This window comes from Curtobacterium sp. MCPF17_051 (assembly GCF_003234595.1).
GTDB lineage: Bacteria > Actinomycetota > Actinomycetes > Actinomycetales > Microbacteriaceae > Curtobacterium > Curtobacterium flaccumfaciens.
Genome location: NZ_QKSE01000015.1, coordinates 56,148 through 107,847 on the forward strand (window position 1 = coordinate 56,148; position 51,700 = coordinate 107,847).

43 protein-coding genes and 2 tRNA genes (1 of these 45 running past the window's edge) are annotated in these 51,700 nt (G+C 71.8%); 21 read left to right on the forward strand and 24 right to left on the reverse strand.

Features of this window, described 5'->3' with window-relative positions:
- The 3 genes from DEJ35_RS12775 to DEJ35_RS12785 form a co-directional block, all read right to left on the reverse strand.
- Positions 1-49, reverse strand: the beginning of a protein-coding gene (locus tag DEJ35_RS12775; protein WP_110862434.1) for a BLUF domain-containing protein. The gene continues 380 nt to the left of window position 1, outside the view; the window shows 49 of its 429 coding nt (coding positions 1-49); the start codon lies at positions 47-49; its stop codon lies off the left edge, out of view.
- A 76-nt stretch (positions 50-125) separates the two neighbouring features.
- A complete protein-coding gene (locus DEJ35_RS12780; protein WP_110862435.1) occupies positions 126-1,280 on the reverse strand; it encodes an AI-2E family transporter in 1,155 nt (384 codons plus the stop codon).
- Positions 1,281-1,290: 10 nt separating this feature from the next.
- Positions 1,291-2,508, reverse strand: coding sequence for an MFS transporter (locus DEJ35_RS12785; RefSeq protein ID WP_111192877.1), 1,218 nt, complete (start codon positions 2,506-2,508; stop codon positions 1,291-1,293).
- A 68-nt stretch (positions 2,509-2,576) separates the two neighbouring features.
- Here DEJ35_RS12785 and DEJ35_RS12790 point away from each other — a divergent pair, with 68 nt between their 5' ends.
- The 3 genes from DEJ35_RS12790 to DEJ35_RS12800 are packed head-to-tail and all read left to right on the forward strand — an operon-like array spanning position 2,577 to position 4,672.
- A complete protein-coding gene (locus tag DEJ35_RS12790) occupies positions 2,577-3,356 on the forward strand; it encodes an MSMEG_4193 family putative phosphomutase (protein WP_111091157.1) in 780 nt (259 codons plus the stop codon).
- 33 nt (positions 3,357-3,389) lie between these two features.
- Positions 3,390-3,917: a DUF3090 domain-containing protein gene (locus tag DEJ35_RS12795; protein ID WP_110862438.1), complete on the forward strand. Its 528-nt coding sequence runs from the start codon at positions 3,390-3,392 to the stop codon at positions 3,915-3,917.
- Complete coding sequence (locus DEJ35_RS12800; protein WP_110862439.1) at positions 3,914-4,672, forward strand: SCO1664 family protein; 759 nt, start codon at positions 3,914-3,916, stop codon at positions 4,670-4,672. The genes DEJ35_RS12795 and DEJ35_RS12800 overlap by 4 nt, the downstream gene beginning before the upstream one ends.
- A gap of 70 nt (positions 4,673-4,742) precedes the next feature.
- Here the strand turns inward: DEJ35_RS12800 and DEJ35_RS12805 are convergent, their stop codons facing one another.
- Both DEJ35_RS12805 and DEJ35_RS12810 read right to left on the reverse strand, forming a co-directional pair.
- A complete protein-coding gene (locus tag DEJ35_RS12805) occupies positions 4,743-6,761 on the reverse strand; it encodes a VWA domain-containing protein (protein WP_111192878.1) in 2,019 nt (672 codons plus the stop codon).
- Entirely contained in the window at positions 6,754-8,139 is a 1,386-nt protein-coding gene (locus tag DEJ35_RS12810) for an AAA family ATPase (RefSeq protein WP_110862441.1), read from the reverse strand. The genes DEJ35_RS12805 and DEJ35_RS12810 overlap by 8 nt, the downstream gene beginning before the upstream one ends.
- Positions 8,140-8,344: 205 nt before the next feature.
- Between DEJ35_RS12810 and DEJ35_RS12815 the strand changes: the two genes are divergently transcribed.
- From DEJ35_RS12815 to DEJ35_RS12830, 4 genes are all read left to right on the forward strand, one after another.
- Entirely contained in the window at positions 8,345-9,799 is a 1,455-nt protein-coding gene (locus DEJ35_RS12815) for an MFS transporter (RefSeq protein WP_375231882.1), read from the forward strand.
- Positions 9,800-9,968: 169 nt separating this feature from the next.
- Positions 9,969-10,649, forward strand: coding sequence for a GntR family transcriptional regulator (locus tag DEJ35_RS12820; RefSeq protein ID WP_110862443.1), 681 nt, complete (start codon positions 9,969-9,971; stop codon positions 10,647-10,649).
- Between the two features lie 201 nt (positions 10,650-10,850).
- Entirely contained in the window at positions 10,851-12,134 is a 1,284-nt protein-coding gene (locus DEJ35_RS12825) for an LCP family protein (protein ID WP_258378480.1), read from the forward strand.
- 431 nt (positions 12,135-12,565) lie between these two features.
- A tRNA-Ser gene (locus DEJ35_RS12830) sits at positions 12,566-12,655 on the forward strand.
- A 253-nt stretch (positions 12,656-12,908) separates the two neighbouring features.
- Here the strand turns inward: DEJ35_RS12830 and DEJ35_RS12835 are convergent.
- Positions 12,909-13,913: a LacI family DNA-binding transcriptional regulator gene (locus tag DEJ35_RS12835; RefSeq protein ID WP_111192879.1), complete on the reverse strand. Its 1,005-nt coding sequence runs from the start codon at positions 13,911-13,913 to the stop codon at positions 12,909-12,911.
- A gap of 116 nt (positions 13,914-14,029) precedes the next feature.
- Between DEJ35_RS12835 and DEJ35_RS12840 the strand changes: the two genes are divergently transcribed.
- The 5 genes from DEJ35_RS12840 (at position 14,030) to DEJ35_RS12860 (ending at position 21,143) form a co-directional block, all read left to right on the forward strand.
- Positions 14,030-15,247 (forward strand): Gfo/Idh/MocA family protein, encoded by a 1,218-nt coding sequence (locus DEJ35_RS12840; RefSeq protein WP_111192880.1) that lies wholly within the window; start codon positions 14,030-14,032, stop codon positions 15,245-15,247.
- The gene (locus tag DEJ35_RS12845; protein WP_111091170.1) at positions 15,244-16,248 is read left to right on the forward strand and encodes a sugar phosphate isomerase/epimerase; all 1,005 of its coding nucleotides are present in this window, start codon (positions 15,244-15,246) and stop codon (positions 16,246-16,248) included. Before DEJ35_RS12840 ends, DEJ35_RS12845 begins: the two co-directional genes overlap by 4 nt.
- Positions 16,249-16,450: 202 nt before the next feature.
- Positions 16,451-17,455 carry a MoxR family ATPase gene (locus DEJ35_RS12850; RefSeq protein ID WP_111091172.1) on the forward strand — a complete coding sequence of 335 codons (1,005 nt, stop codon included), beginning with the start codon at positions 16,451-16,453 and terminating at the stop codon, positions 17,453-17,455.
- Positions 17,455-18,786 carry a DUF58 domain-containing protein gene (locus DEJ35_RS12855; protein ID WP_111192881.1) on the forward strand — a complete coding sequence of 444 codons (1,332 nt, stop codon included), beginning with the start codon at positions 17,455-17,457 and terminating at the stop codon, positions 18,784-18,786. Before DEJ35_RS12850 ends, DEJ35_RS12855 begins: the two co-directional genes overlap by 1 nt.
- A gap of 5 nt (positions 18,787-18,791) precedes the next feature.
- Positions 18,792-21,143, forward strand: a complete 2,352-nt coding sequence (locus DEJ35_RS12860; RefSeq protein WP_146238607.1) for a DUF3488 and transglutaminase-like domain-containing protein — start codon at positions 18,792-18,794, stop codon at positions 21,141-21,143.
- A gap of 53 nt (positions 21,144-21,196) precedes the next feature.
- Here the strand turns inward: DEJ35_RS12860 and DEJ35_RS12865 are convergent, their stop codons facing one another.
- Positions 21,197-21,799 carry a TetR/AcrR family transcriptional regulator gene (locus DEJ35_RS12865; RefSeq protein ID WP_110862451.1) on the reverse strand — a complete coding sequence of 201 codons (603 nt, stop codon included), beginning with the start codon at positions 21,797-21,799 and terminating at the stop codon, positions 21,197-21,199.
- Positions 21,800-22,046: 247 nt separating this feature from the next.
- Entirely contained in the window at positions 22,047-22,808 is a 762-nt protein-coding gene (locus tag DEJ35_RS12870) for a trimeric intracellular cation channel family protein (protein WP_110862452.1), read from the reverse strand.
- A gap of 69 nt (positions 22,809-22,877) precedes the next feature.
- Between DEJ35_RS12870 and efeU the strand changes: the two genes are divergently transcribed.
- The 3 genes from efeU to efeB are packed head-to-tail and all read left to right on the forward strand — an operon-like array spanning position 22,878 to position 27,002.
- Positions 22,878-24,506 (forward strand): iron uptake transporter permease EfeU, encoded by a 1,629-nt coding sequence (efeU, locus tag DEJ35_RS12875; RefSeq protein WP_111192882.1) that lies wholly within the window; start codon positions 22,878-22,880, stop codon positions 24,504-24,506.
- Entirely contained in the window at positions 24,493-25,719 is a 1,227-nt protein-coding gene (gene efeO, locus DEJ35_RS12880; RefSeq protein WP_111192883.1) for an iron uptake system protein EfeO, read from the forward strand. The genes efeU and efeO overlap by 14 nt, the downstream gene beginning before the upstream one ends.
- On the forward strand, positions 25,716-27,002 hold the full coding sequence (gene efeB / locus DEJ35_RS12885) for an iron uptake transporter deferrochelatase/peroxidase subunit (RefSeq protein WP_111122942.1): 1,287 nt from the start codon (positions 25,716-25,718) through the stop codon (positions 27,000-27,002). The genes efeO and efeB overlap by 4 nt, the downstream gene beginning before the upstream one ends.
- A 308-nt stretch (positions 27,003-27,310) precedes the next feature.
- Here the strand turns inward: efeB and DEJ35_RS12890 are convergent, their stop codons facing one another.
- The 4 genes from DEJ35_RS12890 to DEJ35_RS12905 form a co-directional block, all read right to left on the reverse strand.
- Positions 27,311-29,680 (reverse strand): bifunctional UDP-sugar hydrolase/5'-nucleotidase, encoded by a 2,370-nt coding sequence (locus tag DEJ35_RS12890; RefSeq protein ID WP_111192884.1) that lies wholly within the window; start codon positions 29,678-29,680, stop codon positions 27,311-27,313.
- 103 nt (positions 29,681-29,783) lie between these two features.
- Positions 29,784-31,598, reverse strand: a complete 1,815-nt coding sequence (locus DEJ35_RS12895) for a thiamine pyrophosphate-requiring protein (protein ID WP_111192885.1) — start codon at positions 31,596-31,598, stop codon at positions 29,784-29,786.
- 117 nt (positions 31,599-31,715) lie between these two features.
- Positions 31,716-32,642 (reverse strand): sugar phosphate isomerase/epimerase, encoded by a 927-nt coding sequence (locus DEJ35_RS12900; protein ID WP_110862614.1) that lies wholly within the window; start codon positions 32,640-32,642, stop codon positions 31,716-31,718.
- Positions 32,639-33,796, reverse strand: a complete 1,158-nt coding sequence (locus DEJ35_RS12905; protein ID WP_181435581.1) for a Gfo/Idh/MocA family protein — start codon at positions 33,794-33,796, stop codon at positions 32,639-32,641. The genes DEJ35_RS12900 and DEJ35_RS12905 overlap by 4 nt, the downstream gene beginning before the upstream one ends.
- 76 nt (positions 33,797-33,872) lie before the next feature.
- Here DEJ35_RS12905 and DEJ35_RS12910 point away from each other — a divergent pair, with 76 nt between their 5' ends.
- The 3 genes from DEJ35_RS12910 (at position 33,873) to DEJ35_RS12920 (ending at position 36,292) form a co-directional block, all read left to right on the forward strand.
- Positions 33,873-35,294 carry a glucose-6-phosphate dehydrogenase gene (locus DEJ35_RS12910; RefSeq protein WP_111057617.1) on the forward strand — a complete coding sequence of 474 codons (1,422 nt, stop codon included), beginning with the start codon at positions 33,873-33,875 and terminating at the stop codon, positions 35,292-35,294.
- A 29-nt stretch (positions 35,295-35,323) separates the two neighbouring features.
- The gene (locus tag DEJ35_RS12915) at positions 35,324-36,109 is read left to right on the forward strand and encodes a dienelactone hydrolase family protein (RefSeq protein ID WP_111192887.1); all 786 of its coding nucleotides are present in this window, start codon (positions 35,324-35,326) and stop codon (positions 36,107-36,109) included.
- A gap of 110 nt (positions 36,110-36,219) precedes the next feature.
- Positions 36,220-36,292 (forward strand) — tRNA-Arg (locus DEJ35_RS12920).
- 319 nt (positions 36,293-36,611) lie between these two features.
- Here DEJ35_RS12920 and DEJ35_RS12925 read toward each other — a convergent pair.
- The 5 genes from DEJ35_RS12925 to DEJ35_RS12945 all read right to left on the reverse strand — a co-directional run bounded on the left by DEJ35_RS12925 (position 36,612) and on the right by DEJ35_RS12945 (position 42,088).
- Positions 36,612-37,706: an alkene reductase gene (locus DEJ35_RS12925; RefSeq protein WP_111192888.1), complete on the reverse strand. Its 1,095-nt coding sequence runs from the start codon at positions 37,704-37,706 to the stop codon at positions 36,612-36,614.
- Positions 37,707-37,770: 64 nt separating this feature from the next.
- The gene (locus DEJ35_RS12930; protein WP_017888356.1) at positions 37,771-37,983 is read right to left on the reverse strand and encodes a hypothetical protein; all 213 of its coding nucleotides are present in this window, start codon (positions 37,981-37,983) and stop codon (positions 37,771-37,773) included.
- A 51-nt stretch (positions 37,984-38,034) separates the two neighbouring features.
- Positions 38,035-38,478: a MarR family winged helix-turn-helix transcriptional regulator gene (locus tag DEJ35_RS12935; RefSeq protein ID WP_111091182.1), complete on the reverse strand. Its 444-nt coding sequence runs from the start codon at positions 38,476-38,478 to the stop codon at positions 38,035-38,037.
- Positions 38,479-38,711: 233 nt separating this feature from the next.
- Positions 38,712-41,363, reverse strand: coding sequence for an MMPL family transporter (locus DEJ35_RS12940; protein WP_111192889.1), 2,652 nt, complete (start codon positions 41,361-41,363; stop codon positions 38,712-38,714).
- A gap of 86 nt (positions 41,364-41,449) precedes the next feature.
- Entirely contained in the window at positions 41,450-42,088 is a 639-nt protein-coding gene (locus DEJ35_RS12945; protein ID WP_027466131.1) for a TetR/AcrR family transcriptional regulator, read from the reverse strand.
- A gap of 185 nt (positions 42,089-42,273) precedes the next feature.
- Here DEJ35_RS12945 and DEJ35_RS12950 point away from each other — a divergent pair, with 185 nt between their 5' ends.
- Positions 42,274-43,755 (forward strand): mannitol dehydrogenase family protein, encoded by a 1,482-nt coding sequence (locus DEJ35_RS12950; protein ID WP_111192890.1) that lies wholly within the window; start codon positions 42,274-42,276, stop codon positions 43,753-43,755.
- Between the two features lie 387 nt (positions 43,756-44,142).
- Positions 44,143-45,051 (forward strand): class A beta-lactamase, encoded by a 909-nt coding sequence (bla, locus tag DEJ35_RS12960; RefSeq protein ID WP_375342443.1) that lies wholly within the window; start codon positions 44,143-44,145, stop codon positions 45,049-45,051.
- A 19-nt stretch (positions 45,052-45,070) separates the two neighbouring features.
- On the opposite strand, the gene DEJ35_RS12965 is transcribed toward bla, so the two are convergent.
- Together DEJ35_RS12965 and DEJ35_RS12970 are read right to left on the reverse strand one after the other, a co-directional pair.
- Entirely contained in the window at positions 45,071-46,060 is a 990-nt protein-coding gene (locus DEJ35_RS12965; protein ID WP_110862622.1) for an alpha/beta hydrolase, read from the reverse strand.
- Between the two features lie 59 nt (positions 46,061-46,119).
- Positions 46,120-47,052 carry an NADP-dependent oxidoreductase gene (locus tag DEJ35_RS12970; RefSeq protein ID WP_111091187.1) on the reverse strand — a complete coding sequence of 311 codons (933 nt, stop codon included), beginning with the start codon at positions 47,050-47,052 and terminating at the stop codon, positions 46,120-46,122.
- Between the two features lie 95 nt (positions 47,053-47,147).
- On the opposite strand from DEJ35_RS12970, the gene DEJ35_RS12975 reads away from it, so the two are divergent.
- Entirely contained in the window at positions 47,148-47,651 is a 504-nt protein-coding gene (locus DEJ35_RS12975; protein WP_220036898.1) for a MarR family transcriptional regulator, read from the forward strand.
- Positions 47,652-47,695: 44 nt separating this feature from the next.
- Here the strand turns inward: DEJ35_RS12975 and DEJ35_RS12980 are convergent, their stop codons facing one another.
- The 5 genes from DEJ35_RS12980 to DEJ35_RS13000 all read right to left on the reverse strand — a co-directional run.
- On the reverse strand, positions 47,696-47,887 hold the full coding sequence (locus DEJ35_RS12980; protein WP_110862603.1) for a hypothetical protein: 192 nt from the start codon (positions 47,885-47,887) through the stop codon (positions 47,696-47,698).
- Between the two features lie 55 nt (positions 47,888-47,942).
- On the reverse strand, positions 47,943-48,512 hold the full coding sequence (locus DEJ35_RS12985; protein ID WP_220032969.1) for a GNAT family N-acetyltransferase: 570 nt from the start codon (positions 48,510-48,512) through the stop codon (positions 47,943-47,945).
- A gap of 112 nt (positions 48,513-48,624) precedes the next feature.
- A complete protein-coding gene (locus DEJ35_RS12990) occupies positions 48,625-49,644 on the reverse strand; it encodes an ABC transporter substrate-binding protein (RefSeq protein WP_110862602.1) in 1,020 nt (339 codons plus the stop codon).
- An 11-nt stretch (positions 49,645-49,655) separates the two neighbouring features.
- Positions 49,656-50,615 (reverse strand): ABC transporter ATP-binding protein, encoded by a 960-nt coding sequence (locus DEJ35_RS12995; RefSeq protein WP_111192892.1) that lies wholly within the window; start codon positions 50,613-50,615, stop codon positions 49,656-49,658.
- The coding region (locus DEJ35_RS13000; RefSeq protein ID WP_220036899.1) for an iron chelate uptake ABC transporter family permease subunit at positions 50,612-51,700 on the reverse strand (1,089 nt) is incomplete at its 5' end. The genes DEJ35_RS13000 and DEJ35_RS12995, both read right to left, overlap by 4 nt.

The following is a 51,700-nucleotide window of genomic DNA, read 5'->3' on the forward strand; positions in this document are numbered from 1 at the left end:
CGTCGAAGGGGACGACGGCACGGCTCATGTAGACGATGGAGACGAGCACTCCTCCATCCTGCTGGGTGGAAGGCCGCTGCGCGAAGTGGATGTCCGCAACGCGCCCTCCGGATCGGCGCTGCGGATCAGCCCTGCGGCAGCTCGTGCGCGGTGACGTCCTCGTTGCGCTTCTTCCGCCACGGGCGGGCCGGGGTGTTCGGACCGTCCCAGACCAGGATCGCGCCCCAGGCGGCGGCGAGCAGCGGCACCGAGATGATCGCGCCCGTGATGCCGGCCAGGACGGTGCCCGCGGTCAGCCCGATCAGGATGACGAGGCCGTGCAGCTTGAGCGTGCGACCCATCAGGACCGGCTGCAGGAAGTTGCCCTCGAGCTGGTTGACGACGATCACGATGCCGATCACGAAGAGGGCCTGCACCGGGCCGAGGGCCACGAGCGCGACGAGGGCGGCGAGGATGCCGGCCGCGGTGGCACCGACGATCGGGATGAACGCCGTGATGAACACGATGACGGCCAGCGGCAGGGCGAGGGGGACGCCGACGATCGCGATGCCGACGCCGATGCCGATCGCGTCGACCGCAGCGACGGTGGCGGTGCCGCGGACGTACCCGCCCAGGGTCGAGACGACCCGGTCGCCGACGCGGCGTGCGCGGGCGTAGCGCTCACCGGTGAAGGGGCGGAGCAGGAACTCCCAGATGCTCGGGCCGTCCTTCAGGAAGAAGAACAGCACGACGATCATCAGGACGAGCCCGGTCAGGAAGTTCGCGGTGGCCGAGGCACCGGCGAGGGCACCGGAGCCGAACTGCGCGCTCGTGACGAAGTCGGAGGCGCCGGCGACGGCGTCGTCGATCTGCTTGTCGGAGATCGAGAACGGCAGGTTCTTCGCGAACGTCTGCAGCTGCTGGAACCCGTCGACGGCGGACTTCTGCAGCTGTGCCCACTGGTTCTCGACCGCGACGACGATGAGCCAGCCGATCAGGCCCAGGACCGCGAGGACGCCGATGAGCACCGCGAGGGTGGCCAGCACCGACGGCACCCGGTGCTTGCGGAGCCACGACACCACGGGGTGCATGGCCGACGCGATGATGAGCGCGAGGAGCACGGGGATCGTGACGACGCTCAGGATGTTGCTCGCCCAGACGATGCCGGCGACGACCACCACGACGATGATGAGCTGGAGGCAGCGGGTCGCGAGGTGCCCGGCGGAGTCGGACCACGCGGCCTGGACCCTCGACGGAACGGGCGGAGCGGTCGGGCGTGGAGCGTCGCGGAAGAACGGCATGCCCGAGACGCTACCGACCGGACGGCCGACGCGCCGGTTCCGCCGGCTCGATCGTCCGCCCGGTGTCCTCTCCCCGCGTCGCCGGGGCGACCACGAACGCCGCGACCAGCAGGACGAGGGGCACGAGCATCGCCGTCTGCAGGCCGAGGTGCTCCCCGACGAACCCGAGCAGCGGCGGCCCCACCAGGAACGCGATGTACCCGGCGGTGGCCACCACCGACACCCGGCGGTCGCCGTCCGTGGGGTGGTCGCCCGCGGCGGAGATGGACAGGGGGAACCCGAGGGCGATGCCGAGCCCCCAGACGCCGGCCGCCGCCGCGGTGACGACCGGATTCGGTGACAGCACGACGAGCAGCACCCCCACCGCACCGACGGCTGCACAGACCCGGACGACCGGGGCGCGACCGAACCGGGCGACGAGCGGGGTGCCGGCCGCGCGACCGATGAGCATGGCCAGGGCGAACCCGGTGAACACGAGGGACCCGACGGACTCCGGAGCGTCGTGGTCGGTGGTCATCAGCAGCGGGAGCCAGTCGCTCGCGGCCCCCTCGGCGAAGGCCATCGCCAGGGTGATCACGGCGATCATGGCGAGCTGCACGGTGAGGACGGAGCGGCGGGCGCCCCGACGGGTGCCCGGGGCATCGGCAGGCGCATCGGTGGGTGTGTCACGGGGCACCGGCCGCAGGTTCAGGGCCGCGAACACCGCCAGCGCGGCCATCACCGCGGCACCGACGAGCAGGTGCACCCCGACCGGGGTCCGCGCGGCCGTCATGGCGATGCCGACGACCCCACCGACCACGCTGCCGAGGCTGAAGCAGGCGTGCAGCACCGGCACGACCGGTCGTCCGATCTGCCGTTCGACCGCGGCGGCCTCGACGTTCAGCCCGATCTCGGCGACCCCCGCCCCGAAGCCGATCAGGAACAGCCCGGCCCAGACCCCGGCGGCGACCTGCGCCGGGGCGAGCAGCGCGACGAGCACCATGCCGACGACGGGCAGCGCGCCCCCGAGCAGGATGAGCGGGCGGTTGCCGAGCCGCCGCACCAGGGCCCCGGCACCGAGGATCCCGATCATCGACCCGATCGACAGCCCGAGCAGGACGAGGCCCATCGCCTCGATCGAGGCACCGAGCTCGTCGCGGATCGCGGGCGTCCGGGTGATCCACGTCGCGATCCCGAACCCGGTCACCGTCGACGTGGCGAAGAGTGCGAGTCGATGCCGCCCGGCCATGCCCCCATCTGATCGGTCCCCGGGCGGCCCGTCAAGGGCGACCGCGTCCCGCGCCTAGGATCGGGCGCATGGCGACCGTCCTCCTCGTCCGTCACGGACGCACCACCGCGAACGCCACCGGCGTCCTCGCCGGACGCACCGCCGGCGTGCGACTCGACGCCGTCGGCCGCACCCAGGCCGAGCGGACCGCGGAGCGCATCGCCGCGGTGCCCGTCGTCGCCGTGGTGTCGAGTCCGCTCGAGCGCTGCCGGCAGACGGCCCGTGCGATCCTCGACCGGCAGACCGACCGGCAGACCGACCGGCAGACCGGGTCACCCGCCTCGCTGATCGAGCGGGCCATCACCGAGGCCGACTACGGGCAGTGGCAGGGCCGGAAGCTCGCCGACCTGGCGAAGGAGCCCCTCTGGCGCACGGTGCAGGCGAACCCGAGCGCCGTCGTGTTCCCCGGCGGTGAGTCCATGCAGACGATGCAGTCCCGGGCCGTCGCGGCCGTCCGGCGCATCGACGCCGAGGTCGAGGCGGAGCACGGACCCGGCGCGGTCTGGGTCGCGGTGAGCCACGGCGACATCATCAAGAGCGTCCTGGCCGACGCGTTCGGCATGCACCTGGACCTGTTCCAGCGCATCGGCGTCGGCCCGGCCTCGGTGTCCGTCGTGCGCTACGGCGAGCACCGCCCCGAGGTCGTCGCGACGAACACCGAGTCGGGCGACCTGTCCTGGCTGCGCACCGCCCCGGCACCCAGCGGGGACGCCGCGGTCGGCGGCGGCGCGGGCCATCCGGAACCCGATGCGCACACCGGCACCGGGCGTCCGGCACCCGACGCGCCCGCGGGTCCTGCCCGACCCTGAACGGGCGGAGCCGAGCGCTCCTACAATGCGGGTATGCCCACCATCGTCCACGGCTTCGACTGGCCGGACCGCCTCGTCGTCGGCACCATCGGCCGTCCGGGTGAGCGCGCCTTCTACATCCAGGCCCGCTCCGGTCGACGCGTCACCAGCGTCGCGCTCGAGAAGGAGCAGACCGCCGTGCTCGCCGACAAGATCGACGAGCTCCTCGACGAGGTCGCGACCGTCGACGACAACCGCTTCAGCGTGCCGCCGTCGGTGCCGGTCGAACTCCGCGACCCGGAGCCGCTCGACCAGCCCGTCGAGCCCGAGTTCCGCGCGGGAGCACTGAGCCTGGGCTTCGACCCCTCCACCGCGCAGGTCGTCATCGAGGCGTACCCGATCGACGACGAGGTCGAGATCGTGTCCGAGGAGAGCGAGGACGGCATCGAGATCGAAGCCGTCGTCGAGATCCCCGAGCCCGCGGAGCTGTTCCAGGTGAAGATCCCGGTCGGCACCGCCCGGGCCTTCGTCGAGCGCACGCGCGAGGTCGTCGCCGCCGGTCGTCCGCCCGGCGACGCATGAGCGACGGCTCGCTGTCCGTCCGGGCGCGCATCCGCGAGGCGTCCAACGCCACCTTCCTCGCCGAACTCGACGGCGCGACCGTCGTCTACAAGCCCATCGAGGGCGAGCGCCCGCTGTGGGACTTCCCGGACGGCACGCTCGCCGGCCGCGAGATCGCCGCGCACCTGGTCTCCGAGGCGTTCGGCTGGGGTGTCGTCCCGCCCACGTGGATGGGCGACGGTCCGTTCGGCCCTGGCATGGTGCAGCGCTGGCAGGACGTCGACCCCGAGCAGGACGCCGTCGACCTGGTGGCGCCGGAGCTCGCCGAGGCGGACGATTCGCCCTGGCTGCCCGTGCTCGAGGCGATCGACGAACAGGACCAGCCCGTCACGCTCGTGCACGAGGACTCCGAGGCCCTGCGCCGGATGGCCGTCTTCGACGTGGTCGTGAACAACGCCGACCGCAAGGGTGGGCACGTGCTCGCGATGCCCGACGGCCACCGCTTCGGCGTCGACCACGGGCTCACCTTCCACGTCGAGCACAAGCTCCGGACGGTCCTGTGGGGCTGGATCGGGGAGCCGCTCGGGCCGGACGAGCTCGAGGGCCTCGACCGGGTGTCCGAAGCCCTGCGCGGCGGTCTCGGCGACGAGCTCGCCGAGCACCTGACGGACGAGGAGATCGACACGCTCCGAGCGCGCTGCGCGGCCCTGCGTGCCGTCGGGATCTTCCCGCCGCCGCCCGGTCACGGCCCCGCCGTGCCCTGGCCACTGTTCTAGACGCACCCGACGATGGACTGGAGGCCCGTGGCGGTCTCGCCACGGGCCTCCAGTCCGTCCCGTGAGGGCTTCAGAGCCCCCGGTCGTCGCGGAAGAGCGCGCCGTCGGCCCCGCGACGCGAGCCGAGGTACGAGCCGACCACGGCGACCCCGAGGTCGTCGTTCTCCGGTGCCACGACGCTGCCGTCCACCCGCTTCGCCATCGCGTCGATGAACCGGGCGAGCCCCGGGTCCTCGCCGAGGCGGAAGAACGTCGTCTGGGCGCCGAGGCGTCCGGCGTTCTCGAGCTCCCGCACGGTCAGCGCGATCGTCACCGGGTCGGGCGGGTAGTCGAACCAGACCTGCCCGTTCGGCTCGAGGTGCGACGTCGGCTCGCCGTCGGTGACGATGAGGAGCACCGGTTGGGCCGTGGGGTGCTTGCGGAAGTGCCGGTTGGCGAGCAGCAGGGCGTGGTGCAGGTTGGTGCCCTTGTCCCACATCGCGTCGAGACCGACGAGCTGTTCGACGTCCATCACCTCGGCCTCGCGACCGAACGCGATGAGCTGCAGGTCGTCGCCGCGGAACCTGGTCGACACCAGGGTGTGCAGCGCCAGGGCGGTGCGCTTCATCGGCACCCAGCGGTCCTCCATGGCCATCGAGAACGACGTGTCGACGAGCAGCGCGACGCAGGCCTGGGTGCGTGCCTCGGTCTCCTGCACCTCGACGTCCTCGATGCTCAGGCGCACGCCCGCACCCGCTCGACCGCTGGCCGCCGTCCGCACCACGGCGTTCGTGACGGTGCGGGGGATGTCCCACGGCTCGGTGTCGCCGAACGCCCACTGCCGCGACGCCCCCGAGGGTTCGCCCGCGGCGCCCGAGCGACGGAGGTCCCGCGCGCCCTGGCGACCGGACATCCGCTGGGCGACGTCCTTGAGCAGGCTCTTGCCGAGCTGCCGCATCGCCTTCGGGGTCAGCCGGAGCTGCCCGTCGGCACCGCGCCGCAGCGCCCCGGAGTTCCGGAGCGCCTGCTCGAGACGCTGCAGGGTCTTCGCGTCGACCGCCGCCTCGTCGCCGAGCTGCCGGGACAGCGCGTCGAGGTCCAGGTCGTCGAGCTCCGAGCCCGGCCCGGACTGGGCGAGCTGGTCGGCGAGGGCGTCGAGGTCCGCGATGTCCTGGAACACCCCGGTGCCGTCGCCCAGCCCGAGGCCCTGTTCGCCGTCCATGCGTTCCGATCCGCCCCAGTCCTCGCCGGGACGCAGTGCGCGAAGGTTGCCGTCGAGCTGGGACAGCTGCCCCATCAGGTCGGGGGAGCCGAAGGCCTGCTGGGCGAGGGCGTCGAGTTCGTCCCGCTGCTCCTGGGTCATCGAGTTCCGCATGCGCTGCGCCGCGGCCGCGCGGGCTGCCAGGTCGTCGAGCAGCTCGTCGACGTTCGCGGGGTCCGACGGGAAGTACTCGCCGTGCTCGTCCATGAACTCGTCGAACTGCTGCTGGGTGTCCTCGCCGCGGGCGTGCGCCTCGAGCAGGGCGTTGAGGTCCTGCATCATCGCGCTGACCGCGGCCCGGTCCTGGTCGGTGGCGCCCTCGAGCGCCTGCTTCATGCCGGCGAAGCGCTGGTCGAGCACCTCGCGGCCGAGCAGGTCCTTGATCTCGTCGTACTTCCGGCGCGCGGTCGGGCTCGTCCAGTCGTAGTCGCCGAGCTCCTGCACCGCGGCGGCGGGGGAGGGTGACAGGCTGTCGAGCTGCAGTTCGGCCAGGGCCCGGTCGCCGTCGTCGAGGTCGACGTTGCGGGCGAGCTCCCCGCGCTCGGCGAGCAGCGCCTGCTCGAGGAGCTCGCGCACCTGCTGCAGGGTGCCGTCGAGGTTGTTCCTGCTCGTCAGCTCACGGCGGCGCTCGGCCACCCGTCGGGCCAGGTCGTCGAGGCCGCGCTGCGTCCGGCCGCCGCGCCGCAGGAACTCCCGCATCGCCCGCTCGGGCGACGTGCCGCCCATCACGTCCTGCCCGATGGCGTCGAGCGCCTCGGCCAGGTCGACCGGGGCGGCGAGCGGGTCGGGTCCGTCGGTGTAGCGGCCGTACCGGGTGTCGCGCGTCAGGCGCCGGTTCTGCCTAGCCATAGACGGCTTCGCCCCCGCCGGACTCCTTGCTGATGCGCCGGGCCAGGAACAACCCCTCGAGGGCGAGCTCGATCGCGCCGGCGCGTTCGCCGTCGTTCGTCGCACCCATCCGGTCGCACACCTGGTCGTACAGGTCGGACTCACCGATCGACGGCAGGCCTTCGAGGAACGCCCGGGCGCTGACCTGCTCGCCCGTGGTCACCATCGTGCCGCCCTCGAGCGCGTCCACGAGCACCGTGAAGTCGAGGCCCTTGAACCGGGAGCGCACGGTCTCGGCGGTCGCGGTGCGGAGCAGGTGCTCGAGGACCTCGTCGGCCCGGTCCTCTTCGCCGTTCTCGAACTCGATCTTGCCGCCGAGGACGTCCACCGCGGTCTCGAGGTCGATCGGCCGCGCGACCGCCTCGTCCTCGCCCTGGCGAGCTGCGCGGTGCACCGCGGCGGCGGACACCGTCTCGGCACCGGCGATCGCGAACCGGGCGCTCACACCGCTGCGCTGGTCGACGGCGCTCGAACCACGCAGTGCCCGGGTGAACCGGGCGAGGATCTCGATCAGGGCGTCCGGGACCTCGGCCGTCAGCTGCGCCTCCTGCCGGATGACGGCGATCTCGTCGTCGAGCTCGATCGGGTAGTGCGTGCGGATCTCGGCGCCGAAGCGGTCCTTCAGCGGCGTGATGATCCGGCCGCGGTTCGTGTAGTCCTCGGGGTTCGCGCTCGCCACGACGAGCACGTCGAGCGGCAGCCGCAGCACGTAGCCGCGGATCTGGACGTCGCGCTCCTCCATCACGTTGAGCATCGCGACCTGGATGCGTTCGGCCAGGTCGGGCAGCTCGTTGATCGCGACGATGCCACGGTGCCCACGGGGGACGAGCCCGAAGTGGATGGTCTCCGGGTCGCCCAGGCTACGGCCCTCGGCGACCTTCATCGGGTCGACGTCCCCGATCAGGTCGGCGACGCTCGTGTCCGGCGTCGCGAGCTTCTCGACGTAGCGGTCGTCCCGGTGCCGCCAGCTGATCGGCAGGGCGTCGCCGAGGTCGTCGGCACGCCGGATGCTCGCGGTGGTGATCGGTTCGTACGGGTGCTCGCCGAGCTCGGAGCCGGTGATGACCGGCGTCCACTCGTCGAGCAGGCCCTGCAGGGTGCGGAGCAGCCGGGTCTTGCCCTGGCCGCGCTCGCCGAGCAGGACGACGTCGTGGCCGGCGATCAGGGCACGTTCGAGCTGGGGGATGACGGTGGTCTCGAAGCCGTGCAGCCCGGGCCACGGATCGGTGCCCTGGCGCAGGGCGGTGAGCAGGTTGTCGCGGATCTCGGCGCGGACCGTCTTCTGGACGTGACCAGAGGTGCGGAGCTCGCCGACCGTGCGGATGTCAGGTCGGGTCACGTTCTGGACGTTACGCCGTTGCGGACCGGAGGCGCGGTGTCAGCCCGCACCGCGCCTCCAGCCCGCTTGTGGGTTCCCATCGCACTTGCGATCATTGGGATCCCGGCGACGGAGCCGGATTCGAAGTAGGGGGATCCGGCTCCGTCCCCGGTTCCTCGTTCCGCATCTGAACCACATCGGCGATCTCGGCGTACGGTCCCATTTCGTGAGCAGCGCGAACGCAACCATCAAGAGCCTGGTGCCCGCCAGGATGGACCGCTTGCCGTGGACCCGGTTCCACTGGAGCGTCGTCGTCGGACTCGGCGTGTCCTGGATCCTCGACGGTCTCGAGATCCAGATCGTCTCGAACGCGGGCTTCCAGGCGGACCTGAACCTGTCCACGCAGCAGGTGACGTCCCTCGGCACGATCTACCTGGTCGGCCAGGTCGTCGGTGCCCTGGTGTTCGGGCGCATGTCCGACCGACTGGGGCGGCGCAAGCTGTTCATCCTGACGCTCGCGATCTACCTGATCGGTTCGGGCATCGCGGGCCTCGCGCAGGACTTCTGGTTCCTGGCGGCCTTCCGGTTCGTCGCGGGGTTGGGCATCGGCGGCGAGTACGCGGCGATCAACTCGGCGATCGACGAGCTCATCCCGGCGAAGTACCGCGGGCACGTCGACATCGCCATCAACGGCACGTACTGGGGCGGTGCAGCACTCGGCGCGTTCGCGAACATCTACCTGCTCGACACGTCCTACTTCGCCGAGAACATCGGCTGGCGCATCGGGTTCTTCCTCGGCCCGGTGCTCGGCATCGCGATCATCTTCCTGCGACGGCACATCCCGGAGAGTCCGCGGTGGCTGATGACGCACGGGCGCGAGGAAGAGGCCGAGGCCACCGTCTCGCGCATCGAGGAGTCGGTGGAGAAGGCGACCGGCAAGCCCCTGCCGGAGGTCGACCAGTCGAAGGCGATGACGGTCACGCCGACCGACCGCGTCGGGTTCCTCGCCATCGCGCGCGTGCTGCTGAAGCAGTACCCGACCCGCACGCTCGTCGGCGCGACGATGATGATCACGCAGGCGTTCCTGTACAACGCGATCTTCTTCACCTACGCCCTGGTCCTCACGAACTTCTTCGGCCTGAAGACGGCGGAGACGGCGGTCTACTTCTTCCCGTTCGCGATCGGCAACCTGCTCGGCCCGATCATCCTGGGGCGCTTCTTCGACACCTGGGGTCGACGCCAGATGATCTTCCTGACGTACCTGGTGTCCGGCCTCGTGCTCGCCACGTCGGCGTTCCTGTTCCGGGCCGACGCGATCTCGGCGACGGTGCAGGTCGCGTTCTGGTGCGTCTCGTTCTTCTTCGCCTCGGCCGGGGCGTCGAGCGCCTACCTGACCGTCAGCGAGATCTTCCCGCTCGAGCTGCGGTCGCAGGCCATCTCGTACTTCTTCGCCCTGGCGCAGATCTTCGGTGCGGTCGCGCCGGCCATCTACGGCGCCTTCATCGGTGACGGGTCGTCGCGGGAGCCGCTGTTCTGGGGGTACCTGCTCGGATCCGCGGTGATGATCGGTGGCGGCGTGGTGGCCTTGATATTCGGGGTCGACGCCGCGCGAAAGGGGCTGGAGGACGTCACCCAACCGCTCTCGGTGCTCACCGGGGACGCGAAGTCCGACCGGAGGTGAGCCCGGCGGCGGCGGTCTGACATTCTGTATTCAGAGTGTTTAGCGCCGCCGTCGCCGCGCTGTCACTGTGCGTGCATGGCACTCCTCCACAGCACGACACCGGCCACCACGATCCACGGCAGCGACCGCCCTCGCCTCGGGGGTGCCGCCCGTGCGTGAGCCTGGGGTGATGGAGCACACCCCCACCCGAGCCGGTGCCGACGGACTCGATCCCCACGGCCTGCGCCGCAGCCTGCTGCGCGACGCGGTGTTCCTGCGACTGCTCGACAACGTCCTGCGGGGGGAGTACCGCCGCGGGCAGCGGCTGCGGCTCGACACCCTGGCATCGGACATGCGGGTGTCGCGCACACCCGTGCGCGAAGCCCTCGTGACCCTCGAGTCCCTGCAACTGGCCAGCGTGCAGCGGTACGTCGGTGTCGTGATCTCGCAGTGGTCGGTCGACCAGATGATCGAGCGACTGCGGATCGCCCAGGCCCTGCTCGTCGATCCGCCGTCGAACTCCGTCGGGTACCACGACCGGTTCGACAAGGCGTGGCTGCGCGACTGCTGGACCGAAGCAGGTGCCTTCGTCGAACTCGGGGCCTGGTACCTGCGGCGCCGCGGGTCGTCGGTCAGCGGCGACTGGTTGCTGTCGCAGCGCATCGTGCTCGACATGTTCTTCACCGACGACGTCGCCCTGGCGAACGGCATCGATGCGGTGGTCGACCGCCGACGACGGGTCGCGATCGTCGAGCGGGCCGTGGACGCGGCGGAGCGAGACGCCCTCGACGACTGCGCCGCGGCGCTCCTCGACCTGTCGTCCGCCCTGATCGCGCTGCCGGATCGCTTCCGGGTGGTCGTGTCGGCCTGAACCGGCGGCGGCTGCGGATCCGCTCAGCTCCGCGCCCACCGCCATGGTCCACGGGTCCCGACGCCGCGCAGTGAGCGGTGCCGGGGCCCCTCGCACTGGATCGTCAGGCAACGTCGTGGCAGCCTTGACCGGTTGCCGTCCCCGGCGTGTCCACCGACGACAGGAGTGCCCGTGAACGACGTCCGCGATCGATCCCACCGCTTGAACCGAGCACCGGGGATCGCACGGCACGGACGTCTGCGGCGCTCGAGCCCCCTCGCGACCGCTGCCAAGACGGTGTCCGGCGTCGTCGCAGTGGCCCTGGTGAGCTCGGTCTCGGTGACGGCGATCGCGGCGAAGCAGGTCACGGACGACCTCGGTGACGGCGTCGAGATCCAGGGCCAGCCCGCACCGCAGGCGCAGGGCGGTGCGAAGCCGCTCAGTGCCTTCACGGGCGGGTTCAACATGCTCGTCGTCGGCACCGACAACGACCCTGACCAGAGCCCGGCGTTCGGAGAGCGCGACGCGACCCTCAACGACGTCAACATCCTGCTGCACGTCTCGGCCGACCACACCAACGCGACCGCGGTGAGCATCCCGCGCGACCTCGTCACGCCGATCCCGGCCTGCAAGAAGACCGACGGCACGGGCACCGCGCCGGCGATGGCGGCGCAGCCGATCAACACCTCGTTCGGCGAGGGCGGCCTGAACTGCGTCACGCAGACGGTCGCCGGGCTGACCGGACTCGACATCCAGTACTCGGCCGCGGTGTCCTTCAAGGGCGTCATCGAGATGTCGAACGCGATCGGTGGCGTGCCCGTCTGTGTCGCCCAGCCCATCACCGACTCCTACACAGGGCTGGACCTGCCCGCCGGCACCTCGACCCTGCAGGGTGACGATGCCCTGGCGTTCCTGCGCACCCGGCACGGGGTCGGCGACGGGTCGGACCTCGGCCGGATCTCGAGCCAGCAGGTGTTCCTGTCGTCGCTGCTCCGCACCGTGAAGTCGAACGACACCCTCGGTTCGCCGGCCCGCCTGTACAAGCTGGCCCGGGCGGCGGCGTCGAACATGCAGCTGTCCCAGAGCCTGAACGACATCGGGACGATGGTGCAGATGGGCCTGGCGCTGCGCGATCTGCCGCTGGCGCAGGTGAACTTCGTGCAGTACCCGGGCACCACGGGCGGCACCGGTGTCTACGAGGGCAAGGTCGAGCCGACGACGTACCTGGCCGACCGGCTGTTCGCGAAGATCAAGGCCGACCAGTCGTTCTCCCTCGGGGCGGACAGCACGGGCATCGGGTCGGAGACGAGTCCGACGCAGCCGACCGCTGCAGCGTCGTCGCCGGCCGCTGCACCGTCGTCGCCGGCCGCTGCGCCGGAGCCGGCGACCCCGGCAGCGCCGTCGTCCGCTGCGCCGCGCACCCCCTCGGCGACGCCCGAGACCATCGATGGGCTCGAGGGGCAGTCCGCCGACCAGCAGACCTGCTCGAAGGCGTTCGGGTACTGAGGCACGGCGCAGGCGGTCCTTGCCGTCCCCGAGTCTCGGCTGCGCGGACTCTTTGCGGCCTTCAGCGCCCGTGCACTGTCCGCGGGGACGAGTCTCGGCTCGGTGCCTCCCCGCCCCGAACACAGAAACGGGGGCGCGGTGGTGGGCCGCGCCCCCAGGGGAAGTCGCTCCCCGCCGGGCGCCACGCGATCGGGCGCGCCGGGCCCGCACGGGGAACGACGTCGGGTGCTGTGTCGCGACGACGGGGACGAGCCCCGGAACGTGATTGCCGCGTCCCGATGATGCTATGCAGTGGGGTACGCCCCGACAACCCCCACGTGTCCCCACTTCGGGGGACCGCGCGCGACGGGTCGTGCCACGCGCGGGCGTGCGTCGGGTCGAGAGTGGCGCGGTCCTCCTGTATGGTGGTCGCAGCGCTCGCGAGAGTGCTTGGAGACGTCGCATAGTCCGGCCGAGTGCACCACCCTGCTAAGGTGGAGTCCCCTTTGAGGGGACCGAGGGTTCAAATCCCTCCGTCTCCGCACTGCACGAACTGCAGCACGAAACCCCGGTCCGATCGGACCGGGGTTTCGTCGTTCCCGGGCGCCTCGCATAGTGGCCGAGCCCGCTGGAACCAGGTTCCGGACACCACACCGCGGAAACGCCCGGTGCTGTGTCCGGAACCAGGTTCCGCGGCTCGAGGGCGCGCGCGTCTGACCTCGGGTCACCTCGCACCCGGCCTGGAGGCTCGGCGCACCTCCGCCCCGCCGGCGTCGGCCCCGGCGTGGTCGCCACTCAGGCGCGCAGCGGCCCCGTCGTCGACCGCACGACGAGCGTCGGCGGCACGAGCGTCCGGATGGGATCTGGGGGAGCCGCCGCGACCGCGCCGATCCGCTCGACCAACTGCGCAGCCGCCAGGCGCCCGACCTCGTCGTTGTGCGGGTCGACCGTCGTCAGGCGCAACAGGGGTGACGCGGCGAGCGGGGTCTCGTCGTTGCCGATCACCGAGATGTCCTGCGGCACGCGGAGTCCGGCTTCCTGCACGGCGGCGATCGCGCCCATCGCCATGACGTCGTTCGCGGCGAACACCGCGGTCAGGTCGGGGTGCTCCCGGAGTGCGAGCCGCACGCCCTCGTAGCCGGTGGTCTCCGAGGTCGGGCCGGAGCCGTAGACCAGCGGCTCGATGCCGGAGGCGACCAGCTGCGCGACGGTGGCCTGACGGCGGACGGCAGCCGGGCCTCCCGAGCCGGTGACGTGGGCGATGCGGCGGTGACCCAGGCCGATCAGGTGATCCGCTGCCAGGCGTCCGCCGGCGGCTTCGTCGGAGGCGACCACGTCGAGTCCGCCCGGTACGTCCTCGCGCGCGCCGGCGATCACGACCGGGGTGTCGGCGGGGACGACGACGTCGGGGAAGCCCTCGGCGGCGAGCACCACGCCGTCGACCCGCAGGGAGACCAGGTCGTCGAAGGGCGAGGAGTCGAGGTGGGCGTTGGCGCGGGTGTCGGCGAGGGTGAGGCGGAGTCCGTGCGGGGCGAGGGCCTCACGGATGCCGTCGAGCATCGGGACGTACCAGGGGTTCCGGAAGTCGTCGACGATGACCCCGATGGTGCGGGTCCGGGTGCCGGCGAGGATGGCGGCGGCGCGGTTCGGGCGGTAGCCGAGCTCCGCGACGGCGGCGAGCACCGCGGATCGGCGAGCGGGGGAGACCCCGGGGTCGTCGCGCAGCACCATCGACACCAGCGACTTCGAGACGCCCGCGCGTGCGGCGACGTCGATGATCGTCGGCGGGCGAGGGGTCACGCTGAGCCTTTCCGGCACGGTGCTTGACAGGACATGGGCTGGTGCGGCTACAGTCTACCGACACGTTCTGGAACGTTCCAGAATCGGGATCCAGCGACCTTCTCGAAGGAGAGAACATGAGCGACAGCATCGGCGTCGCCGTCATCGGTGCGGGCATGGCGGGCAAGGCCCACATGGCTGCGTGGCGGAACGCCCCCTCCCTCTTCGCCCCGACGCTGCCGCCCGTCCGGCTCGTCTCGGTCGGCGACGTCTACGAACCGCTGGCCGCCGAGGCCGCACGTCGCTTCGGCTTCGAGCGGCACGACACCGACTGGCGGGCCATCGCGGCGGCCGACGACATCGACGTGGTGAGCGTCGTCGTCGCGAACACGCTGCACCGCGAGATCGTCGAGGGGCTGCTCGCCGCCGGCAAGCACGTGCTGTGCGAGAAGCCGCTGTCCGACTCGCTCGACGACGCACGCGCGATGGCGACCGCCGCTGCCGAGGCCGCACAGCGCGGGGTGCTCGGCCGCATCGGGTTCACCTACCGCCGGGCTCCCGGCCTCGCTGCCATCAAGGAGCTCGTCGAGGACGGCACGCTCGGCCGGGTCCTGCACGTCTCCGGCCGGTACTGGACCGACTACGGCGCCTCGCCCGACGTCCCGTTCTCGTGGCGCTTCGCGGGGGAGCCGGGGTCGGGCGCGCTCGCCGACGTCGGCTCGCACCTGACCTACGTTGCGGAGTTCCTGGCCGGCCCGGTCCGGAGCGTCAGCGGTGGCACGTTCACCACGTCGATCACCGAGCGCCCCGTCGCCGCCGGACACGCCCTGCGGGGGCAGGCCGTCCCGCTCACCGGTGAGACCGCGGCCGTCGGCAACGACGACTACGCCACGTTCAGTGCACGCTTCGGTGACGGCACGGTCGTCGGGTCGCTCGAGGCCTCCCGCGTCGCGGCCGGGCACCCGAACGGGCTCGTCGTCGAGGTGTTCTGCGAGCGCGGCGCCGCCCGATGGGACCAGGAGCGCGCCTCCGAGATCGGCCTCGCCCTGCGGTCCGACGGCTCGCGCCTGGGCGGGTACCGCCAGGTCGTGCTCGGCCCGGACCACCCCTACGTCGCGGGCGGGATGGCGATGGACGCCCCGGGCGTCGGCTGGGGGCAGAACCAGATGTTCGAGTACCAGGCGCGGGCGTTCCTCGACGAGGTCGCCGGGCTGTCCGGCACCGTGTCCGACGCCCTGCCCGCGAACGCCACGTTCGACGACGGCGTGCACAACATGGAGGTCCTCGACGCGGTGGCACGGTCCGCCGCGGCCGGGGGCACCACCGAGACGATCAAGGAAGCAGTGACGGCATGAAACTCGGTCTCTACGACGCGATCCTGCACGACCGGCCCCTCGCCGACGCGATCCGGGTCATCGCGGCCAACGGCCTCACCGGCATCGAGCTGAACACCGGCGGGTTCCTGCCCCCGGTGCACGTGCCCGGCATCGACGCGATCCTGCAGGACGACGGGGCGCGTGACGCGTTCCTCGCGCAGTTCGCGGGGACCGGCGTCTCGATCGCCGGGCTCAACTGCAACGGCAACCCGCTGCACCCCGACCCGGCGATCGGTCCCGCGCACGCCGAGGACGTCCGGCGCAGCATCCGCCTCGCGGCCCGCCTCGGGCAGGACCGCGTGGTCACGATGTCCGGACTGCCGGCGGGGGAGCCGGGCGGGACGCGACCGAACTGGATCGTGAACGCCTGGAACTCGGCCGCGCTCGACGTCCTCGAGCACCAGTGGAGCGTCGCGGTGCCCTTCTGGCAGGAGATCGACGCCCTGGCCCGGGAGCACGGCGTCAAGGTCGCGCTCGAGCTGCACCCGCAGAACCTCGTGTTCAACCCGGCGTCGATCCGGGAGCTCGTCGAGCGCGGCGGACTGACCAACGTGGGGGTCGAGCTGGACGCCTCGCACCTGTTCTGGCAGCAGATGGACCCGGTGGCGGTCGCCCGCGACCTCGGGCCGCTCGTGTTCCACGCCGCCGCCAAGGACGTCCGGATCAACCCGCACGCTGTGATCAACGGGGTGCTCGACAACTCGTTCCGCCGGTTGTCGCCGGACGAGTCACGCACGAACCTCGGCGGCGACGAGTGGGCGAACGAGTGGCCGAAGCCGTCGGCGTGGGACTTCGTCGCGCTCGGCAAGGGGCACGACGAGGCGTACTGGACGACGTTCCTTGAGGCCCTGCGTGCGATCGACCCGGACATGTGGGTGAACATCGAGCACGAGGACACCGAGCTCGGGCGCGAAGAAGGGGTCGCGGTCGCTGCGCGCGTGCTCCGCGCCGCGGACGCGGCGCTGGCGCCCCGGTCCTGACCGTCCGTCAGCTGACCCGGACACTGCCTGGAGGCCCGTGGGTCGTTCCGCGCACGAGGTGACGGATCGGCGTGTGGTGGGCCGTGCCTCCCGGCCCCACCACCCGCGGATCGGCCGCCGGTGCGCGGAACGACCAGTCCGTGCACCCGTACCGGGTGCTGTCACCGGCCCGATGTAGCATGCACGACACCTGTCCCCGACGATGGAGCCCTGCGTGCCGGACCCGACCGACCCCGCCTTCCCGCTCGAACACGTGCGGGCGGTGGGCGACGACATCGTGGCCTCCGTGGCCACGGTGATCGACGGCAAGGCGGAAGCCATCCGCACGGCCCTGACGGTGATGCTCGCCGAGGGGCACCTGCTCGTCGAGGACGTCCCCGGCGTCGGCAAGACCGTGCTCGCCAAGGCGCTCGGTGCCTCGGTCGGCGGGTCGGTGAACCGCATCCAGTTCACCTCGGACATGCTGCCGTCCGACGTCACGGGCGTGAACATCTTCGACCAGTCGTCCGGCACCTTCCGGTTCTCGCCCGGCCCGGTGTTCGCGAACGTGGTCATCGGCGACGAGATCAACCGAACCAGCCCGAAGACCCAGTCGGCCCTGCTCGAGGCGATGGCGGAGTCGCAGGTGACCGTCGACGGTGTGACGCGCCCGCTCGACCGTCCCTTCATGATCGTCGCGACGCAGAACCCGATCGACATGGAGGGCACGTACCCGCTGCCCGAGGCGCAGCGGGACCGCTTCATGGCGCGCATCGCGATGGGCTACCCGAGCGTCGACGCCGAACGGCAGATGCTCGCCAACCGCGGCGGCAGCGACCCGCTGTCGCGCCTGCGGCCGATCGTCGACGTCAGCACACTGCGGGCGATCATCGAGACCGTCGCCGGGGTGCACATCGCCCCCGACGTCGAGGCGTACATCATCGCGATCGTCCGGTCGACGCGCACCCACCCCGACCTCGTGCTCGGTGCGAGCCCCCGCGCGACGCTGCACCTGGCGCAGGCCGCCCGTGCGCACGCCGCCCTGCTCGGCCGCCCGTTCGTCACCCCCGACGACGTCGCGACGCTCGCCCCGATCGTGCTCGCGCACCGGCTCGTGCCGGTCGCCCGTGGGCTCGGCGGCACCGGCGAGGACACCGTGCGCGAGATCGTCGTCCGCATCGTCTCCGACACCGCCATCCCGTTCACGGCCACCCCCGTCCGCTCCTGATGGCCAGTCCATCGGCACCGCCGTCGCTGCTGCGACGCGTCGGTGCCGCGCGGTCCACGGCGGCCCGGTTCGGCCGCCGCGGGCTGTCACTCGCACGCCGCACCCCGTTCCCGCGCCCGACGATCCGGGGCTGGACGGTCATCGCCGTCGGCATCGGCCTGGTCGGCGGCGGCCTGGTCGGCACCACGAGCGTCGCCGTCACGGCCGGCCTGCTGCTGCTCGTGCTGGTCGTGCTGGGCATCGTGATGGCGTTCGTCGTCGCCACCCCGCTCCGCGGCAGCCGCAGCACCGCTCGGGCGATCGTCCAGGTGGGCGAGGTCTACCGGGAACGCATCACCCTCGGCAGCACCAGCCTGCGGATCGGCCCGCGGGCGACGCTGCTCGTACGCGAACAGCTCGAGGACGCCTTCGCCAGCCTGGCCGAGGCGGAGACCTACGCCGAGGTCGGGCTGAACCTGCCGCCGGCGGTGCTCGACGTCGAGGCGCTCGCGATGCACCGCGGCCGCACCCTGGTCGGGCCCGTGACGATCCGGGTGGAGGACCCGTTCGGCCTGCTCCGGATCGACCGTCCCGTCGTCCCGGCCGAAGAGGTCGTCGTGGTCCCGGCCTCGGCACCCCTCGGGGCGATCGACGCCGGGGCGCTCGCGGGTGCGGTCTCGGCCGACGAGGGCCGGGTCGGACAGGGTGGTTCCGCCGACGACAGCGAACTCCGCCCGTACCGCCCGGGTGACCCGATCCGCCGGGTGCACTGGGCCCAGAGCGCACGGCGCGGTGAACTCCACGTCCGCCAGACCACCCAGGCCCAGCCGCCCGAGGCCGTGATCGCACTGGACGTGCGGCGCGAGTCCTACCAGCGGCTCGGTCGGGAAGACCTCGCCGAGCTCTCCGACCTGGGCGGCGACCAGGCCTTCGAGCACGCCGTCGTGGTGGCCGCCAGTGTCGCCCGCGCGCTCGCCGCCCGGACCTCGCGTGTCGTGCTCGTGTTCGACGGTCCCGAAGGCGCGACCCGGCACGCGGGCGACGTCGGCGGGCTCACCGACGTGCTCGTCGGGCTCGCCGACGTCCGGCTGCGTACCGATGCCCGACAGGTGACCGACGTCCTGCCCGAGGTCCGTGGCCGCGACGTGCACGGCATGACCGCCGTCGTGACCGGCACCTGCACCGCGGCGGAAGCCGCCGGGTTCGTCGGCGCGACCAGTGGGTCGAGCCGCGGCATCCTGGCGACGATCGTGCCGCCGGACCCGGCCGTCCGGGGCATCCTCGACCGTGGCGGCTGGCGGACCCTCGTGGTGCCGGTCGTCGGCGCGACGCCGTCCGGAGCCGCACGGTGACCGGGGTGAGCGCACCGGCGCGTGGCCGTGCCGACGTGCGCGAGATCCTCGAGCGCGACGACGACCTGCGTGACTTCCCGAGCGCCTGGGTCGTGGCCCTCGCGCCGGTGCCGGTGCTCCTCGCCGCACTCGCCATCCGGCCGCTCGTGCAGGGCATCGCCTGGTGGGCATCGGGCGTCGTCGTCGTCGCCGTGCTCGTCGCCGTGATGCTCGCGGTGCGCCGCCAGACACCCGGGATCCGCTTCGTCGTCCTGGTCGGCACGGTCATCGCCTGCTCGTGCGCCGCCGCACTGGTCAACGACATCCAACCGCTCGGGTGGCTCGACGCCGACGGGGCCCTCGGACAGACGCTCGCCGCGATCCGCCTGAACCCCGCACCGCTGCCGCAGACCGACGCGATCCGGCTCGTGGTGACCGCGTCGATCGGCTGGGTGGCGGCGGTCTCGCTGTTCCTCGCCGCCATCGCGCGGATCCCGTCGCTCGCCGCGGCCCCGGCCCTCGTCATCCTGATCGTGCCCGGTGTCATCACCGGGCAGCCCGCCGGCACCCCGCTCGTCATCACCACGGCGGTGGCGTTCCTCGCCCTGCTCTGGCTGTCCGTCCGCCCGGTGCAGCGCGCACTGCCGGCCGCCGTCGTCGGGGCGATCGGGCTCGTCGTGGCCATCGGGCTGCCGACGATCGTGCCGCTCAACGCCAGCTGGTTGTCCGGCGTGACCGGTGCGATCCAGTCGCCGATCCAGCCCGGACGGCCCGGCACCCTGCTCGAACTCGGCAACGACCTGCGCCGCCCGAGCGAGCTCGAGGTGTTCCGCTACCGCTCGTCGGACGGGCAGCCCGAGTACCTCAAGCTCGCCGACCTGGACGAGTTCGGCACGGGGGACTGGGTGCCGACCGTGACGAACGCGGCCGAGGCCGACACCGCCGACGAGCAGCAGTGGGCCGAGGGCGTCAACCCGCGCCTGGCGAGCCGTGGCGACGTGACGGTCCGGATCACCGGGCTGTCCAGCACCTACCTGCCGGTGCCGTCGGGTGCGGTGTCGATCGAGTCGCAGTCCACCAACCTCGACCTGTCGCAGTGGCGGTGGATGGGGAACTCGAGCACCGTCCGGTCGACGGGGGCCGCGACCGCCCGGGGCGCGATGTACGAGGTCTACGGGGCCTCGACCTTCGCGAACGACTACCTCGACGCGGTCGCCGCCTCGGGGGTGCTCGCCCGCTCTGACGGCCGTGGCTTCCGGGAACCCAGCCGCCAGCAGTTGCGCACCGACCTCGCCCTGCCCGACGACCTGCCCGCCAACATCTCGGCCGCCGCCACCCGCGTCGCCGCCGCCGCGACCGACGACTACGGGCGGGCGCGGGCGCTCGAGCAGTGGTTCCGCAGCGACCTGTTCACGTACTCCGAGACGGCACCGGTGGAGCAGGGGTACGACGGCGACAGCATGGACGTCGTCTCGACGTTCCTGCGGGTCCGCGACGGGTACTGCGTGCACTTCTCGTCCGCGATGGCCGTGATGGCCCGCACGCTCGGCATCCCCTCGCGCATCGCGGTCGGGTACCGGGCCGGTTCGCCACAGCCCGACGGCGAGTACGCGGTGTCGAACCGGCAGCTGCACTCCTGGCCCGAGCTGTACATCCGGGGCGCCGGGTGGGTCGCCTTCGAGCCGACGCCCGACTCCGACGAGGCCGCGCCGTCCGAGGAGCCCTCGGCCTCGCCGACCGCGGTGACGCCGGAGACCCCGCTGCCGGCGCCCGAGCAGACCACCCCGGCGCAGGATTCAGCGTCACCGACCCCGTCGGCGTCCCCGGCGCCGGGTGCCGCGGGTGCGTCCGGAACGGGTGGCACAGGCGGCCCGGTCGGGCTGCTCGTGGGCCTGTTGCTCGTGCTCGCGGTCCTCGTCGCTCCGGGCCTCGTGCGGGCAGTTCGTCGCCGGTCGAGGCTGTCGGCGATCGCCGCCGGGCGCTCACCCGCCGTGCAGGCGTGGCGGGAGTTGCTCGACGACGTCGCCGACCACGGGTACGCCCCGGGCATCGCGCCGCCGGGTGATGCCGCCGCCGTGGCCCGGACCGCCCGAGCGGTGCTCGGACGCCTGCGTCACGGGCTGCCGGCGTCGGTCGTGCCGCACCTGGAGGCCACGGTCGACGCGGTCGACCGCGAGCGCTTCGCCGCCGACGGGATCGCGTCGGTCGACAGCGCGGCGCTGGAGCGTCACGTCCGCGAAGCTCGTGGCGCTCTCGACGCGTCCGTGCCCGCTCTGCGAGTCGTGCGGTCGCGCCTGCTGCCGCCGAGCCTGCTGCCGTCGTCAGCCTGGTCCCACGACGGGCCGAAGCCCCGCCGTCGGGATCGTCGCACGGCCTGACGCGGGCGCGTGTGCGTCAGCACCGTGCGAGGGTCCGCCCACCGCACCCCGCGTCAGCGCCGGCGGACGACCGCTTCGACCAGGGCGGCGATGAGCTCGCCCGGGTCGACGCCGGGCAGCGCCGGCGCGTCGAACACCAGGCCGACGTTCGCCCCGATGAGCACGGTCGCGAACTCCTCCGGGGTCATGCCGACGTCGACCTCGGGGTGTGCACCGAGCCACAGCCGCACCAGCTCGAGCACCCCGTCCTGCAGGACCCGGCGCTGCCGAATGAACTCGGGCAGGAACTCCGGGTGGCGCACGGCGTACCCGCGGAACGCCGAGAGCAGCGCGAACTGCTCGCTCTGGTCGTGCTGTCCGAACGCAGCGCGTAGGACGTCGCCGACGTCGACGGCGGCGATGTCGGCGTGCACGAGCTGCTGCAGTGAGCCGAGCACCAGGTTCGTGGACCGCTGCATGACCTGCGCGAGCAGGTCCTCCTTGGACGAGAAGTTCGAGTAGACCGCACCCTTGCTGAACCCCGCGCGCGCGGCGACGTCGTCGAGCCGGGCGCCGTAGACACCCTGTTCGGCGAAGACCGCGGCTCCGGCGGCGAGCAGGCGTTCCCGGACCTCGGCACGCGGGATGCGCTGGGTGGGGGAAGCGTCGTCGCTCATCGGTTGCTGCTCCGACCTGTGGTGGTGGTCGTCGGGGGGAGCATCGTGGTGGAGACCTGCCGCGCCGCGCGTCTGATCCCGCGCGGCATCAGCGAAGCCCCCATCCCCACGTCTGCTCGGAACCGGCGCGTTCGGGTCGCGTCGGTGCTGTGCGGACAGCGTTCACCGGGATCATCCCCGGCAGAACTGCCAGGACGATACCCGGCGGTACTGATCGTACCGTCGCGGAGGCGCGGAAGACAGCCCCTCAGTCCTCGTGCTCTTCTCGGACACTGCCGGCACCGGTTCGACGGCCCGGCCGGCGGAGCAACCGGAGCGCGTCCGGCCGCAGGCTCCGACCCCGCCGGAGCAGCGAACCGAGGGTCGACTTCGGCTGCCAGTCACGGCCGTTGGGCAGGCCCCAGCCCCGGCGGACCGCTCCCCAGCGGAGCCCGAGCGACAGGGTGATCGCGAGCAGGATGCCGAGCGACGGCGACCCGAGCGCCGAGGCGATCACCATCACGGCCGACGCGGCGACGGCCACGGTGGCGTACAGCGCGTTCCCGCCGAACACCGCCGGCACCCGCCGCAGCAACAGGTCGCGCATGGCCCCGCCGCCGACCGCGGTGATGGTCCCCATGATGATCGCCGCGGGCCAGTCGAGCCCGGCGTCGTAGGTCCGCTGCACGCCGACCACGGCCCAGAACCCGATCACGGCGGCGTCGAGCACGGTGAACAGCCGGTCCCACGTCACCTCGGAGAACGACACGAGGAACGCGATCAGCGCCCCGGCGACGGCGACCGGCACGTACAGCGGGTCGACGAGCGCGACGGGTGGTCCGTTCTGCAGCAGGGTGTCGCGGAGGATCCCGCCGCCGAGTCCGGAAACGAACCCGACGACCAGGAACCCGAACAGGTCGAAGTCCATCGCGCGGGCGATGGAGCCGCCGAGCAGGGCGGACGCGAACACCCCGGCGAGGTCGAGCACGTTCGTGACCGACGCCAGGCCGTCGACGGACAGCAGGTTCATGAGAACCATCAAACATCACGTCGCACGGCTGGCGGGCCGTTCGGCGGTTAGGTTAGCCTCACCTTCGTCATGCTCGCCACTCTCGTCATCGGTCTCCGTGAAGGCCTCGAAGCCACGCTCACCGTCGGCATCATCGCCGCGTTCCTGCGTCGCAACCGCGTCCCGCTCGCCCCGATGTGGTCGGGCGTCGGGCTCGCGGTGCTGCTCAGCATCGCCGTCGGCTTCGGGTTGCAGGCCGTCGAGCAGGCGCTGCCGCAGGCCCAGCAGGAGGGCATGGAGGCGGTCATCGGCATCGTCGCCGTCGTCTTCGTCACGGGCATGATCGTCTGGATGCGCACGCACGCACGCACCCTGACTGCCGACCTCGAGGCCAGTGCGACCGCGGCACTCGGCCGGGGCACCGCCTGGGCACTCGCCGGCATGGCGTTCCTCGCCGTCCTGAAGGAGGGCTTCGAGACCTCGGTGTTCCTCCTCGCCACGTTCCAGGCGTCGTCGGACACCGGCCTCGCCGCCCTCGGGGCCGTGATCGGCATCGCGGCCGCGGTCGTCGTCGGCTTCGGCATCTACACCGGTGGCGTCCGCCTCGACCTGTCGCGGTTCTTCACCGGCACCGGGGTCTTCCTGGTCTTCGTCGCCGGCGGCCTGGTGCTGACCGTCCTCCGCCGCGCGCACGAGGCCGGCTGGATCGTCATCGGCCAGCAGCGCACCGTCGACCTGTCGTGGCTCGCCCCGAACGGTTCGGTGCAGGGCGCCCTGGTCACCGGCGTGCTCGGCATCCCGCCGGACCCGCGGGTCATCGAGGTGCTCGGCTGGTTCCTCTACGTCGTCCCGGTGCTGGCCCTGACCCTCTGGCCGCGCGCCTGGCGTCCGTCGCCGGAGCGCGTGCCCCGGGTACGCGCCGTCGTCGCCGGTGCACTCGCCGTGGCCGCAGCGGCGCTCGCGATCGCCGTGCCGACGGGCGGGGTGGACCTGCCCCGCACGACCGCGGTCAGCGGCGACGCCAGCTCCGTCTCCGCCAACGTCGACGGTGCGTCCGGCGTCCTGCGGGTGGCCGGCACCGGAACCGGCCAGGAGGCCCCGATCGCCCTGCCGACATCGGCCCACCGCCGCGTCACCCGCGCGGGCGTGACCGCCGACCGGTGGCGCGTCGTGCAGGCCGGCACCGGTGTGCAGGACGGGGCCGGCGATCAGGGGAGCGGTGCCGACCGTCCGTCGACGCTGACCCTGGACGACCTCGTCACCCTGTTCGGCCGCCTGCCCGTCGGGGTCTCCCCGTCGACGAACCCCGGTCCGTTCGCGGCCCGCTGGGCCGTGCGCGACACGGTGACCCTGTGGACGGTCCGCGGTGGGGTCCTGGACGCGACCCGCGACCAACGCGAGGTGCTGACGCTGAGCGGTGGGGGCCTCCCGTCCGCGCGCACCACGACCCTGGACCGCACCGTCTGGTCCGTCCCCGACGCCCGCGTCGAGCGGTCGGCCGCCTCGGTGGCCGCAGCGGACTCGCGATCAGCCGACCTGCTGCTCTGGAAGGCCTGGCTGCCGATCGCCCTCGGCACCGCGGCCGCCGTCCAGGCGCTGCTGGCCCTCCGTGACCGGCGTCGCCGGCGCCTCCCCACCATCCCCACCCCCGAACCCGTCCCCGCTCGTGGCCCTCCGGCCGCGGACCCTGCAAGGAGCACCGACCATGTCCTTCGGTAAGCCCGTCCGACCCCTGATCACCCTGGGCGCCCTCGGCGCCGTCACCGCCCTCGCACTCACCGGGTGCGCCGGTGGGTCCGCCGACGCAGGCGGCTCCGGCTCCGGCGACGACGCGAAGGTCTCCCGCGTCACCATCACGCTCACCAACGACGGGGAGGACGCCTGTGCGGTGTCCTCGACGAAGGTCCCGGCGGGCCCCGTCACCTTCACGGTGAAGAACGAGTCGTCGACCGCGATCACCGAGGTCGAGCTGCTGCAGGACCAGCGGATCCTCGGCGAGAAGGAGAACCTGGCGCCCGGCCTCGACGCCGTCCGCTTCACCGCGACGCTGACCGGCGGGGAGTACCAGGTGTACTGCCCCGGAGCCGAGACCGAGCTGACGGACTTCACCGTCACCGGCAAGGCCGCGTCGACCGCGAACAGCAGCGCCTCGACCCTGCTCCGCGACGGGGCGAAGGGCTACGCGACCTACGTCGACGGCCAGGTCACCGACATGGTCGCCGCGGTCCAGCAGCTGCAGAAGGACATCGACGCCGGCGACCTCGACGCGGCGAAGACCGACTACGCGAACGCCCGCCCGTTCTACGAGCACGTCGAGAGCGACGTCGACGGCTTCGTCAAGAAGGGGTTCAAGGCCACCGACAACGCCGGCAACCTCGACTACCTGATCGACATGCGCGCCTCGAACCTCGACCCGGCCGTCGGCTGGAGCGGGTTCCACGCCGTCGAGAAGGACCTGTTCCAGGCCGGGAAGATCACCGCTTCGACCAAGCAGACCGCCGCGGACCTGACCGAGGACGTGCAGCTGCTCGCGAAGCTCGTGCCGACCCTGGACTACAAGCCGGAGGACCTGGCGAACGGTGCCGCCGGCCTGCTCGAAGAGGTGCAGTCGAACAAGATCACCGGCGAGGAAGAGGCGTACAGCCACATCGACCTCGTCGACCTCGCCGCCAACGTCGAGGGTGCCCGTCAGGCCTTCGCGTACCTCAAGCCGGGGCTGACCAAGCTCGACCCGACCCTGACGAAGCAGATCGCGAAGCAGTTCGACGCCACGAACACGCTGATGGACGGCTACCGCGACGCCGACGACCTGGGCGGCTTCGCAAGCTGGGACGCCGCCACCAAGCAGTCCGACGCGAACACGATCTCGCAGCAGATCCAGGCGCTCCAGGACCCGCTGTCCCGCCTGGCCGAGAAGGTCGCGACCGCGTGACCGAGCCGGACGAGGCACCCCGGGCGAACGTCTCCCGCCGCGGACTGTTCGGCGCCGGCCTGGCGGTGGCCGGTGCCGGGGTCGGCGCGGCAGCGGGCGTCGGCGGCGCCACCGCGGCGACCGGCGTGAACCCGTTCACGGCGGCGACGAACGGCGACGAGTCGATCGACCTGTCGCAGAGCCAGCCGTTCTACGCCACCGCGGCACGGCAGCCACAGGGCGGGATCCGCACCACCCCGCAGCGCTACTGCGTCTACATGACGTTCGACCTGTCGACGACCGTCACGACCGAGTTGCAGGTGCTCCTCGCCCGGTGGTCGGCCGCGATCGCCCAGCTGCAGGCCGGCAAGACCGTCGGCAGCGTCGAACCGGCGCACGGCAACGGGGTCGGCGCCGACACGGGCGAGGCGCTCGACCTCGGGCCGGCGTCCCTGACCGTGACGGTGGGCCTCGGCCCCGGCGTCTTCGACGAGCGCTTCGGGCTGGCCGACCGGCGCCCGGCGTCGCTCGCCGACATCCCGACGCTGCCGAGCGACAACCTGCAGGAGGGGCTGAGCGGCGGTGACCTGTCCCTGCAGGCCTGCGCCGACGACCCCCAGGTGGCGTACCACGCGGTGCGCGACCTGGCACGGATGGCCCGCGGCACCGCGACCGTCCGCTGGACCGTGCTCGGCTTCGGCCGCGCGTCGGCGGGGCCGCACCAGAGCACGCCCCGCAACCTGATGGGGTTCAAGGACGGCACCCGGAACATCACGACCGACGCCGACCACGACCGGTTCGTCTGGCTCGACCGCGACGCCGGGTGGATGGCCGGGGGCAGCTACCAGGTGGTGCGGAAGATCCGGATGAACATCGAGACCTGGGACGCCGACGTCGTCAGCGACCAGCAGCGGGTGTTCGGGCGGACGAAGATCCAGGGCGCACCGCTCTCCGGCGGACAGGAACACACCACCCCGGACTTCCACGCGAAGGACGACGACGGTGCGACGAAGATCGACGCGACGTCGCACATCGCCCTCGCCGCCCACGAGGCGAACGGCGGCGTGAAGATCCTGCGGCGGCCGTACAACTACACCGACGGGCTCAACGAGTACGGCCAGCTCGACGCCGGGCTGCTCTTCATCGCCTACGTGAACGACCCGGACCACTTCACGCGGCTGCAGCGGAAGCTCGGCGCCTCGGACCGGCTGAACGAGTACGTCTCGCACATCGGGTCCGCGGTGTTCGCCGTCCCGCCGGCACCCCGCAAGGGCTCGTACATCGGCGAGCAGCTGTTCCACTGAGACGGGGAGTGGGCGCCCTCCGCCGTTTCCCTGGAGGCGGAGGACGCCCGCGTCGCGGAGTCTCGCCGAACGGAACCACCGTCGACTTGCTGAAAGCGACCCGGCACGACGCGTCGCGGTGCGACACTCCCGAGAGTACCCCGCGGATCCGCGGATCCGCAGCGATCGACCGGGATGGGACAGCAACCGTGACCGCCGGGGTGCGCGACGTTCGCGCCGGGCGTGTCCCGGGCCTCCTGACCGACGCGAACGGGCCGCCTCACCAGGGTGAGACGGCCCGTTCGCATCGTGTGCCCGCAGGCTCGCGGTCAGTCCGTCAGGACCGTCGCGCCACGTCGTGCGCGGTTGCGGCGGAGGACCACGAGTGCCGTGATCCCGGCGAGCAGGAGCAGGCCCGCCGCGATCGCCGGAGCGGTCAGGTCCGCACCCGTGTAAGCGAGGTCGCCACCGGCGCGCGGGTCGTCGACGGTCCCGCCGACGCCACCGATGCCGGCGTCGTCACCGTCACCCGCGCCGGGGCCGGGGGTGACCCCGCCGCCCGTGCCCGGGGTCGGGTCGACCGGGTCCGTCGGGTCCGTGGGGTCGGTCGGGTCCGTCGGGTCGACCGCTGCGGCCACCGGGATGGTCACGGCGAGGGTGATGGTCTGGCCCGGCAGGGTGACCACGAGCGGTGCGTCCGTCGTGGCGACGGGCTCGGCCACCGCGGCGAGCGAGACGGAGCCGGTGGTGCGGGCGGCGGCGCGTGCAGCCGGGGCCTCGATCTCGGGGACCGTGACGGTCAGGGTCGCGCGACCCTGCTCGTCGTTCTTGTCGGTGATCGTCGGGTCGATCGCGGCCGATGCCAGCTCCTTGCCGTCCGCGCTGACCGAGACGGTGCCGGCCTTCGCGGGGTCCTCGCTGCTGAACACGAGCGACGACAGGTCGAGCTCGATCTCGTCACCGGGCTGGAACCCACCGGCCGGGGTCGGCGTGACCGTGACGCCGACGGCGCGCTGGTCCTTCAGGGGTTCGACCTTCGGGTGGGCGAGGAAGTAGTCCACCTGGGCCTGCAGGTCGACCTGGCCGGAGTCGGCGACGTTCGTGCCGGTCGCGAAGGCGGCGAAGTTGTCGCCACCGGTCGACAGGAACGAGTTGACGGTCACCTTGAGGGTGTCGGTCAGCGCGATCGCCCCGCCGTCGAGGGTCATGCCGGTGATGCGCTCGCCGCGGCCCTTCGACGGGTCGTAGGTGTACGCGAAGCCGTCCGAGACGCCGAGCTTCAGGAACGGACGCTCGAGTCCGTCCGGCTGCCACTGCTGCTCGAGGGCGTTCTTGATCTGCTGGCCGGTCATGTCCTTCGTCACCAGGGTGTTGGCGAACGGCTGGACGAGCGCGGCTTCCTTGTAGGTGACGGTGCCGTCCGGGTCGCCGGCGCCGCTGGACGCGTAGACCATGTCGGTGCGGAGGCCGCCCGGGTTCATGAAGGCGATCTTCGAGCCGTTGCGGGCGGTGGCGCTGCGCTGGACCTCGGCGATGTAGTTGCCGAGCACGGACTCGCCACCGCGGTTCTCGGCCTTGCGGTCGGACTGCACGGCGCGACGCAGGTCACCCGTGATCTCGCCGAGCTTCTCGCTGCCCTTGACGTCGGCGACGGCCTTCGCGGCGGTCACGATACCGCTCACGGCGTTGACCGAGGTGGCGTCGACGGGCACCCGGGTCTCGGCGTTGACCGACTTGACCTCGGACGTGATCCCGGTGAGCTGCTTGTCAGCGTCCACCGTGAGCCGCAGGTGCCCGAAGGCGACGCCGTAGGAGCCGGCCTGGATCACCGGACGCTTCGTGCCGCCGGGGCCGGCGATGGAGTGGTCGTACGTCGCGTGGGTGTGCGCCGAGACGATTGCCGAGACCTTCGACGAGACGCCGGAGGTGATCTTGCCGAACGAACCGGTGCCGGTGGCGTCGGCGAGCGCGCTCGTGGTGGCGCCCTCGTGCACGAGCAGGACGAGCACGTCGGCCTCGCCGTTGTCGTCCTCGCCGTCGGTGAGCTGCTCGGCGTACCGGTTGACCTGGCTGACGATCGGCGCCATCGCGAGGCCCTCGACCCCGCCGGGGCTGACGAGTCCGGGGATGAGGTCCTCGGTGGTCGCGCCGATGAAGCCGACCTTGACGCCGCCCTTCTCCACGATGGAGTACGGCGTGAACGCGGGGTCGGTGGTGCCGGCCTTGACGATGTTCGCCGAGACGTACGGCCAGTCGGCACGGTCCTCGATTCGGCCGGTCAGGTCGCTCTGACCCTTGTCGAGCTCGTGGTTGCCGATCGCGCTCACGTCGAGGTCCATGGCGTTCAGGGCGTCGATCGTGGGGGAGTCCTGCTGGATGAGCGAGGTGAAGGTCGAGGCGCCCACGTTGTCGCCGACGCTGGCGAAGATCGTGTTGGGGTTGGCCTCGCGGTACGACTGCACGACGCCGGCGAGCTTCGCGGCGCCGGCGGCCTTGTCGGCGGCGGTGCCCTCGGACTCGATGCGACCGTGGAAGTCGTTGACGTCGATGATGTCGATCGTCGTGTCACCCTCGGCGGCGACGGCTGCGGACGGGACGGACAGTGCGACCAGGACCCCGGCGGTGGCGAGGGCCGCGCCGGCGCCGAGGCGTCGTCGGGTCGTCGCACCGGCGGTTCCGGTGGTGTGGGAAGTGTTCATCGCCGTCGAACCTACGAAGGCGCACAGGCGACTCGCCAGACCCCATCGCAAGTCGTCACACGACGTTCACACGGCCGTCCCCCCTCGCACCGCCCGACCCGGTTCAGTCGCGGCCGAGGGCGCCCTTCACCCGCTCGGTGACCTCGGTCGCCATCGCCTTGGCGGAGTCCTTCACGACGTCGAACTCGACCGGGTCGCCCTTCAGGAGGCTCTTCGCCGTGTTGATCGCGTACTCCTTCGTGATGTGCGGGGGCAGCGGCGGGACGCTCCGGCTGACGTAGGCGTCGATGAGGGTCACCCCCTGGTGGGCGAACGCCCGCTCGACCGCCGCCTCGACCTCGGAGTCCTCGTGCACCGCGATGCCCTGGAACCCGAGCAGCGTCGCGTACCCGGCGTAGTCGATCGACTCGACGTCCTGCGAGCCGCGCCACATCGGGTTGCCGTCCTCGGTGCGCATCTCCCACGACACCTGGCCGAGGTCGTCGTTGTGCATGACCACGATGACGAGCTGCTGGTTCGGCCAGGCCGCCAGGTACTTCTTCACGGTGATCAGCTCGTTCATGCCGAGCATCTGGAAGGCACCGTCGCCGATCGTGCACACCGCCGGACGGTCCGGGAACGCGAACTTCGCCGTCACCGCGTACGGCATGGCCGCGAGCATCGTCGCGAGCCGGCCGGACATGTCGCCGCGCATGCCCTCGCGCAGCCGGATGTGGTGGCCGTACCAGTCGGCGGTGGTGCCGGCGTCCGCGGTGACCGTGACCCCGTCGGGCAGCCGGTCGTTCACCGCCTGGATCACGCGGCGCGGGTTGACGCCGTCGGAGTACTCGACCTCGGACTGCGCGCGCATCTCCGACTCCCACTCGCGCATCTCGTGGGTGACCGTCTGCTGGAAGGACCTGTCGGACTTCTGCTCGAGCAGCGGGAGCACAGCGTCGAGCGTGGACCCGACGTCACCCCACAGGTTGAGCTCGGTCGGGTAGCGCAGTCCGAGCTGCTCCGGCTTGATGTCGACCTGGATGCCCCGGGCCTGCCCGGACTTCGGCATGTACTCGCCGTACGGGTAGTTCGTGCCGAGCAGCACGAGGGTGTCGCAGTCGCGGATCTGGTGCAGCGACGGCAGCGACCCGAGCAACCCGAGCTGCTGCGAGTGGTACGGCACGTCGGACGGGATCACGTCCTTGCCGCGGAGCGCCGTGATGATCCCCGCGCCCGCCTTCTCGGCCGCGGCGAGCACCTGGGCCGTCGCACCGCGCGCACCGGCGCCGACCAGGAACGTCACCTTCGACCCGGCGTTGATGATCTCCGCCATCTTCCGCACCTCGTCGGCGGGCGGCGTGATCCGGGTGGACGCGGGGACGTCGCTCGACCGCGAGGCCCAGTGCTCCAGCGGCGGTGCGTCGTACGTCATCGCCTGCACGTCGTGGGGCAGCACGACGACGGCCGGCTGCTTGCGGAGCGACGCCGTGCGGAACGCGGTGTCGAGCACCACGCCGACGGCTTCGGGAGTGGCCACCGTCTGCACGTAGCAGGCGACGTCGGCGAAGACGCGCTCCAGGTTCGACTCCTGCTGCGTGAACGAGCCCATCGCGGCGAGCCCCTGCTGACCGACGATCGCCACCACCGGCTGGTTGTCCATCTGCGCGTCGTACAGGCCGTTCAGCAGGTGGAAGGCGCCGGGACTCGACGTCGCGACGCACACCCCGACCTCGCCGGTGAACTTCGCGTGCGCGGTCGCCATCAGCGCCGCGATCTCCTCGTGCGTGGGCCGGACGTACTCCAGGCCGTCACCCTTCGACGCCGCCTTGCCGAGCGCGCCGTCGAAGGCGCCGATCCCGTCGCCGGGGTAGCCGAACACGCGGGAGACCCCCCACGCCTTGATGCGGTCGATGACGAAGTCGCTCACGGTCGTGCTCATGGCACCAGCGTGCGCGGGCGCGCACGGGTCCGTTCACAGGCTCTGGTCGGGAGGCCCGGATCACGTGACCGACGTCGGTCACGTGATCCGGGGCCTCCAGGCCAGTGCCCGTGGTCGCTACGGCTCCTGCGCGATCAGCGGACGGAGCGTGCGGTGCGCGATGCGCAGTCCCTCGAGCACCCTGTCGTCGGTGCCGCCCCAGAGCGGGTCCTCGTGCTCGACGCTCAGCGTGCCGTCGAAGCCCGCTTCGTAGAGGCGGTCGACGACGTGCGGCCAGTCCACCACACCGCGGCCGGGCACCCGGAACCGCCACCACCCCATGTCCCACGGGTCGTCGCCCTTGTCGACCTTGCCGAAGAACCCGTAGGCGTTGCGCCGCTCGGGGAACAGCTCGAGGTCCTTCGCCTGGGCGTGCACGATGTGCTCGGCGAACGGCAGGATCGTCTCGACCGGGTCGATCCCGATCCACGTCAGGTGCGACGGGTCCCAGTTCAGGCCGAAGCCCAGACCGGTCACCCAGCCCCAGAGCTCGGGGGAGTACGCGATGTTGCCGGGGTACCCGTCGGGGTGCCAGCCCTCCATCACGCAGTTCTCGATGATCAGCCGCACGCCGCGCTCGCCGGCGTAGTCGACGAGCTCGGGCAGGACCCGGTCGCCCTCGCGCATGTTCTCGCGGACGGACTTGGTGGTGTCACGGCCGATGAACGTGCCGACGTAGGGGATGCCGAGCGCCTGCGCGGTGTCGATCGCGTGCTTGAGGTGGGTCCGCACCGCGGCACGGCGCTCCGGGTCCTGGTGCAGGTTGTTCTCGTAGTACGCGAGCGCGGAGATCTCGAGGCCGGTGCGGTCGAGCAGGTCGCGGGTGGCCAGGGCGTCCTCGTCGGTGAACGTGGCGACCGGCAGGTGCGCCGCCTCGAAGTCCCGGCCGCCGGTGCCCGGCCAGACGGCGACCTCGAGCCGCTCGTAGCCCTGCTGCTGGGCGAACCCGGCGATCCGGTCGAGCGACCAGCCGGGCAGGCAGGCGGTCAGCATGCCGAGCTTCACCGGATCTCCCGCCACGTCGTCTCGGCCGCGCTGCCGATCACGGCCTCGATGATGTCGGCAGAGCGGGCGCCGTCCGCGAAGGTCGGCAGCCCGTCGGGAGCCACCCCGGTGCGGACCGCGGTGTAGGTGTCGGCGACGAAGGCCGCGAAGGCGTCGAGGTACCCCTGCGGGTGCCCGGCCGGGACGACCGCCAACCGGCGCTGGTCGGGGTACCCCTGCGACGGGTCGCGGACGACGATCTGTGCGCCGCGCTCGTTGCCGAACCAGGCGGACTCGGGCTGCTCCTGGTCGAAGGCCGCGCTGCCGCGCGTGCCGTCGACCTCGAACCACAGGCGGTTCTTGCGGCCGGAGGCGACCTGCGAGATCACGACGTTGCCGATGCGGCCCGTGGCGGTGCGGAACGTCGCGACCGCGGTGTCCTCGGTGGTGACCTCGGCGCGCTCGGCCGCGTCGGCCACCGGGTCCGGATCGGGGGAACCGGAGAACGACGGACCGGACGCCGCCGGCCGGGTCGGGTAGACGATGTCGGTCGCCGCGGACACCGAGGCGAAGCGCTCCCCCGTCACGAACTCGACCAGGTCGCACCAGTGCGACCCGATGTCGGCGAACGCGCGGGACAGCCCGCTCGAGGTCGGGTCGACCCGCCAGCTCGAGGCGTCCTCGTCGAGCATCCAGTCCTGCAGGTAGTGGCCGTGCACCGCGAGCAGCCGGCCGAGCTCCCCGTCGGCGATGCGCTCCCGGATCTCGCGGACCATCGGGTGGTACCGGTACACGAACGGCACCGTGGCCACGACACCGGCCTCGGCAGCGGCGGCGACGAGTTCAGCGGCCTGGGCGGGGTCGATCGCCAGGGGCTTCTCGCACACCACGTTGATGCCGGCCGCGATCACCGCGAGCGCCTGCGGGTGGTGCTGGTCGTTCGGGGTGCAGACGTGCACGACATCGGGGGCGTCGGCGATCACCTCGTCGAGGGAGGCGTAGCCGCGGGGCAGGTCGAGCTGCGCCGCCACCTGCTCCGATCGGGCGGCGTTCCGGCCGAGGACACCGAGCACCTCGGCACCGGAGGCCCGGGCCGCCCGGGCGTGGACCCCGGCGATCATGCCCGTCCCGACCACGGCGACACGGAGGCGTCGCCCTTCGTACCCACTGCTCATGGTGCTCCCTCGCGCCGGACTGACACCACCGTAGCGGCCCGGCCGTCCCCGGGGGACGGTGAGTACGGTCTGGTGCATGTCGAGCCTCCAGACCAGCCTGCTCATCCTCGGCGCCAGCGGCGACCTGTCCAAGCGCCTGCTCCTGCCCGGCCTCGCCACCCTGCTCCAGGTGAAGGACGACTGGGACGTCCAGCTCGTCGGGGCCGGTGTCGAGGACCTGTCCGACGCCGACTGGAAGGCGCAGGTGCGCGAGTCCTTCGAGAACGCGCAGGCGTCGAAGAACGAGGAGGACGAGGGCGCCTCGGGCGAGACGTCGCTGCCGGACCGACTGCAGGCCGTGGTCGACGCCTCGACCTACCGGAAGGCCGACGTCACGGACCCGGACGACCTGCGGGCACTGCTCGCCGCGTGCGACCACGACCCGGCGATCTACTTCGCACTGCCGCCGGCGGTCACCGAGAAGAGCTGCGAGCAGCTCGCCCACCTCGACCTGCCCGCCGGCACCCGCCTGGCGCTCGAGAAGCCGTTCGGCACCGACGCCGACAGCGCCTCGCACCTCAACGACCTGCTGCACTCGTTCATCCCCGAGGAGCGCATCCACCGCGTCGACCACTTCCTCGGCCGCTCCACCGTGCTCAACCTGCTCGGGCTGCGCTTCGCCAACCGCATCATCGAACCGCTGCTGTCGTCGCAGCACGTCGAGCGCGTCGACATCGTCTACGACGAGACCCTCGGGCTCGAGGGCCGGGCGCGCTACTACGACAAGGCCGGGGCGCTCACCGACATGATCCAGAGCCACCTGCTGCAGGTGATGGCCGTCGTCGCGATGGAGGCCCCCGCCTCGATCAAGGCCGACGACCTGCGCACCCAGAAGGAGCTCGTGCTGCGGGCCGTCCGGCCGTGGGGCGGCGACGTCGTCACCGCGGGCAAGCGCGCCCGGTACACCGCCGGCACCGTCGGGGACCGCCAGCTGCCGTCGTACGTCGACGAGGACGGCGTGGACCCGTCGCTCGGAACCGAGACCCTCGCCCAGCTCACCCTGGAGATCGCGAACTGGCGCTGGGCCGGCGTCCCGTTCACCCTGCGGTCCGGCAAGGCGCTCGCCGCGCAGCGCCGCGAGATCGTCATCACGTTCAAGGACTCCCCGCACGTGCCCGAGGGGCTCACCGGCACCGAGCTGCCCGACCGGCTGCGCATCTGGATCGCCCCGGACGAGATGCAGCTCGAGCTCAACGTCAACGGTGCCGGCGACCCGTACACGATCGACCACACGAGCCTCGAGGTGACCTTCAACCCCGGGCGCCTGAGTGCCTACGGCGAGGTGCTGGCCGGCGTGCTCGAGGGCGACGCCACGCTGTCGGTCCGCGGCGACAGCGCCGTGCAGGGCTGGAAGGTCGTCGGGCCGTTCCTCGACGCGTGGAAGGCCGGCAAGGCACCCCTCGACGAGTACGCCGCCGGGTCCGTCGGCCCCGACGGCTGGGACAACATCGAGGCCTGAGCCCGAGCGGCGGCGTAGCGTCGGGCGACGTGAACACCACCGACGACGTCCTGCAGACCGTTCCCGAACCCGCCGGCGCCGACATCCGTGTCGACGACGTCTCCTACGACCACGAGGGCACCGAACTGCTCGGTGTGCTCGCGAAGGACGCCGCGATCGCGGGCCGTCGTCCGGCCGTCCTCGTCGTGCACGACTGGCACGGCGTGAACGAGCACGTCGAGGCCCGGGTGACGATGCTCGCCCGACTCGGCTACGTCGCCTTCGGCGCGGACATCTACGGTGCGGGCATCCGCCCAGGTGACGACACCGCGGCCCAGGTCGCCGGCGGTTTCTACCGGGACCTGCCGCTGCTGCGGGCCCGCGCCACCGCCGGGCTCGAGCGACTGCTCGCCGACCCGGACGTCGATCCCGCCCGCGTCGTCGTGATGGGGTACTGCTTCGGCGGCTCGACCGCACTCGAACTCGCACGGACCGGGGCCGACCTGGTCGGTGCCGTGGCGTTCCACGGCGGCCTCATCGCACACGACCCCTCGGACGCCGCGGACGTCCGGGCGAAGCTGCTCGTCCTCACCGGGGGCGCAGACCCCGTCGTGCCGGACGAGGCCGTGCACGCGTGGCAGGACGAGATGCGGGCTGCGCCGGACGTCGACTGGCAGGTCGTGACGTACTCCGGCGCGATGCACGCGTTCGCGGTGCCCGGCACCGACGCCCCGGACCACGGCGCGCAGTACCAGGAGCGTGCCGACCGCCGATCGTGGCAGGCGCTCCGGGTGTTCCTGGCCGAGGTGTTCGACGAGGAGCCCGCGGCGCTGTGACGGTGCGGCCGTCGGAGACCGCTCGCGACACGCCGAGCACGGGGGCCGGAGCGCCTCGATTGGCGCCCGGGCCGCACCTGTTGTAGAGTCTTCCACGGCCGCAAGGCCACGCGCTCGTAGCTCAATGGATAGAGCATCTGACTACGGATCAGAAGGTTGGGGGTTCGAGTCCCTTCGAGCGCACAGGCAAGCAGAACGACGAAGGGCCCCGGTGGATTCCACCGGGGCCCTTCGTCGTTGCACGGCTGCGGGTCCGGGCACGTGCGTCGCGTCACGTCCGTGCGACTCCGTTCCTGCTCACGAAGTGGCGGGGGAGTACGGTTCCGCGGCCGCGGCGACCTCCGACGCACCGGCGATGCCGAAGGACGTGAAGAGCGGTGCCACAGCGCCCTGCGCTGCGCCGAGCTGGGCGCGTCCGGTGAAGCGCTCGGTCCCGCACGACCGACGGGATGCCCGTGGCGGTGTCGCCACGGGCCTCCCGTCCGATCTGTCGGTGCGTCGACTACGCGACGGTCGCGCGCGCCTCGGCCAGCGACGGGTAGTCGGTGTAGCCCTCGGCGGTCGCGCCGTAGAAGAGCTCCGGACGGGGCTCGTTGAGCTCGGCGTCGTGCTCCCAGCGGTGCGCGAGGTCCGGGTTGGCGATCGCGGCGCGGCCCACGGCGACGGCGTCGGCGTGGCCCCCCTCGACGATCGCGATGGCCTCGTCGCGGGTGGTGAGCGACGAGAAGCCCGAGTTCACGATGAACGGCGCGGCCGCGGTGCGGCGGACGTGCTGCACCAGGTCGCCGGTCGGCTCGGCGTGCAGGACGTCCACGAAGGCGAGCCCCAGCGGCGCGAGGCCCTCGGCGACGGCGGTGTAGGTGGCGCGGACGTCGTCGGCGTCGTCCTCGATGACGCCCTGGATCCCGTGCTCGGGCGACAGGCGGATGCCGGTGCGGTCGGCGCCGATGGCCTCGGCGATGGCGGTGGTGACCTCGATCGCGAAGCGCGCGCGGTTCTCGGGGGAGCCGCCGTACTGGTCGGTGCGGGTGTTCGACACCGGCGACATGAACTCGTGCACCAGGTAGCCGTTGGCGCCGTGGACCTCGACACCGTCGAGCCCGGCGGCGATCGCGTTGCGGGCGGCCTGCACGAAGCCCTGCACCGCCTCCTGCACCTCGGCGGTGGTCAGTTCGTGCGGGACGGGCATGTCGGCCTTCGAGCCGTCGGCCAGGTGCGTCTGCCCGGGGGCGGCGATGGCGGACGGGGCGACGATGCGCGGGGTCTGCGAGATGTCGGTGTGCGAGACGCGGCCGCCGTGCATGAGCTGCATGACGATCGTGCCGCCGGCGGCGTGCACGGCGTCGGTCACGCGGCGCCAGCCGGCGATCTGGTCGTCGGTCTCGATGCCGGGCTGCCCCGGGTAGGAGCGGCCCTCCTGCACGGGCCAGGTGCCCTCGGTGATGATCATGCCGAGGCCGGCGCGCTGTCGGTAGTGCTCGACGAGCAGGTCGTTCGGGACGCCGTGCTCGCCGGCGCGGGTGCGCGTGAGCGGGGCCATGACGACGCGGTTCGACAGGGACAGGGCGCCGATGGAGGCGGGTTCGAAGAGCTTCACCTCAGGGCGAACGACGAGTTGTCCGATGCAATTCCACCTCGGAGCACTTCTTCAGGCAGTGCGGTCAGTCGCGCGGGCACACCAGCGTCGACGAACGGACCTGGCCCTCGGGCCGGATCACCTGGTGCTGGGAGAGGGGCTTGCCGCACAGGGGGCACCCCCGGTCGATCGTCCGGTCGTCGATGCCCTCGGGGCGACCGGCGCCGATCTGCGAGGGGCCCATCTTGTCGATGAGCGTCGTGTTCCACCGTTCGTACCACTGGCCGAAGCGTCCCACGGTGCATCCTTTCGTTCGTGCACAAACCATTATGGCACCGATGGCCACGGATCACACCTGGTCGACGCGCTCCAGTAGCTCGGTCAGCTCGTCCTTCAGGGACTCGAGCCGGGCGAGTGGCCACCCGAGCCGGTCGGCGACGGCGAGCGGGACCGCCTGGGCCCGGTCGCGCAGGGCGTGCCCGGCAGTCGTCAGGGAGACCTCGAGCTGGCGTTCGTCGGCGGTGCTGCGGGTGCGGCGGACGTAGCCGGAGGCCTCGAGCCGCTTGAGCAGCGGACTCAGCGTCGCGGAATCGAGTCGCAGTTCGCCGGCGATCTCGCGTACCGACCGCGGGTCCCGCTCCCACAGGGCGAGCATGACGAGGTACTGCGGGTGCGTCAGGCCCATCGGGTCGAGCAGGTCGCGGTACAGCCCGATGACGCTGCGGCTCGTCGCCGCGAGTGCGAAGCAGAGCTGCCGGTCGAGCGCGAGCGGGTCCGGTGCGGTCTGGGTCATGCGCCCCAGGGTACTTCGTTCGTGCACGAAGTGGTGTGCGCCGAGTGGGTGCGACGCTTCGATGCGTGTGCATCTTCCGACATTCCACCGGTCGATCGACGCGTGGAACGTCGGAACATGCGCGCGTATGTGGGAGGGGCACCGCCCCGGGGGTGGGCGCAACGGCCTGGAGGCCCGGTGCCGGTCTCGTGGACCGGCACCGGGCCTCCAGGGTGGTGGCGCTGGTGCGTCGACTACGCGCGGTGCGCGGGCGGGTGCCCCGAGTCGTGCGTGGTCGCGTCCGGCTCCACGGGGAGCGCGTGGGTGCCGGTGTGCGTGTCCTCGTGGCCGGCGACCGGGTGGGTGCGCTCGAGCTTCGCGCCCTCCACGTCGACGTCGGGCACGATGCGGTCGAGCCACTTCGGGAACCACCAGGCGCTCTTGCCGAGCAGGTGCATCGCCGACGGGATGAGCAGCATGCGGACGACGAAGGCGTCGATCAGCACACCGAACGCCAGCCCGAAGCCGATCGGCTTGATGGTGGACGAGTCCGAGAAGATGAAGCCCGCGAACACGGAGATCATGATGATCGCCGCCGCCGTGACCACCGCGCGACCCGCGTGCAGACCGCGCTGGACGGCCACCTTCGCGCTCGCACCGTGGGCGTAGGCCTCACGCATGCCGGACACCAGGAACAGCTGGTAGTCCATCGCCAGACCGAACAGGATCCCGATCTCGATGATGGGCAGGAAGCTCAGGATCGGTGCCGGGTCGTGCACCCCGAAGACCGAGCCGAGCCAGCCGAACTGGTAGATCGCGGTCAGACCACCGAACGAGGCCAGGACGGACAGGATGAACCCGGCGGTGGCGGTGATCGGCACGAGGAACGACCGGAACACGATGATCAGGATGATCAGCGACAACCCGACGACCACCACGAGGTAGAGCGGCAGCACGTTCGAGAGCTTCTCGGACACGTCGATGTTCGCCGACGCGTTGCCGGCGACGCCGAGGGTGACCTTGCCGTCGTCGGCGGAGACGGTCTGCTCGCGCAGGTCCTTCACGACGTTCTCGGTGGAGACGCTGTCCGGGCCGCCGGCGGGCTTCACCTGGAACGCGATGATGTCGCGGTCCTTCGAGGCGCCGATGGGCAGTACGGCCTTGACGTCGTCGTTCTTCGCGATCGCCTGGCCGATGGTGACCTCGGTCGCGGTGACGTCGCTCTTGCTGATCGACTCCGGCAGGGTCGCCACGACGAGCAGCGGGCCGTTCTGGCCGGCGCCGAACTCCTTCTCGAGCGTCTTGTAGGCCTTGTACTGGCTCGACTCGACGGCCTCGGACGAACCGCTCGGCAGGCCGAGGCGCATCTGCGTCGCGGGCAGGGCGATGGTGCCGAGCACCGCGACACCGAGGACGAGCGTGATGACCGCGCGCCAGCTCGACATCGGCTTGTTCGGGATCCGCGTGGAGTCGGTGTTGCCGATCTTCGCGCGCTCCTTCTTCCGCAGGATCCGCATGCCGATGAGCGACAGCAGGGCCGGGGTGAACGAGGTCGCGATGAGGATCGCGAAGAGCACCGCGACAGCACCGACCGTGCCCATCAGGCCGAGGAACGGGATGCCGGTGATGTTCAGCGCGAGCAGCGCGACGATGACCGTCGCACCGGCGAACACCACGGCGTTGCCCGAGGTGCCGTTCGCGAGCCCGATCGACTCGTGCACCTGCATGCCCTGCTTCAGCTGGGTGCGGTGCCGGTTCAGGATGAACAGCGAGTAGTCGATGCCGACCGCCAGGCCCAGCATCACCCCCAGCACCGGCGTGACCGAGATGAACTCGACGACGCTCGAGAACGACAGGGCGGTGAGCGAGGCGACGCCGACGCCGAGGACAGCGCTGACGAGCGGGACCGCGGCGCCGATGACCGTGCGGAGCATCAGGAGCAGCACGATCGCGGCGATGATGACACCGCCGATCTCACCCGGGCCGAGGATCGACGGCACACCCTGCGCGATGTCGTTCGAGACGTACACGTTGACGCCCTCGATGTCGGCCGACTCGGCGTCGTCCGCGATGGCGGTCTTCGTGTCCGCGGGGACCTCGTAGGTCGACTTCGTGAACTGCACGGTGCCGATCGCTGCGCTGCCGTTGTCCGACACGAAGCGGATGTCCTTCGACAGGTCGAGCAGGTCCGAGCCCTGTTCGAGCTCCTGCTCGTTGTCGTCGAGCTTCTGCTTGTTCGTGTCGATCGTCTTCTGGGCGTCGGCGAGCTGCTGCTCACCGGCGTCGATCTGGGCCTGCTGGGCGTCGATCTGCGCCTGCGCCTGCTGGAGCTGGGCGGCCGCAGCCTGGGCCTGGGCAGCGGGGACCGCTGCGCCGCCGGCTGCCTGCGCCTGGGCCTTCTGCGCGTCGAGCTTCGCCTGGGCATCCGCGATCTGCTGCTTGCCGGACTCGAGCTGCGTCTTCTGCGCGTCGAGCTGCTGCTGGCCGGTCTCGATCTCCGCGCGACCGGACTCGATCTGGTCACGCCCGTCGACGATCTTCTGCCGCTGGTCGTCGAGCTGCTGCTGGGTGTCGAAGCCGCTCGTCGTGCCCTTGACGCCGTCGAGCTCCTCGAGGCCGGTCAGGAAGTCGTCGATCTCGGACTGCTGCGACGACGAGAACGCCTTGCCGTCCTTCGTCTCGAAGACGATCGTGCCGTTGCCGCCGTTCGCCGACGGGAACTTGTCGGCGAGCTGGTCCTGCACCTGACTGGTCTTGGTGTTCGGGATCGTGATCGACGACGAGATCGTGCCGGCGAAGAGCGTGTACGTGACGCCCGCGACGGCCATGATCGCGACCCAGGTGATGATCACGAGCCAGTGGCGTCGTGCGGAGAACCGTCCGAGACGGTAGAGGAGACCGGCCATGCGGTTGCCTGCGGTCCTTTCGTGTCAGGTGCTGGTGGTGCGGGGTGCGCCGGTGGACCCCTGGGGGATGAGGAGGCGGGGCGGTGTCAGTCGTCGGCCATGTAGCCGCTGCGGACACTGTGCACGAGTCGTGCGAGCAGGTCGTCCCACGCGTCGAGCGCCGGTTGGTCGAGCTCGGGGCCGGACGTCGCCAGCCAGTGCTCCGCGATGACGACGATGCCGCTCATGAGCGACTCGACGAGCAGCGCGGCGTCGAGGGGGTCGGCGGCCGGGTAGCGCCGGGCGACCTCGTGCCGGAGTCGTTCGGTCACACGCGAGAACGCCGTCTGGGTCAGGACCGCGGCCTTCGGGTCGTCCTTGCCGGGGTCGCCGAGGATCCGGTACATGCTGGCGATCGCCGGAGCCAGGTCGGCGCCGCGGGCTGCGGACTCGAGCTCGTCGAACATCGACGCCCGGCTGCCGTCGCCCACCGGGGTTCGGGCCATGTCGGCGAGGAACCGGTCGATGATGACGGACAGCTCCTGTTCGCACACGGCCAGCAGGACCTCGTCGAGCGAGGCGAAGTGGTTGAAGACGGTGCGCCGGGCGATGTCGGCCCGGGCGGCGAGGTCGTCCACGCTGAAGTCGCGGCCGCCGCGCTCGTCGATCAGGTCGCGAGCGGCCTGCAGGATCGCCGCACGGTGCTTTGCCTTGAGGGCAGCACGGCGGTCGGTCGCGATGGTCACGAGATCGAACACTAGGTGCATCGATGCACTCGGTGCAACGAGGTTGAGTGCATCCCCAGGTTCGTCCCCCGGTGCGGAACGCCCGTGCTGCACCGTTGTTCTGTCGGAGGTGTCGGGTGCCAGACTGGACGGACGAACCGCCGCGTCACCGCCCGCGGATCCGCCGCCGTACGAAGGAGTACCCGATGCCCGTCCGCCTGTCCCCGGAGACCCTCGACGAGATCGCCGCGAGCGGTGTCGCCGTGCCCACCTACGACCGCGACGGCATCACCGCCGGCATCGTCCACTTCGGCGTCGGCGGGTTCCACCGCGCGCACCAGGCGATGGTGATCGACCGGCTCCTGCAGCGTGGCGAAGCCCGCGAGTACGGCATCTGCGGCGTCGGCGTGCTCGAGCAGGACCGCCGGATGGCGACCGCGATGGCCGAGCAGGGCGGCCTGTACACGCTCGTCCTCAAGCACCCGGATGGCACCCGCGAGTCCCGTGTCATCGGCAGCATCGTCGAGTACCTGCTCGCCGTCGACGACCCGTACGCCGTCGTCGAGAAGATGGCGCACCCGGACACCAGGATCGTCAGCCTGACCATCACCGAGGGTGGCTACAACTTCGACCACGTCACCGGCGAGTTCGTCGCCGACGAGCCCGGCGTCGCGGCCGACCTGCGCGGCGACGGCCCGCCCCGCACGGTGTTCGGCCTGGTGGTCGAGGCGCTGCGTCGCCGACGGGACCGCGGCCTCGACCCGTTCACCGTGATGTCCTGCGACAACATCCAGGGCAACGGGCACGTCGCGCGGTCGATGTTCACCGCCTACGCCCGGCTGCAGGACCCGGCCTTCGCGGACTGGATGGACGAGCACGTGGCGTTCCCGAACTCGATGGTCGACCGCATCACCCCGGTCACCGCCGACGAGGACCGCGCCTGGGTCCGCGACGAGCTCGGCATCGACGACGCCTGGCCCGTCGTCGCCGAACCGTTCTTCCAGTGGGTGCTCGAGGACGACCACCCCGCCGGCCGCCCGCCCTACGAGGATGCCGACGTCCAGCTCGTCGACGACGTCGAGCCGTACGAACTCATGAAGCTCCGGCTGCTCAACGCCAGCCACCAGGGGCTCTGCTACTTCGGGTACCTGTCCGGGTACCGCTACGCGCACGAGGCCACGCAGGACCCGGCGATCGCGACCTTCCTGCGCCGCTACATGGACGAAGAGGGATCACCGACGCTGCACCCGGTCCCCGGCATCGACCTGGAGGACTACAAGTCGACCCTGATCGAGCGCTTCCAGAACCCCGAGGTGCGCGACACCCTCGCCCGGCTCTGCGCCGAGTCGAGCGACCGGATCCCGAAGTGGCTGCTCCCCGTCGTGCGCGAGAACCTGGCCACCGGTCGGCCCGTCACACTGTCCGCCGGCATCGTCGCGTCGTGGGCCCGCTACGACGAGGGCACCGACGAGGCCGGTGAACCCATCGAGATCGTCGACCGGCTCGCCGAGCCCCTGCACCGCGTCGCCCTGACCCAGCGCGAGGACCGCCTCGCCTTCATCGCGAACCGACAGGTCTTCGGCGACCTGGTCGACGACGAACGGTTCGTCGCCGCGTACCGGGACGCCCTGGACGGGCTCATCGCGGACGGCGCGCACGCCACCGTTACGCGCCTGTCGCGGTCCTGAGACGCGACCGAAAGGCGGACGGGAGGCCCGTGGCGGCGCCGCCACGGGCCTCCCGTCCACCTGCTGCCCGCGTGACGGGCGTGGGACGGCGGTTCGTGTCCGCGCGCTGACGGTTCCGGTTCGCGAACCCCGAGGATCGTGAACCAGAACCGTCAGCCGCTCACTGCGCGACGTCGTCCCACGGCACCGGGGTGGTCTCGCCCGTCTCCCAGTCGCGGCGCAGCACGCCGTAGCCGACCGACCCGACGGCCGGGCCGCCGTCGACGGGCCACGCCTCGCGGTAGTGGGCCTCCTGCGCCCGCTCAGCGGAGTTGCACGATCGTCGGGCAGGCTCGGGGCGTGCGAGGTGGGACGAAGACGACGACCACGGCCCTGACGGCCCTGGTGCTGGGCGGGCTGGTGGGGTGCTCCGGCGGCCCGGGTGGGGCGTCGACCGGGCCGCCGTCGTCCGCGGCGGCTTCGGCGTCGACTTCTGCGTCCGCTTCTGGTTCAGCGGCGCCGTCGACCGACCCGGCCACTGCCCGGGCCTTCGCGGCGCTGGAACGGCGGTACGACGCACGGCTCGGGATCGCCGCCGTCGACACCGGGGACGGTCGGACGATCGCGCACCGTGCGGGGGAGCGGTTCGCGTTCGCGTCGACGATCAAGGTGTTCATCGCGGCGGCGGTCCTCGACGCCTCGTCCGACGCCGACCTGGCGGCCGTCGTGCACTACGACCGCGGCGACCTGCTCGAGTACGCGCCCGTGACGAGCGAGCACGTCGACACCGGGATGACGGTGCGCGAGCTCATCGACGCTGCGCTCCGCTCCAGCGACAACACCGCGGCGAACCTGCTGGTGGAGCGGCTTCGCGGGCCGGACGCCGTCGAGCGGTGGCTCCGTGGCGTCGGGGACCGGACGACGCATGTCGACCGGGTCGAACCCGACCTGAACGAGGCGACCCCGGGCGACCGGCGGGACACGACGACGCCGGAGCGGTTCGCGGCGGACCTCCGGACCGTGCTGCTCGGGGACGCCCTCGACGCCGCCGACCGGCGGGTGCTCCGCGAGGCGATGCTCGGCAACACGACCGGCGACGCGACGATCCGTGCCGGGGTGGACCCGTCGTGGCGGGTCGCCGACAAGACCGGCACGGCGTCCTACGGGGTGCGGAACGACATCGCGATCGTGACGCCGCCGGGCCGGGCACCCATCGTGCTCGTGGTGATGACGAGCCGGGCCGATCCCGACGCGGAGCCGTCGGACGCCCTCGTCGCAGCGGCGACCCGGGCCGCGGTGGCCGGACTGGACGACTGACGTCCCGCGCGTTGCGGGACTAGCGGAGCGTCGTCGCCCAGCGCCCGATGGCGTCGTACGCCCGTTCCCGCACCTCCGGCGCGGACAGCACCACGTCGTGCAGGGCACCTTCGAGTCGGCGGACCGTGACCTCCTCGCCGAGGGAGAGCGAGCGGTGCGCCACCGTGTCGACGTTCAGTGCCACGTCGGCGCGCGCCATCCCGGGGTCCCACCGCGGCTGGAGCATGCTCTTGTCGCTCAGCATCACCAGGGTCGGGACCCCGATGCCGAGGCCCTTCTCGACCTGTGCCTGGCCGTCGAAGACCGCGGCGAGCCACCCGGGGTGCAGGGGGAAGCCGCGCTCCGGCCGCCACTTCTGCTCGTAGGTCCACGAACCCTCGCCCTCGGCCGAGACGGTGCGGGTGTAGAAGCCGGGGTCGACGGCGGGCATGGGAGCGAGGGGGTTCCGACGGGCACCGAGCTTGATGACCGGTGCGACGATGGCCCGGCCGACCGCGGTGGCCTGGAACTCGAGCCAGGGGCTGTTCAGCACGAGGCCGTGCACGAGCTCCGGGTGCCGGGCGGTCCAGAGTGACAGGGTCAGGCCGCCGGTGGAGTGGCCCATCGGGACGAGCCGGCGGCGGTCCGAGCCGGGGTGCTCGGCCGAGATCGCGTCGAGCGCTGCGGCGATGTCCTCGTCGTACACCGCCAGGTCGTCGACCATGCCCGGGGTCTGGTGGGGGCGCAGGCTCCGACCGTACTTCCGCAGGTCCAGCGCGTGGAACCGGGCGCCGAGCCGCTCGAGGCGTTCGGCGAGCTCGACCTGGAAGAAGTAGTCCGACCAGCCGTGCACGTAGAGCACGTCGACCCCGTGCAGGGGCCCGCGACCGTGCAGCAGCAGGTCCGTCGGGGTGTGCCGGCGGCGGACCAGGGTGGCGACGACGGGGCCCTCGGAGTCGGTGCCGAGCGGCAGTTCGAGCCGTTCGTACGGTGCTCCGAGCACGTCCTCGTGCCACCCCTGGTCCGTCATGCGCCGAGCGTATCCGGCGCTGCTGCGGGTGGTGCTGGTGCGGCGGGGTCGTTCGGCGGTCACCCGGCCAGGACCACGACCTTGCCGCTGATCCGTCCCGCTGCCGCCTCGGCGTGCAGCGACGGCAGTTCCGTCAGCGGGATGCGCCGGGTGACCTCGACCGTGAGCGCCCCGGCGTCGACCAGGGACACCAGCTCCGCCAGGCGTTCTCGGTTGCGCAGGACGAACACCGTCGCCGCCCGGACCCCGCGGGACTCGTCGCCCGGTGTGGCCATGAACGCCGTGGTGCTGACGACCGCGCCGCCGTCGCGCACGACGTCGACCAGTGCCGCGAAGTCCTGCGGGTCGATCGGGGCGAGGTTGAGCAGCACGTCGACCGGCTCCGTCACGGCGGCGCGGACGTCGGTGGTGGTGTGGTCGATCACCTCGTGGGCGCCGGCCGCCCGGACGGCCTCGATGCTGCGCGGGCTCGCCGTCGCGATGACGTGGACCCCGGCGCGGACGGCGAGCTGGATCGCGTACTTCCCGACGACACCGCCGGCGCCCATCACGAGGACCCGCTGGCCCGCCTCGAGCCGACCGTCGTCGAACAGGGCCTGCCACGCGGTGAGTGCCACCGAGGGCAGTGCCGCCGCGTCGGCCAGCGGGATGCTCGTCGGTGCGGCGACCACCGCGTCCGCCGGGGCGATGACGTACTCGGCCGCCCCGCCGTCGAGTTCCATCGGCAGGAACGCGATGACGGCGTCCCCGATCGCGATCCCCTCGACACCGTCGCCGAGCGCATCGACGGTGCCGGACACGTCGTAGCCGGGGACGTGCGGCAGCTGGACCGGGATCGGCAGGAACCCGCCCCGCATCCCGTTGTCCGCCGCGTTGAACGCCGAGGCGGCGACGCGGAGTCGCACCTGCCCGGCACCCGGGGTGGGCTGCTCGACGTCCTCGGTGCGGAGCACCTCGGGACCGCCGACCTCGTGGAACCGTACTGCCTGCATGATCGTGCCCTTCGTCGGTGTTGCTCGTTGTGCTTCGAGTTCGAAGCAACTGACGATGACGCTAGCACTGCTTCGAACTCGAAGCAACAGGTAGGATGGGTTCCGTGACGGATGCGCCGAACTCCCTGACCCCGACGCAGCTCGGGGCGTACTTCGCCTTCACCGAGGTGAGCAGCCTGCTGCGCCACGCGGTCGAGCGGCAGCTGCGCGACGTGGGCGGCCTGAGCTACGTGCAGTTCCAGCTGCTCGCCCGGCTCGGTGACGCACGGGGCGGGCAGCAGCGCATGACCGACCTCGCCGACGGGGTCGTCTACAGCCGCAGCGGGTTGACGTACCAGGCGCAACTGCTCGAGCAGCGTGGGCTGGTCACCCGCGGGCCCTCGCCCGACGACGAACGCAGCACGGTCGTGACGATCACCCGGGGCGGTCGTGACGTCCTCGCAGCCGTCTTCCCCGGTCACATCGAGGCGCTGCACACCCTGCTGTTCGCGTCGATGTCGGACGCGGACGTCGACGACCTCGCGCGGATCCTCGGGGGAGCGGCGGAGCACCTGCGCGCGAACCCACCACGGTCCGCGGGCGCGCGGCGGCGCAGCTGACGGAACGCTTGCGCTGCGCCGTCGCGCCAGCCGGGGCTCGCGGTCTAGCTGCGGGGTGCCCGCACCAGGAACAGCGTGACGGCGCCGAGGACGACCGCGGCGACGATGAGCGCCCAGGCGAGCACGATGACCGGCCCGTCCCAGGGGGTGAAGAGCAGTCCGACCCCGATCACCAGGGCCACGGCGGCGCCGATGAGGGCGAGGCGATGCGGTCGTACCGGAGCGGTGCGTGTCACAGCGCCCACGGTACGCGCGCCGGGCTGGCAGTGCGGCGTCGAGCGGGCACGCCGGTCACACGGTCGTGCGCATCACCCACCGCCACTTCGCGATGCGGCGGTCGCGCACGAACCCGAACTGCGTGAACAGTTCTTCCGGTCCGGTGTGCAGGTAGGCCCCGCGCTGCGGCTTCCGCTCGACCGTCTGCTCCGGGTAGGCCTCGACCGTCCCGCCGCCCGCCCGTCGGATCTGGTCGAGCGCGGTCGTGACCGCGGCGCGTGCGACCCCCTGGCCGCGGTGTCGGGACTCGACGAACACGCAGCCGATCCGCCAGTCCGGCGAGGTGCCGGCCTCGCGGGCGTAGGCACCGGGGTTCAGGATCGTCGGCAGCTCGACCGGCCGCCCGAACTGGCACCAGCCGACCGCCGTGCCGTCGGCGTAGACGAGCACCTGGTGGTTCGTGCCGTTCCGCACGTGTCGGTGCTTCGCCTCCTGGTGGGACACCGTCGGGTCGGGCGTCCCGCGTGGGCCGTCCGGGTGGAAACCGATGCACCAGCACCCGCCCCACACGCCGTTGCTGCGGGTCACGAGCGCGGCGAAGTCGGGCCACGTCTCCTCGGTGAGCATCGCCGTCGAGTACTCCATGGGCCGATGATCCTCCGGTCCGGGTGATCCCGCCACCGGAACGGAACCACGAACGGCCTGGAGGCGCGGTGCCAGCTGGCACCGCGCCTCCAGGCCGCCGTGGGTGTGGGTCCTAGGACAGCTTCTTGCTGTCCTCGAGCCACCCCGCGAGCTTGGTCATGTAGTCGGCCTGCGACGCGTAGTCGAGGGCCGGGAACGTCCAGCTGTGGACCTGGCCCGCCTCGAGTGCGGCGTTGTCGGCGAAGGTCGGCTGCTTCTCCAGATCGGCGACCTGGTAGCCCTGCTGCGACAGCAGCAGCACGTCACCGGTGATCTGGCCGGCGTTCTCCCACGAGTAGATGCCCCAGTAGAAGCCCTCGGGCTTCGGGTTGACGAAGTCGACCCCGTACGACGCGTACATCTGCAGCGACGGCTCGTCGGTCGGGCGGGTGACGTAGGCGCCGTCACCGTCGGCGTACATCGAGACGACCGACAGGTCCTTCTCCTTCGAGACCTTCTCGAGCTCGTCGGCCGCGGTGTCGAAGCGCTCCTCGGCGGCGTCGACCGTCGACTCCTTCGCGCCGAGGGACTCGGACAGTTCCGCGATCGTCTCGATGACGTCCTCGCCCTTGCCGCCCCACTTCACCTGGACGACGGGCGCGATGGCCTCGATCTGCTTCTCCTGCGCCGTGTCCTTGAAGCCGTAGCCGGGCTGCTTCGTGTCGAGCGTGCCCTTGGCGTCGGTCGGGTAGACCGAGGTGACGACGAGGTCGGGCTTGAGCGCGGCGAGCTGCTCGAGGTCGATGTCGCCGTAGGCGGTGCCGAGCTGCGTGATGCCGTCGGTGTCCAGGCCCTCGAAGCGGGCGTCCTTCGCCATCGTCAGCTGCCCGAAGGTGCCGACGGGCTTCAGGCCGTACTCGATGAACGACAGGGCGATGTCGTTCAGCACGACGACACGCTTCGGCGTGTGGTCGACCTTCACGGTGGCGCCCGTGGCGTCCTCGTAGGACCACGCCTTCGACGCGGCGGTGCCGCCGTCGGAGTCGGAGTCGTTCGAGTTGCCGGTGCTCGAGCAGCCGGTCAGGAGGAGTGCCGAGACGGTCACGGAGGTCAGGAGGGCGGCGCGCAGGTGGCCACGTCGGGAGGTCTTCACGTTAGGAGAGGCTAACCTAAGTTCGCGGCACTCGCCAGCACGTCTTCGGTTTTCGTCGAGACCGTGTGCTCGGTCGGGGCACTCGGGACCGTGTGCTCGGTCGGGGCACTCGGGACGGGGTCGTGCTCGTCCGCCTCGGGCACGATCATCGGTGCACCGGTCACCGGGTCGGGGAACACCCGGGCGTGCAGGCCGAACGCGTGCTCGAGCAGTGCCGGGGTGAGGACGTCGTGGGGTGTGCCGTCGGCGACGACCCCGCCGTCGTGCAGCACCACGAGCCGGTCCGAGTACCGCGCCGCGAGCGACAGGTCGTGCAGCACCATCACGATCGTCGAACCCTGCTCGCGGTTCAGCCGCCGGACGAGCCGCAGCACCTCGAGCTGGTGCGCGAGGTCCAGGTAGGTCGTCGGCTCGTCGAGCAGGAGTGTCTGGGCCTGCTGCGCGACGACCATGGCGATCCAGGCGCGCTGACGCTGCCCGCCGGACAGGCTCGTGACGTCACGGTGTGCGACCTCGGTCAGACCGGTGGCGGCGATGGCCGCTTCGGCGACGGCCGCGTCCTCGGCGGTCCACGGCTTCGCCCACGACTGGTGCGGGTTCCGGCCGCGCATCACCAGGTCGAGCACGCTGGTGCCCGCGGGGGCGACGGGGGACTGCGGCAGGATCGCGAGCTTGCGGGCCACCTGGCGGTTCGGCTCCCTGCGGATCGGGGTGCCGTCGAGCAGGACCTCGCCGGCCTGCGGCTTGAGCACGCGGCCGAACGCCTTGAGCAGCGTCGACTTGCCGCAGCCGTTCGCACCGAGGAACGTCGTGACGGTGCCGCGTTCGATGCGCAGGTCCAGGTCCCGCAGCACGGGCTGGCGGTCGTAGCCGACGGACAGGCCCGTGGCTTCGAGGACGGGGGTGTCGTGCTGGTGCTCGTGCTCGTGCTGGTTCTGGTGCTCGTGCTGGTTCTGGTGCGGTGCTGTCATCGGGACATCTCCTTGCGGTGACGGACGAGGAGCCAGATCAGGTACGGCGCCCCGATCACGGTGGTGATGATGCCGACCGGCACCTGCCACGGGAACGCGGAACGAGAAAGCAGGTCGGCGGCGAGCACGAGCACGGCGCCGAGGGCACCGGCGAGCAGCAGGGGCGGCCGGTTCGTGCCGGCGAGCCGGAGCCCGACCTGCGGCACGACGAACGCGACGAAGCCGACCGGCCCCGCGGCGGCCACGGCGGCGGCGGTCAGCACGACCGCGAGCGCGATGACGAGCAGCCGGTGCCGCTGGACGCCGAGACCGACGCCCGTCGCGACCTCGTCGCCGAGTTGCCCGATGCCGAGCGCCGCACTCGTCGCCAGGGCGATCGGCACCGCGACGACGGCCACCACGAGCAGCGGCCAGACGCTCTCCCACGAGGTGCTCGACAGGCTGCCGACGAGCCACTGGGACGCGGCGGTGGCGACGGTGATCTTCGCGCGGACGAGCAGGTAGCTGGTCACGGCGTCGAGCGTCGCGCTCACGCCGATGCCGACCAGCACGAGCCGGTAGCTCTGCACGCCGCCGCGCCATCCCAGGCCGTACACCAGGACCGCAGCGACCAGGGCGCCGATCGTCGCGGCCACCGGGATCCCGCCCCCGAGCACCAGGGACGACACCGAGTACGTCCCGCCGCCGAGGACGATGGCCGCGACCGCACCGACGCTCGCGCCCGCGGTGACACCGATGATGTCCGGGGTGCCGAGTGGGTTGCGGGTGAAGGTCTGGGTGAGCGCGCCGGCGACCCCGAGCGTCAGGCCGACGAGTGCGCCGGTGAGCACGCGGGGCAGGCGCAGGGTGGTGATGATGAAGGCGTCCGGCCCGGACTCCAGGCCGAGCAGGGACCGGATGACGACCCCGGGAGCGATCCACGTCGAGCCGACCGCCGTCCCGATCACGATGAGCACCAGGACGGTGGCGAGCGAGGCGACGGTGTACCAGAACACCCGGGGGCGCCAGGCGAGGCCGACGGGGCCGATGCGGATGCCGGCGCGGCCGGGGGTGCGTGCAGCCGAGGCGGGCGTGCCGGGCGTGGT

Bases quoted from the DNA above. Each gene is read 5' to 3' on its own strand.
- DEJ35_RS12785 (WP_111192877.1), bottom strand. From the start codon at position 2,508: ATGGCCGGGCGGCATCGACTCGCACTCTTCGCCACGTCGACGGTGACC.
- DEJ35_RS12975 (WP_220036898.1), top strand. From the start codon at position 47,148: ATGGGTTCCGTGACGGATGCGCCGAACTCCCTGACCCCGACGCAGCTC.
- DEJ35_RS12895 (WP_111192885.1), bottom strand. From the start codon at position 31,598: ATGAGCACGACCGTGAGCGACTTCGTCATCGACCGCATCAAGGCGTGG.
- DEJ35_RS12850 (WP_111091172.1), top strand. From the start codon at position 16,451: ATGGAGCCCTGCGTGCCGGACCCGACCGACCCCGCCTTCCCGCTCGAA.
- DEJ35_RS12845 (WP_111091170.1), top strand. From the start codon at position 15,244: ATGAAACTCGGTCTCTACGACGCGATCCTGCACGACCGGCCCCTCGCC.
- DEJ35_RS12805 (WP_111192878.1), bottom strand. From the start codon at position 6,761: ATGGCTAGGCAGAACCGGCGCCTGACGCGCGACACCCGGTACGGCCGC.
- DEJ35_RS12965 (WP_110862622.1), bottom strand. From the start codon at position 46,060: ATGACGGACCAGGGGTGGCACGAGGACGTGCTCGGAGCACCGTACGAA.
- DEJ35_RS12790 (WP_111091157.1), top strand. From the start codon at position 2,577: ATGGCGACCGTCCTCCTCGTCCGTCACGGACGCACCACCGCGAACGCC.
- efeU (WP_111192882.1), top strand. From the start codon at position 22,878: ATGCTCGCCACTCTCGTCATCGGTCTCCGTGAAGGCCTCGAAGCCACG.
- DEJ35_RS12890 (WP_111192884.1), bottom strand. From the start codon at position 29,680: ATGAACACTTCCCACACCACCGGAACCGCCGGTGCGACGACCCGACGA.
- DEJ35_RS12970 (WP_111091187.1), bottom strand. From the start codon at position 47,052: ATGCAGGCAGTACGGTTCCACGAGGTCGGCGGTCCCGAGGTGCTCCGC.
- DEJ35_RS12935 (WP_111091182.1), bottom strand. From the start codon at position 38,478: ATGACCCAGACCGCACCGGACCCGCTCGCGCTCGACCGGCAGCTCTGC.
- DEJ35_RS12865 (WP_110862451.1), bottom strand. From the start codon at position 21,799: ATGAGCGACGACGCTTCCCCCACCCAGCGCATCCCGCGTGCCGAGGTC.
- DEJ35_RS12780 (WP_110862435.1), bottom strand. From the start codon at position 1,280: ATGCCGTTCTTCCGCGACGCTCCACGCCCGACCGCTCCGCCCGTTCCG.
- DEJ35_RS12905 (WP_181435581.1), bottom strand. From the start codon at position 33,796: ATGAGCAGTGGGTACGAAGGGCGACGCCTCCGTGTCGCCGTGGTCGGG.
- DEJ35_RS12800 (WP_110862439.1), top strand. From the start codon at position 3,914: ATGAGCGACGGCTCGCTGTCCGTCCGGGCGCGCATCCGCGAGGCGTCC.
- DEJ35_RS12820 (WP_110862443.1), top strand. From the start codon at position 9,969: ATGGAGCACACCCCCACCCGAGCCGGTGCCGACGGACTCGATCCCCAC.
- DEJ35_RS12795 (WP_110862438.1), top strand. From the start codon at position 3,390: ATGCCCACCATCGTCCACGGCTTCGACTGGCCGGACCGCCTCGTCGTC.
- efeO (WP_111192883.1), top strand. From the start codon at position 24,493: ATGTCCTTCGGTAAGCCCGTCCGACCCCTGATCACCCTGGGCGCCCTC.
- DEJ35_RS12870 (WP_110862452.1), bottom strand. From the start codon at position 22,808: ATGAACCTGCTGTCCGTCGACGGCCTGGCGTCGGTCACGAACGTGCTC.
- DEJ35_RS12985 (WP_220032969.1), bottom strand. From the start codon at position 48,512: ATGGAGTACTCGACGGCGATGCTCACCGAGGAGACGTGGCCCGACTTC.
- DEJ35_RS12855 (WP_111192881.1), top strand. From the start codon at position 17,455: ATGGCCAGTCCATCGGCACCGCCGTCGCTGCTGCGACGCGTCGGTGCC.
- DEJ35_RS12995 (WP_111192892.1), bottom strand. From the start codon at position 50,615: ATGACAGCACCGCACCAGAACCAGCACGAGCACCAGAACCAGCACGAG.
- DEJ35_RS12910 (WP_111057617.1), top strand. From the start codon at position 33,873: ATGTCGAGCCTCCAGACCAGCCTGCTCATCCTCGGCGCCAGCGGCGAC.
- DEJ35_RS12950 (WP_111192890.1), top strand. From the start codon at position 42,274: ATGCCCGTCCGCCTGTCCCCGGAGACCCTCGACGAGATCGCCGCGAGC.
- DEJ35_RS12940 (WP_111192889.1), bottom strand. From the start codon at position 41,363: ATGGCCGGTCTCCTCTACCGTCTCGGACGGTTCTCCGCACGACGCCAC.
- DEJ35_RS12840 (WP_111192880.1), top strand. From the start codon at position 14,030: ATGAGCGACAGCATCGGCGTCGCCGTCATCGGTGCGGGCATGGCGGGC.